The 57,671-nt window shown below is 37.7% G+C and carries 53 protein-coding genes (2 of these 53 running past the window's edge); 30 read left to right on the plus strand and 23 right to left on the minus strand.

Annotated elements, in window-relative coordinates:
- Both IV512_RS16020 and IV512_RS16025 read right to left on the minus strand, forming a co-directional pair.
- Positions 1–2,622: the 5' portion of a TAT-variant-translocated molybdopterin oxidoreductase gene (locus tag IV512_RS16020; RefSeq protein ID WP_209405164.1), read on the minus strand. The gene continues 546 nt to the left of window position 1, outside the view; 2,622 of the gene's 3,168 nt are visible here — the first part of the coding sequence; it begins with the start codon at positions 2,620–2,622; the stop codon falls past the left edge of the window.
- A 36-nt stretch (positions 2,623–2,658) separates the two neighbouring features.
- A complete protein-coding gene (locus tag IV512_RS16025; protein WP_209405166.1) occupies positions 2,659–4,029 on the minus strand; it encodes a c-type cytochrome in 1,371 nt (456 codons plus the stop codon).
- A gap of 234 nt (positions 4,030–4,263) precedes the next feature.
- On the opposite strand from IV512_RS16025, the gene IV512_RS16030 reads away from it, so the two are divergent.
- A complete protein-coding gene (locus IV512_RS16030) occupies positions 4,264–4,635 on the plus strand; it encodes an SPOR domain-containing protein (RefSeq protein WP_209405168.1) in 372 nt (123 codons plus the stop codon).
- A gap of 50 nt (positions 4,636–4,685) precedes the next feature.
- Here the strand turns inward: IV512_RS16030 and infB are convergent, their stop codons facing one another.
- Genes infB through rimP form a run of 3 tightly spaced genes read right to left on the minus strand, consistent with a single transcriptional unit; the run spans position 4,686 to position 9,211 of the window.
- On the minus strand, positions 4,686–7,460 hold the full coding sequence (infB, locus tag IV512_RS16035) for a translation initiation factor IF-2 (RefSeq protein ID WP_209405170.1): 2,775 nt from the start codon (positions 7,458–7,460) through the stop codon (positions 4,686–4,688).
- A gap of 43 nt (positions 7,461–7,503) precedes the next feature.
- Positions 7,504–8,736 carry a transcription termination factor NusA gene (gene nusA, locus IV512_RS16040; RefSeq protein ID WP_100869673.1) on the minus strand — a complete coding sequence of 411 codons (1,233 nt, stop codon included), beginning with the start codon at positions 8,734–8,736 and terminating at the stop codon, positions 7,504–7,506.
- Positions 8,737–8,749: 13 nt separating this feature from the next.
- Entirely contained in the window at positions 8,750–9,211 is a 462-nt protein-coding gene (gene rimP, locus IV512_RS16045) for a ribosome assembly cofactor RimP (RefSeq protein WP_209405172.1), read from the minus strand.
- 185 nt (positions 9,212–9,396) lie between these two features.
- Here rimP and IV512_RS16050 point away from each other — a divergent pair, with 185 nt between their 5' ends.
- On the plus strand, positions 9,397–10,749 hold the full coding sequence (locus tag IV512_RS16050) for a cation:proton antiporter (RefSeq protein ID WP_209405174.1): 1,353 nt from the start codon (positions 9,397–9,399) through the stop codon (positions 10,747–10,749).
- An 8-nt stretch (positions 10,750–10,757) separates the two neighbouring features.
- On the opposite strand, the gene tssO is transcribed toward IV512_RS16050, so the two are convergent.
- Genes tssO through IV512_RS16075 form a run of 5 tightly spaced genes read right to left on the minus strand, consistent with a single transcriptional unit; the run spans position 10,758 to position 15,834 of the window.
- Positions 10,758–11,264, minus strand: a complete 507-nt coding sequence (tssO, locus tag IV512_RS16055) for a type VI secretion system TssO (protein WP_209405176.1) — start codon at positions 11,262–11,264, stop codon at positions 10,758–10,760.
- Positions 11,265–11,313: 49 nt separating this feature from the next.
- Positions 11,314–12,474, minus strand: a complete 1,161-nt coding sequence (tssK, locus tag IV512_RS16060; RefSeq protein WP_245224881.1) for a type VI secretion system baseplate subunit TssK — start codon at positions 12,472–12,474, stop codon at positions 11,314–11,316.
- Between the two features lie 22 nt (positions 12,475–12,496).
- Positions 12,497–13,486, minus strand: coding sequence for a PKD domain-containing protein (locus IV512_RS16065; RefSeq protein ID WP_209405178.1), 990 nt, complete (start codon positions 13,484–13,486; stop codon positions 12,497–12,499).
- A gap of 59 nt (positions 13,487–13,545) precedes the next feature.
- Positions 13,546–15,375: a type VI secretion system baseplate subunit TssF gene (locus tag IV512_RS16070; protein ID WP_209405180.1), complete on the minus strand. Its 1,830-nt coding sequence runs from the start codon at positions 15,373–15,375 to the stop codon at positions 13,546–13,548.
- A gap of 12 nt (positions 15,376–15,387) precedes the next feature.
- On the minus strand, positions 15,388–15,834 hold the full coding sequence (locus tag IV512_RS16075) for a GPW/gp25 family protein (protein WP_245224883.1): 447 nt from the start codon (positions 15,832–15,834) through the stop codon (positions 15,388–15,390).
- Positions 15,835–16,156: 322 nt separating this feature from the next.
- On the opposite strand from IV512_RS16075, the gene IV512_RS16080 reads away from it, so the two are divergent.
- The 10 genes from IV512_RS16080 to IV512_RS16125 all read left to right on the plus strand — a co-directional run bounded on the left by IV512_RS16080 (position 16,157) and on the right by IV512_RS16125 (position 25,205).
- Positions 16,157–17,203, plus strand: coding sequence for an NlpC/P60 family protein (locus IV512_RS16080; protein ID WP_209405182.1), 1,047 nt, complete (start codon positions 16,157–16,159; stop codon positions 17,201–17,203).
- A gap of 9 nt (positions 17,204–17,212) precedes the next feature.
- Entirely contained in the window at positions 17,213–18,139 is a 927-nt protein-coding gene (locus IV512_RS16085) for a hypothetical protein (RefSeq protein WP_209405184.1), read from the plus strand.
- A gap of 18 nt (positions 18,140–18,157) precedes the next feature.
- The gene (locus tag IV512_RS16090; protein WP_209405186.1) at positions 18,158–19,027 is read left to right on the plus strand and encodes a TssN family type VI secretion system protein; all 870 of its coding nucleotides are present in this window, start codon (positions 18,158–18,160) and stop codon (positions 19,025–19,027) included.
- A 221-nt stretch (positions 19,028–19,248) separates the two neighbouring features.
- Complete coding sequence (gene tssD, locus IV512_RS16095) at positions 19,249–19,638, plus strand: type VI secretion system tube protein TssD (protein ID WP_100869684.1); 390 nt, start codon at positions 19,249–19,251, stop codon at positions 19,636–19,638.
- A gap of 83 nt (positions 19,639–19,721) precedes the next feature.
- Positions 19,722–20,114, plus strand: coding sequence for a type VI secretion system tube protein TssD (gene tssD, locus IV512_RS16100; RefSeq protein WP_209405188.1), 393 nt, complete (start codon positions 19,722–19,724; stop codon positions 20,112–20,114).
- Between the two features lie 13 nt (positions 20,115–20,127).
- Complete coding sequence (locus IV512_RS16105; RefSeq protein WP_209405190.1) at positions 20,128–21,873, plus strand: type VI secretion system Vgr family protein; 1,746 nt, start codon at positions 20,128–20,130, stop codon at positions 21,871–21,873.
- 1 nt (position 21,874) lies between these two features.
- Positions 21,875–22,315 carry a hypothetical protein gene (locus IV512_RS16110; RefSeq protein WP_209405192.1) on the plus strand — a complete coding sequence of 147 codons (441 nt, stop codon included), beginning with the start codon at positions 21,875–21,877 and terminating at the stop codon, positions 22,313–22,315.
- Positions 22,316–22,321: 6 nt separating this feature from the next.
- Complete coding sequence (locus IV512_RS16115; protein WP_209405194.1) at positions 22,322–23,287, plus strand: DUF2169 domain-containing protein; 966 nt, start codon at positions 22,322–22,324, stop codon at positions 23,285–23,287.
- Positions 23,288–23,298: 11 nt separating this feature from the next.
- On the plus strand, positions 23,299–24,057 hold the full coding sequence (locus IV512_RS16120; RefSeq protein ID WP_209405196.1) for a hypothetical protein: 759 nt from the start codon (positions 23,299–23,301) through the stop codon (positions 24,055–24,057).
- A complete protein-coding gene (locus tag IV512_RS16125) occupies positions 24,054–25,205 on the plus strand; it encodes a DUF2169 domain-containing protein (protein WP_209405198.1) in 1,152 nt (383 codons plus the stop codon). The genes IV512_RS16120 and IV512_RS16125 overlap by 4 nt, the downstream gene beginning before the upstream one ends.
- 170 nt (positions 25,206–25,375) lie before the next feature.
- Here the strand turns inward: IV512_RS16125 and IV512_RS16130 are convergent, their stop codons facing one another.
- The 5 genes from IV512_RS16130 to IV512_RS16150 form a co-directional block, all read right to left on the minus strand.
- Positions 25,376–26,017: a hypothetical protein gene (locus tag IV512_RS16130; RefSeq protein WP_209405200.1), complete on the minus strand. Its 642-nt coding sequence runs from the start codon at positions 26,015–26,017 to the stop codon at positions 25,376–25,378.
- A gap of 86 nt (positions 26,018–26,103) precedes the next feature.
- The gene (locus IV512_RS16135; protein WP_209405202.1) at positions 26,104–27,450 is read right to left on the minus strand and encodes a DUF5458 family protein; all 1,347 of its coding nucleotides are present in this window, start codon (positions 27,448–27,450) and stop codon (positions 26,104–26,106) included.
- A 6-nt stretch (positions 27,451–27,456) separates the two neighbouring features.
- The gene (locus IV512_RS16140; protein WP_209405204.1) at positions 27,457–27,906 is read right to left on the minus strand and encodes a hypothetical protein; all 450 of its coding nucleotides are present in this window, start codon (positions 27,904–27,906) and stop codon (positions 27,457–27,459) included.
- A 10-nt stretch (positions 27,907–27,916) separates the two neighbouring features.
- Positions 27,917–30,439 carry an ATP-dependent Clp protease ATP-binding subunit gene (locus IV512_RS16145; RefSeq protein WP_209405206.1) on the minus strand — a complete coding sequence of 841 codons (2,523 nt, stop codon included), beginning with the start codon at positions 30,437–30,439 and terminating at the stop codon, positions 27,917–27,919.
- A gap of 267 nt (positions 30,440–30,706) precedes the next feature.
- A complete protein-coding gene (locus IV512_RS16150) occupies positions 30,707–31,261 on the minus strand; it encodes a collagen-like protein (protein WP_209405208.1) in 555 nt (184 codons plus the stop codon).
- Positions 31,262–31,608: 347 nt separating this feature from the next.
- On the opposite strand from IV512_RS16150, the gene IV512_RS16155 reads away from it, so the two are divergent.
- From IV512_RS16155 to IV512_RS16165, 3 genes are all read left to right on the plus strand, one after another.
- On the plus strand, positions 31,609–33,261 hold the full coding sequence (locus IV512_RS16155; RefSeq protein ID WP_209405210.1) for a S8 family serine peptidase: 1,653 nt from the start codon (positions 31,609–31,611) through the stop codon (positions 33,259–33,261).
- A 20-nt stretch (positions 33,262–33,281) separates the two neighbouring features.
- Positions 33,282–36,059, plus strand: coding sequence for a CHAT domain-containing tetratricopeptide repeat protein (locus tag IV512_RS16160; RefSeq protein ID WP_209405212.1), 2,778 nt, complete (start codon positions 33,282–33,284; stop codon positions 36,057–36,059).
- Between the two features lie 415 nt (positions 36,060–36,474).
- Entirely contained in the window at positions 36,475–37,698 is a 1,224-nt protein-coding gene (locus tag IV512_RS16165; RefSeq protein ID WP_209405214.1) for a site-specific integrase, read from the plus strand.
- 97 nt (positions 37,699–37,795) lie between these two features.
- Here IV512_RS16165 and IV512_RS16170 read toward each other — a convergent pair whose 3' ends face one another.
- The 5 genes from IV512_RS16170 to IV512_RS16190 all read right to left on the minus strand — a co-directional run bounded on the left by IV512_RS16170 (position 37,796) and on the right by IV512_RS16190 (position 44,137).
- A complete protein-coding gene (locus tag IV512_RS16170) occupies positions 37,796–38,650 on the minus strand; it encodes a hypothetical protein (protein ID WP_209405216.1) in 855 nt (284 codons plus the stop codon).
- Between the two features lie 9 nt (positions 38,651–38,659).
- Positions 38,660–40,108: a relaxase/mobilization nuclease domain-containing protein gene (locus tag IV512_RS16175; protein ID WP_209405218.1), complete on the minus strand. Its 1,449-nt coding sequence runs from the start codon at positions 40,106–40,108 to the stop codon at positions 38,660–38,662.
- Positions 40,105–40,491, minus strand: a complete 387-nt coding sequence (mobC, locus tag IV512_RS16180; RefSeq protein WP_209405220.1) for a plasmid mobilization relaxosome protein MobC — start codon at positions 40,489–40,491, stop codon at positions 40,105–40,107. Before mobC ends, IV512_RS16175 begins: the two co-directional genes overlap by 4 nt.
- A 190-nt stretch (positions 40,492–40,681) precedes the next feature.
- Positions 40,682–40,930, minus strand: a complete 249-nt coding sequence (locus IV512_RS16185; RefSeq protein ID WP_209405222.1) for a hypothetical protein — start codon at positions 40,928–40,930, stop codon at positions 40,682–40,684.
- Between the two features lie 669 nt (positions 40,931–41,599).
- Positions 41,600–44,137, minus strand: a complete 2,538-nt coding sequence (locus tag IV512_RS16190; RefSeq protein ID WP_209405224.1) for a hypothetical protein — start codon at positions 44,135–44,137, stop codon at positions 41,600–41,602.
- A gap of 297 nt (positions 44,138–44,434) precedes the next feature.
- Here IV512_RS16190 and IV512_RS16195 point away from each other — a divergent pair, with 297 nt between their 5' ends.
- The 10 genes from IV512_RS16195 to IV512_RS16230 all read left to right on the plus strand — a co-directional run bounded on the left by IV512_RS16195 (position 44,435) and on the right by IV512_RS16230 (position 51,462).
- The gene (locus IV512_RS16195) at positions 44,435–45,046 is read left to right on the plus strand and encodes a recombinase family protein (protein WP_209405226.1); all 612 of its coding nucleotides are present in this window, start codon (positions 44,435–44,437) and stop codon (positions 45,044–45,046) included.
- A 161-nt stretch (positions 45,047–45,207) separates the two neighbouring features.
- Entirely contained in the window at positions 45,208–46,125 is a 918-nt protein-coding gene (locus IV512_RS16200; RefSeq protein WP_209405228.1) for an ABC-three component system protein, read from the plus strand.
- A gap of 2 nt (positions 46,126–46,127) precedes the next feature.
- Complete coding sequence (locus tag IV512_RS20080; RefSeq protein WP_371743308.1) at positions 46,128–46,379, plus strand: ABC-three component system middle component 8; 252 nt, start codon at positions 46,128–46,130, stop codon at positions 46,377–46,379.
- Positions 46,369–48,120: a DUF2326 domain-containing protein gene (locus IV512_RS16205; protein ID WP_209405230.1), complete on the plus strand. Its 1,752-nt coding sequence runs from the start codon at positions 46,369–46,371 to the stop codon at positions 48,118–48,120. Before IV512_RS20080 ends, IV512_RS16205 begins: the two co-directional genes overlap by 11 nt.
- Before the next feature lie 143 nt (positions 48,121–48,263).
- A complete protein-coding gene (locus IV512_RS16210) occupies positions 48,264–48,515 on the plus strand; it encodes a type II toxin-antitoxin system ParD family antitoxin (protein WP_187459683.1) in 252 nt (83 codons plus the stop codon).
- Positions 48,502–48,804 (plus strand): type II toxin-antitoxin system RelE/ParE family toxin, encoded by a 303-nt coding sequence (locus IV512_RS16215; RefSeq protein ID WP_209405232.1) that lies wholly within the window; start codon positions 48,502–48,504, stop codon positions 48,802–48,804. Before IV512_RS16210 ends, IV512_RS16215 begins: the two co-directional genes overlap by 14 nt.
- A 615-nt stretch (positions 48,805–49,419) precedes the next feature.
- The gene (locus tag IV512_RS19915) at positions 49,420–49,641 is read left to right on the plus strand and encodes a hypothetical protein (protein WP_245224885.1); all 222 of its coding nucleotides are present in this window, start codon (positions 49,420–49,422) and stop codon (positions 49,639–49,641) included.
- Complete coding sequence (locus tag IV512_RS19920) at positions 49,617–49,970, plus strand: dihydrofolate reductase family protein (RefSeq protein ID WP_245224887.1); 354 nt, start codon at positions 49,617–49,619, stop codon at positions 49,968–49,970. The genes IV512_RS19915 and IV512_RS19920 overlap by 25 nt, the downstream gene beginning before the upstream one ends.
- A gap of 379 nt (positions 49,971–50,349) precedes the next feature.
- Positions 50,350–50,829, plus strand: a complete 480-nt coding sequence (locus tag IV512_RS16225) for a cupin domain-containing protein (RefSeq protein ID WP_209405235.1) — start codon at positions 50,350–50,352, stop codon at positions 50,827–50,829.
- A 129-nt stretch (positions 50,830–50,958) separates the two neighbouring features.
- Entirely contained in the window at positions 50,959–51,462 is a 504-nt protein-coding gene (locus IV512_RS16230) for a cupin domain-containing protein (protein WP_209405237.1), read from the plus strand.
- A gap of 340 nt (positions 51,463–51,802) precedes the next feature.
- Here IV512_RS16230 and IV512_RS16235 read toward each other — a convergent pair whose 3' ends face one another.
- Entirely contained in the window at positions 51,803–52,582 is a 780-nt protein-coding gene (locus IV512_RS16235) for a hypothetical protein (protein ID WP_209405239.1), read from the minus strand.
- 307 nt (positions 52,583–52,889) lie between these two features.
- Between IV512_RS16235 and IV512_RS16240 the strand changes: the two genes are divergently transcribed.
- Genes IV512_RS16240 through IV512_RS16255 form a run of 4 tightly spaced genes read left to right on the plus strand, consistent with a single transcriptional unit; the run spans position 52,890 to position 54,605 of the window.
- Positions 52,890–53,216, plus strand: coding sequence for a metalloregulator ArsR/SmtB family transcription factor (locus tag IV512_RS16240; protein ID WP_209405241.1), 327 nt, complete (start codon positions 52,890–52,892; stop codon positions 53,214–53,216).
- Positions 53,213–53,722 (plus strand): SRPBCC domain-containing protein, encoded by a 510-nt coding sequence (locus IV512_RS16245; RefSeq protein ID WP_209405243.1) that lies wholly within the window; start codon positions 53,213–53,215, stop codon positions 53,720–53,722. The genes IV512_RS16240 and IV512_RS16245 overlap by 4 nt, the downstream gene beginning before the upstream one ends.
- A complete protein-coding gene (locus IV512_RS16250; protein WP_209405245.1) occupies positions 53,719–54,381 on the plus strand; it encodes a DUF998 domain-containing protein in 663 nt (220 codons plus the stop codon). The genes IV512_RS16245 and IV512_RS16250 overlap by 4 nt, the downstream gene beginning before the upstream one ends.
- A gap of 5 nt (positions 54,382–54,386) precedes the next feature.
- A complete protein-coding gene (locus IV512_RS16255; RefSeq protein ID WP_209405247.1) occupies positions 54,387–54,605 on the plus strand; it encodes a DUF4287 domain-containing protein in 219 nt (72 codons plus the stop codon).
- Positions 54,606–54,740: 135 nt separating this feature from the next.
- Here the strand turns inward: IV512_RS16255 and IV512_RS16260 are convergent, their stop codons facing one another.
- Together IV512_RS16260 and IV512_RS16265 are read right to left on the minus strand one after the other, a co-directional pair.
- Positions 54,741–55,067 (minus strand): VOC family protein, encoded by a 327-nt coding sequence (locus IV512_RS16260; RefSeq protein WP_209405249.1) that lies wholly within the window; start codon positions 55,065–55,067, stop codon positions 54,741–54,743.
- A gap of 18 nt (positions 55,068–55,085) precedes the next feature.
- Positions 55,086–56,513 (minus strand): ThuA domain-containing protein, encoded by a 1,428-nt coding sequence (locus IV512_RS16265; protein ID WP_209405251.1) that lies wholly within the window; start codon positions 56,511–56,513, stop codon positions 55,086–55,088.
- Between the two features lie 204 nt (positions 56,514–56,717).
- Between IV512_RS16265 and IV512_RS16270 the strand changes: the two genes are divergently transcribed.
- On the plus strand, positions 56,718–57,671 hold the 5' portion of the coding sequence (locus tag IV512_RS16270) for a sensor histidine kinase (RefSeq protein ID WP_209405253.1). It continues 96 nt past the right edge of the window; 954 of the gene's 1,050 nt are visible here — the first part of the coding sequence; its start codon is at positions 56,718–56,720; its stop codon lies beyond the right edge, outside the window.

Consider the following 57,671-nt stretch of genomic DNA (forward strand, 5'->3'; position numbering starts at 1 on the left):
TTGTGGGTTCGCAGATGGATCTTCTAACTGACCAAAACCTCCTAAAGAACCATTATCCCCGCTAAGACCATCAAAACCATCTTTCTTTAGATTGTCACCTTCGAAAGTTTCTTCTGAAGAATAATACCTATCGATACGCAACCAATGCATATCCCTACTTTTTCTAACCTCTTCCTTACCTACTACAGGAACATTATTCTCTGCGTGACAAGCAATAACACAAGCACCACAACCCGTACAGGCATTAAGATCGATAGACATATTAAAATGATGCCCTATGGAACGGTCAAAACTATCCCACAAATCTACAGAAGTAGCAGGAACCTCTTGGTGATCCAAAGATACTTGAGGAACATGGTTCCACTCTGCATGATCTTTGGTATTGAATATCTCAAGAGTGGTCTCTTTTATAATATCACCCCTACCCATCAAAGTTTTGTGCAACTGAATACATGCAAATTCGTGTGTACCAGAGGCCTTTTCGATAGTAGCAGCTTGAGTATTTTTAAAATCTTGGTATAAAGGATAAGCATTTACCCCAGTCTGCATTTCTGATTTCATGCCCACTTTCCTTCCATAACCGAAAGAAAGTCCGGCCGAACCGATTGCCTGACCTGGCTGTATAATAACTGGAACATTGTTCAATGTGACGCCGTTAACAGTAATATTCACATAACTACCATCAAGACCACCGTTGGCTACGTGATAATTCTCCAACCCTAACCTTTCAGCATCCGCTTTGGAAACGGTCACATAGTTATCCCAAGAAACCCTAGTAATCGGATCAGGAAACTCTTGCAACCATGGGTTACTTGCCTGTTGACCTGCACCCATACCCGTTTTAGGGTATAGAGTCAACTCCATTCCACCTCCACTGGTTGAGTTTGTTAAACTGCTTATAGCGCTAGCCATGGAGATAGCACCAACATTGCTTACAGCTTCCGCTTGGGAAGAAGCATCTTGACCCTCCTTATCACTTTCCTCGGACACCACATTTTCGGGGTCTGCATCCGTCGTCACCGACATTACAGCAGAACCACCAGCGAATACACCATCGTGAAGGGCTTTGTTCCAATCTCCACCATTAAGTATATCAGTGCTCCAAGTTTCTTTTATATAATCGTAATAGCTTTTATCCGAACCTAACCACTTCAATAAAGCATTTTGAAACTGTCGTGTATCAAAAAGCTCTCTAATAGTAGGCTGCATCAAGCTAAATTGGCCCTTTTTAATTTGAAGATCGCCCCAAGATTCCAAATAATGGTTCGAAGCGGCGGTATATTGAGACACCTCAGTGGTTTCATTCCAATTAGTTGAAAATGTAACTGAAAGTCCAACTTTTTCGATTCCAGACTTGAACTCAGCTGCATTGGGAAGCGTATACATAGGGTTCACACCATCCATGATCAAAGCCCCTACTTTTCCAGAATTCATATCGGCTATCAAAGCCTTCACAGCCTCGGCATTGCCCTGTCTCACATAACGAGGAGACTCTGAATCAAAAGCAGCACTGCCCAACATTTCATTAATGGCCAACACCACTGTCTGCGCATTAATGTCATCAAGACCGGTAACCACCACCGCATTACTACGATTACTTTTTATTTGAGCGGCAACATTATCAATTGCCATTTGAACATTCTCCGAAAGCTCACCACCAACACTGGTTCCGTTAAGCTTAGCATACAATTGAGCTAAGGCAATCTTCTGTTGCATTGGGGTCAAAGGAATACGCTTATCCGCATTTGCACCAGAAAGAGACATATTAGCCTCAAACTGTACATGACGAGACATTTTACCTTCTTTAGGAATACGACCTTTTGCATAACCTGAGTCATAACCTCCGCCTTGCCAATCTCCCAAGAAATCAGCGCCAAAAGAAACAATCAGACCCGCCTTTTCAAAATCATAATCGGCTAAGGCACGCTCACCATATTTAGCTTCAAAAGCATCAAGTGCGGCATTTTCAGAAACAGCATCATAAACCACATGGTTTACGTTGCCATAAGTAGACTTCAACTCACTGATTAATCGAGTAGTCGAAGGGCTAGCGTAAGACTGCGTCAACAAAGCGATTTGTTGTCCGGAGTTTTGTAAGCTTCCCATTTTTGCCTTAACAGCAGCATCCATGGCGCTCCATTCAATCGGTTCACCATTAGCCAAAGGACCTTGCAAACGAGTACTATCATACAAAGAAAGCACAGAAGCCTGCACCCTGGCATTGGCACTACCACCAACTTGAGCGTCTTTATTGTTTTCCACCTTGATTGGTCGACCTTCTCGGGTCTTAATCAAAATGCTAGCAAAATCAAAACCATCTGCAATCGAAGTAGCATAATAATTAGCCACCCCAGGTATAATGTTTTCTGGCTGAACTACATAAGGTATAGACTTATGAACCGGACCTTCACATGCTGCCAACGAAGCCGCTGCAGTACTAAAACCAACATACTTAAGAAAATCTCTTCTATTCGTAGTTGTTTCGGACAACTTCTCTTTATCACCCAAGAAATCATCAACGGGAATATCTTCTACAAACTCGTTTTGCCTTAGCGTCTCAACAATGGAATCGTTGGGATTTAACTCCGCTTCGTTCTTCCAATATTTTTTGTTTGATGCCATACGTTTCTATGTAATTAGCTACTCTTTCTTATTCGATTAATAGTGGCACTTTCCACATTCAAGCCCACCCATTTGAGCGGCAGTCAATTGCTCTACACCGTACTTTTTAGAAAGCTCGGCATGAATTTTTTCGTAGTACTCGTTACCCTCGGCCTTAACATTGGTTTCTCGGTGACAGTTAACACACCAGCCCATAGTCAAAGGAGAATATTGGTACATAATTTCCATTTCTTCAACTGGCCCATGACATTCCTGACACTGTATACCCGCCACACTTACGTGCTGAGAGTGATTGAAATACGCAAAGTCAGGCAAATTGTGTATTCTAACCCATTCTACCGGCTTAGTTTCACCTGTATATCTCTGATTCTGATCATCCCAACCAACAGCAGCATAGAGTTTCTTGATTTCCTTATTATAATCAACACCATACTCTTGTTTACCTTCCGCTAAAGTTTCATCAGAAACCTGATAGATAGATTTATGACAATTCATACAAACATTTAATGAAGGAATACCCGATGTTTTTGATACTCGAGCAGAAGAGTGGCAATATTTACACTCAATTTTATTGTCGCCAGCATGAATACGGTGAGAATAATGAATCGGCTGAATCGGCTGATAACCCTGATCGACACCCACTTGCATCATCCACCCATAGGCAAAATAAGCACTACCCAATAGCAGCACAATTACCGAAACCAACACTAAAAACTGATTATCTACAAAGGCCTTCCATATCGGCTTACGTTTTTCAGCCTGTTCTTTCTCAAGAACCACCCCATTCGCCTCTGCAATTCGCCTCAAGGTTCTGTTGACCAAAAGCAACATTACCACAAGAAGACCAAAAACGAGAACCAAGGCACCCAATATCAATTCATTGGAAATACCTGAACCAGAGCCAGAACCACCACCAACACCTTCACTACCCGCTGCTGCTGCCGCAGGCTTAGGAGTCGACGGAGGAGCCGCAGTATACGCAAGTATATTGTCTATATCGGCATTCGACAAGGTAGGAAAAGGCGTCATTGCCGCCTGATTATATTCGTTATAAATCTCATTGGCATAAGAATCGCCTGAAGAGATTACACCCGGACTATTCTTGACCCACCTATACAACCACTCACGATCCAAACCTTCATCTTCAGCAAGTCTAGATTCGACATTAGCAAGAGCAGGACCCGTCATCTTACGGTTCAACGCATGACAAGCAGCACAGTTTTGATTAAAGAGTGATTTTCCCGCAGCAGGATCGCCATCGGTTTCGGCAGCAGCTTCGGTCGATTCCGAATCCGCCTCGGCAGCAGCTTCATCTTGAGCAAAGATAGAAGTGGAAAGCAGTAGGAAAAATAATACAGTTATACCTAGAATCTTAGAAATTGGATGGCGGTACGGAACCTTTTTCATATGGATTTTATTTCTATCAAACCTTGGCACGATAATTTCTGATGTATAGAAATATGCTTTGTTTTATCGGTGCTAAAATTGATGGCAAAAATACGACATAGACTTTATTTTGAAAATGTTAAAGGATTGATAATTGATAATTTATAATAATTCTAAATAATGTCGAAGCACCTATGTTTGTTCTATAAAAATCTACTTTTGCATAAAACGGTAAGACCCAATAATTTCCCTTTGATGAAAACAACTTTTATCTCTTTAATCAGCATTTTCTCCGTAGCAATCAGTTCTGCACAACAAGGCAATATTAACGTTGAACAAGACGAAAAGATTACGGAACTATTGAAAATATATAAGACGGCGAACGAAAGTTCTGACTATTTTCGAATTCAAGTCGGTTTTGGCTCTTACGCTAAAGCCCAAAACATACAGGCGAAAGTTCAAGAAGACTTTCCTGAACTATCCTCAAAGATTGATTTTGATTCTCCAACTTATAGAGTTCGAGTTGGCAGGTTCAAAGATAAATTGACCGCAGAGCGAAAATTTTCGGAAGTTCGAAAAAAGTACCCCGATGCGATGTTGTTACAACCAAAAAAATCGACCCGATAGGTCGATTTTTTTTTGCTTATCAGCAGCTAATGCTACTCTTATTTATAAATTTATTTAGTCTTTAATTTCTTTTTAACCGCTACTTCTTGGAAAGCCTCTACGATATCACCTTCTTTGATATCATTATAATTCTTAACCTGTAGACCACAATCGTAACCTTTAGAAACTTCTTTGACATCGTCTTTAAATCGCTTCAAAGATGATAGCTCACCAGTGAACACGACAACTCCGTCACGAATCAATCGAATACCACTGTTACGCATAATCTTACCACTCGTTACCATACAACCGGCAATGGTACCGACCTTAGAAATCTTGAATGTTTCCCTAATTTCAGCAGTACCTGTAATCTCTTCTTTGATTTCTGGTGAAAGCATACCTTCCATCGCATCTTTCAAGTCATTGATAGCATCATAGATGATAGAGTACATTCTGATATCGATTTCTTCTTTCTCCGCAACATCCCTTGCATTACCCATTGGCCTAACATTAAAACCAATAATAATTGCATCAGAGGCAGAAGCCAATAACACGTCAGATTCGGTTATTGCACCCACTCCTTTATGAATAATATTTACCTGGATTTCTTCGGTAGATAATTTCTGGAATGAATCGGTCAATGCTTCCACTGAACCATCAACATCACCTTTCAAGATTATATTCAACTCTTTAAAGTCGCCTAAAGCAATTCGTCTTCCGATTTCATCAAGAGTAATGTGACGTTGCGTTCTTACGGATTGCTCGCGCTGTAATTGAGAACGCTTCGTAGCAATTTGTTTTGCTTCGCGCTCATCTTCCAATACATGAAATTTATCACCTGCCTGTGGCGCACCATCTAAACCTAGTATGGAAACCGGGGTAGCAGGGCCCGCTTTCTCGATAATTTTCCCTCGCTCATCGTGCATCGCCTTAACCTTACCGCTATGGGTACCGGCCAAAACATAATCACCGATCTGCAACGTACCCCCTTGAACCAAGATGGTAGAAACATAACCTCGACCTTTATCTAAAAATGCCTCGACTACGGTTCCGTTGGCCATCTTATCAGGATTCGCCTGAAGCTCTAACAATTCAGCCTCTAAAAGTACTTTTTCGAGTAATTCTTTTACCCCGTCACCTGTTTTGGCCGAGATGTCATGAGACTGTATCTTACCACCCCAATCTTCGACCAACAAATTCATCTGGGCAAGACCTTCTTTAATCTTATCAGGATTGGCCGTTGGCCTATCTATTTTATTAATCGCAAAGACTATGGGCACACCCGCAGCCTGCGCATGGCTGATAGCCTCTTTTGTCTGAGGCATAATATCATCATCTGCAGCAATTACGATAACCGCGATATCGGTAACCTGAGCACCTCTTGCACGCATCGCCGTAAAGGCTTCGTGACCCGGTGTATCTAAAAATGTAATTTTCTGACCATCACCGAGAGTAACTCCATATGCACCAATATGCTGGGTAATACCACCACTTTCGCCTGCAATTACGTTCGCTTCACGAACATAATCTAAAAGCGATGTTTTACCGTGGTCAACGTGACCCATCACGGTTACAATCGGAGCTCTAGCCTTTAAATCTTCAGGAGCATCTTGCTCTACTTCAATAGACTCTTCAAGTTCAGCGGTAACAAATTCTACTTCGTAACCGAACTCATCTGCAACTATCGATAAGGTTTCGGCATCAAGACGCTGGTTCATGGTAACCATGATACCTAAAGACATACAGGCAGAAATGATTTCTGTGGTCGTAACGTTCATCATGGTAGCAACCTCACCTACGGTCACAAACTCTGTAACCTTAAGTACCTTGCTCTCCAATTCTTGTTGCTCGAGATCTTTCTCCGTTTGCTGACGGTGCTGATCACGCTTGTCTCTTCTATATTTGGCTCCTTTGCCTTTTTTCGATTTACCCTGGAGTTTCTCAAGGGTTTCTCGAATCTGTTTTTGTACATCTTCTTCGCTTGGCTCAACTTTGGGAGCACCAAAACGATTTCCTCCACCACCTTTTCGGGCTCCACCACCTTGGTTTCTTCCTCTCGGAGGTCCACCAGTGTTGCCACCAGGCTTACTAACAATTCTCTTTCTACGCTTTTTGCGGTCATTTCCGCTATCTGAAGAAGGTTTTGCCTCCTCTTTCTTTTTCTTCGGTTTGTTGAACTGCGAAAGGTCGATTTTAGCCGTAATTTTCGGACCGGAAAGCTTCTTATATTTTGTAGTTAAAACATCGTCACCTTCTTGAGGCTCTTTCTTTTCAGCCTCCTCTTCTTTCGCAACAGTCTCCTTAGGCTTTTCAACCTTAACCTCTTCCTTTTCTTTGACCTCAGGCTCAGGCTGGGAAGCTTCCACCGTTTCAGGCTTCTTTTCCTCAACGACTTCTTCCTTGACAGGTTCAGGGGTTTTCTCCTCCTTCACTTCTGGTTTCGGCGGTTCTTCTTTTTTGGGTTCTTCCTTTTTCTTCGGTTCTAAATCTATCTTACCAACCGTCTTCGGGCCTGTAAGTTCAACTTTTCCCAACAAAGGTTTTTCCGCAGCGGCAGCACGTTTCTCACGAGCCAATCGCCTTTCTTCTTGTTCTTGCTCCAATTGCAAACGCAAAGCTTCCTTCTCCTCACGCTTTTCCTCACCGACTTTTTTAGAAGCAACTTTTTTGCTTTTATCGGTTTGGAACTCCTCTTGAAGCACCTCATAAACCTCATCGGAAATCTTCGTCGTAGGTCGCGCCTCGATTTCATGACCCTTAGAGGCCAAGAAATCTACCGCCCTATCCAAAGAAATATTAAACTCCTTGAGGACCTTATTGAGTCTTATTTTTGCAATGTCTGCCATAAATATCTTCTGCTAATTCTATTTAATCGCTGCTAATATATAGCTAATCTTCCAATTCTTCTTTGAGTATACGTACAACTTCTGAAATCGTCTCCTCTTCCAAATCGGTACGTTTTACAAGATCATCAACATCTTGTTCAAGAATACTTCTGGCCGTATCAAGGCCTATCTTCTTAAACTCTTCGATGATCCATGCATCAATCTCATCCGCAAACTCGGTCAATTCTACATCTTCTTCTACCCCTTCGCGGAACACGTCTATTTCGTAACCCGTAAGTTGACCGGCCAAACGAATATTATGACCTCCACGACCTATTGCCTTAGAAACCTCTTCTGGTCTCAGGTAAACCTGCGCAGTCATTTTTTCATCGTTCAACTTTACCGAAGAAACACGGGCCGGGCTCAAAGCTCTGGTCACCATTAACTGCGGATTGGCCGTCCAGTTGATTACATCAATATTTTCGTTACCCAATTCACGAACTATGCCATGAATACGAGAACCTTTCATACCCACACAAGCACCTACAGGATCGATACGGTCGTCGTATGAATCAACGGCAACTTTTGCCTTCTCACCAGGTATACGAACTGCTTTCTTAATCGTGATAAGCCCGTCGTAAACCTCTGGTATTTCTTGAAAAAACAACTGCTCCAAGAATTTAGGCGAGCTTCTAGACATTATAATCGTTGGCTTACTACCTTTAAGCTCTACGCTCTCGATAATTCCTCTAACGTTATCCCCTTTACGAAAGAAATCAGATGGTATCTGACGGTCTTTCGGAAGAATAATCTCATTGCCCTCATCGTCTAGCAAAATAATGGCCTTATGTCTGATATGGTGAACCTCTGCGGTATATATTTCACCCTCAAGGTCTTTAAATTGCTTATAAATGGTAGTATTATCGTGCTCATGAATTTTAGAGATCAGGTTTTGACGCAACGCTAAAATTGCCCTACGGCCCAAATCGATCAACTTCACTTCTTCAGAAACATCTTCACCAACCTCAAAATCTGGCTCGATTTTACGGGCGTCAGTCAATGAAATTTCTTCGTTCGGCTCTTCTACCTCCCCATCTTCAACCACCACTCGGTTTCTCCATATCTCTAAATCGCCCTTGTCAGGGTTGATGATGATATCAAAATTATCATCAGATCCAAATTTCTTTTTGAGGGCGTTTCTAAAAACATCCTCTAAAATAGCCATAAGCGTTACCCTGTCTATGAACTTGTCGTCTTTGAACTCTGAAAAAGACTCAATTAACGCAATATTTTCCATTACTCTGTTACCATTAAAATGTTACTATGACTTTAGCTTCTTTAATATCAGAAAAACTGATTTCTTCTTTTTTCTGAACCGTTACTTTCCCTTTTCCTATGGGTTTGGGTTCCCGTGTTTTCCACTCTAGAACAATACTTTCTTCTGTGGCTTCGATCAAATTTCCTTCAAAAATATCCGTTTCGGTACGAACCTTAAGCTTTCTTCCTATATTTTTGACGTACTGCCTAGGCGATGTCATCGGTGAGGCAGCGCCCGCCGACGTAACCTCTAGCGAAAAATCTTGTTCTTCACGATCTAGGTTATGTTCGATCGCCCTACTTATTTTCATACAGTCTTGCAAAGTAACGCCATGATCCCCGTCTATGACCACCTTAATAGAATTATCTGAACCGATAGAGAAATCAATCAAAAATAACGATTCGTCTTCTGCTAACGCATCTTCTAAAAGTGCCGTGACCTGTTCCTTCAACATACCATTTAGAAATAAAAAAGAGGACTATATTGTCCCCTCATGAATACTTTTATATCCTTTCAGTGCTGCAAATATACAATTTTTTTGGTTCTTGCAATAGGTCTTAGACTTATCACGTTTTAAATGATAGGCTTACACCTGTTATAAGCCCTAAACCGTACTTTAAATACAATCAAACCACCACCATGGAAATACTTTCTTCCTACAATATGATCATTGGTGCCGCTGCCATTATAATCATTTCATTTTGGTTCAACGGAATTTCAAAAAAAACCAATATTCCTTCAGTTTTAATGCTAATTGTTTTAGGCATAGCGTTACAATTCGGATTAAAATATGTTTTAGGTGAAGAAATAGACTTCGAGAAAAATCTACGGGGAACCCTTGAAATTATCGGTACCGTAGGGCTTATCATGATTGTACTTGAAGCAGCCTTAGAATTGGAACTTAAAAAGGAAAAGTTAATTCCTATTCTCAAATCTATGGCCATAGCCCTGATTGGCCTTGTCGGTTCAGCTTGGGTTGCCGCCCTGATTCTGCACCAATTTATTGACGGCATGACGATGCAAAGCGCTTGGCTCTATGCTACTCCATTATCGATTCTATCTAGCGCCATCATCATACCCAGTGTAAGCGGTTTAAATGAAACCAAGAAAGAATTTCACATTTATGAAAGTACATTTTCAGACATCATGGGTATTATGATGTTCTACTTTTTAACTGGTGGCCTAGATCCGGAAACTGATACCGGTGCAGTTGGTTTTGCCAGTAATTTAGTCTTGACCATCGTTATCGCCATAGTGGCCAGTTATGCGTTGGTACTTATATTTCAAAAAATTAAGAGTCAAGCCAAACAGTTCTTACTTATAGCCGTACTGTTACTGTTATATGCCATAGGGAAGAAAATGCACCTTTCATCATTGATCATCATTCTAATATTCGGACTCGTTATCGCAAATGTCAAACTATTTTTTCCTGGAAAGACCTCCGTATTTCTAGAGGAAGAAAAAATGCATCAAATCTTTCACGAACTGCATATTATAACCCTAGAAACAGCCTTCGTTGTGCGAACATTCTTCTTTGTGATTTTTGGGGTGACCATAGTACTCTCTTCATTATTGAGTTTAAACGTGGCCATGGTCAGCATACTGATTATCGCCTCCATTTTTATTATACGTTTTCTGGTATTACGGGTTTTTATCGGGAAGGATATTTTACCTCAAATCTTTATAGCCCCAAGAGGATTGATCACCATTCTATTATTCTATGCGATACCCACGGAAGCCGAAGTACCAGGTTTCGAATCAGGCATTCTTTTGTTCGTCATCATCGCCACAAGTTTGGTTATGACCTGGGCCATGATCAAGGATAAAAAACAAATGGGAACCATGCTCGATGAAATCGATGAAGAACTTTTGGCCCGCAACGAGGCAGAAGATGAACTTCGCGACTATGAAGATTCTAATGATATAGCCTTAGCCGACCGACCCGAAGAGCCCAATGAGGGTTCTAACGACCAAAATCGGCAAACGGATTAGCAATGTCATTAACGAGAGCTTCTTGCAATAAATAAATCCCTCCCTTTTTGCTCTAAATCTTGACTACATTGGTCAAGAGCAGTTTTATATTCTTCAATAGTCGATTCAGCTCCTTTAAGTTTAAGTAATTTACCTTTGACCAATTGAAGTTCAGCATATAGTTCGGTCACATCGATATGCATGTCGTACATGTAGGTTGAATCTTTTACGGGTATTCTCTTTTGTAAATTGACTATTTTGTCATTTATCAAAGAATTTTGAAAAGAAATGTTTTGTCCCTCGATATCCATAGAATCAATCAAACCTTTTAGGTCTTTCATTTCACCATAAAAGTTACGTTGAAAATTTTTCTCACCTTCAAAGAGACTTATTTCTTTTCGTAATAGTTCATTTTCTACCATAGGCACTTTGAAATTGAAATATACAGCGGCTAAAATTGCGGATACCGTGACTATGAACATAGCGAAGAACTTCAAAAAACTCAATCTTCTTTCTTTACTGTTATTAGGTTTCATTTTACATTTATTTAGGTGGTTCGTCAATATTTTAAATTACATTCGAGTATTAATCCAACAAGAAGCTCCTTCTGCCCTTGACCTCAGTATTATCAACGGTTTCTTCCTTAACAAAAATGCCTGAATCCGCTTTTTTACCTATGTAGTCAAGTTCACTTAATTTCTTGAACAGGGCCAACATGAGTTTAGTGAATGCAGACACCTTCACCAAGGTTGAATTAATATTGTTATGCGTATATTCAAGATTAATGGTTTCCATCAGTATACTCTCGAAAGCCCCTTGATTTAAATCGCACCAATTGGTTAAGTAGTTAAGAAAATTCTCTTTACCACCACCAACATACACATCGAGACTACTTTTAATGACCCTCGCCAAGTTCACCAACTTAGAAATCATGCCTATTGGTGGCCCATGCCTGTCTACAAATCTAAATTCTGTAATATTTTGATTGAGATAACGCATGACCTGTTCCGATAGGTAAAGCGCCATATTCGCTAAATCGTTCGTCTGTTTTTTTTGATAAATTTTTTGGGTGATATGCAATGAATACGACTCCATTTGATTTAAAAATGAGCCTAACTCATTGTACGTGAATTTAAGGTCAGGATGACTTTGTATCGATCTACACGGGGGTATAAAACTAGCGTCGACCGTTATTTTGCCGTTTTCTCTGAAAACCCTTGCGATGGGCAAATAGTTGTGTCCATGTCCCTGGCCATTAATTTCGTCGATGGGCATTGCTTGCAGACTGTAGTGAGGTAAGACATGTGGTTGTCGTGGAGGTTCTTCTTGCGAATCGCTAGTGCCAATAGGTATTCTCTTGAACGTATTTACAAATAGAACCAACAACCACTCTTTCTCTTCTTCGTTCAACTCAAATCGTTGACTAAGACTGTTCCCCGACTTTTCAAGTTCTGATCGGATGCGCGAATCGATATCTATTTGACAACCGCCAAGAGTAATTGCTTGGCATGCATTCAGCACCACGTCTATGGTAGATTGACCATCGACCGAAACCATAACGTCAAGTGAACCTTCATGATTTTCTGGTGGAGCCAGAAGACCATAGTCGATAGGCGAGACATTTTTTTGTTCAGAATACCTTAAAATTTCAGACACCCAATTTTCCATGGCAATAAAGTGATTCTTGTTAATTTTCATTCCATCGACCCAATTGACTTTGTGATGCTTATTTTGCATTGCCTCCATAACTTCTCAATTTTAAACTATTCTAATTTTGATATTCTACCATTAACGTGCTTATACAATTTGAGCCCGTTTTACGTTGAAGCTTTAAACTCTTTATATTTACTTTCTCATCTTTTATCTTTTCGCAAAAAGCGAAAAAAGTCACATTTCGACCGTTCGCTTCGATTAATGGGTTCGGATCGTCACAGAAAAAATCGGAAAGGGCACTGGCAGACAACTTATTACTTGCAATCAGCTTCATCTTATTTTGAAAATTACTCTTGGTAATAAAGGGTACTACCTGCGGTTTATTTGAATTCGGTTTGGCATCAATCACCCTAGAAAACTCGTCAGGAGCCGACCTTAGATCAAGTCTTTTATCTCTTCTTTTAGCCTTTATTTGTTGAATTTTTTCTTCAGTTTCAGCTGAAGGAAGTACATTGATTTTTTTATTGGTGATATAGGCCAAACTATCGTTCACAACCAGCGATACGGTTTTCAAACCGGGCGCGTTATAAACATATTCGGCTATCTTGGTTTTCGCGTTCGCTTCTGCGGTCTCGCCAAACCGCCACTCCCATGCAGTAGCACCAACAGTTTGATCTTCTACTATCAATGGCTGCCCTACCACTACACTTTCAGGTAATTCGAATTTTGGAAACTTAGTTGAGTCAACCATTATCAGTTTAGGTAAGACATCAATGGCTTCGTTTTTTGCACAATTGCCATTTACCAAAAGGCGAACTTCGTACTTACCCTCTTGTGAATATATGTGCAAGGGGTTTTTCTTTCTAGATATTTCGGAACCGTCACCAAAATCCCATTCCCATTCTATGGCACCTTCGGTTTTATCGTAAAATTTTATAAGCTCACCAGCATTATAATCGTTGGCCGTGTGTTCGAACAGTGCCTCATTACACGGGGCAAGACTAGCATACCTAAAGGCCCAAGCTGTGCTCGCAATTAGAAAAACAATACTGAAGAGGTAAAAAACCAGTTTGTCAATATGCGCGGTGCTATTAGATTTATTCATGATAATTTGGTTAATAGTTATACTTTAACTTGACAATTCAATATCTAGGGGAGTTTTATTCACCCCACTAGTCTTAGTTTGTAAGGCAGAATGTCTCTTGTATTTTTTTCCAAGAAATAAAGTAGGTTACTACCTATTGAATCCCATTCCGCATCTTCAACTTTAGATTCCTGATTAGGGGTCAGTAGAATTTCCATACAGGGTATAAGACCTTTTTTCAAATCGATAGCCTTCATGTAACTCCTTCTTATTTCAACCTTCTTGATTTTATCACCATATAACTCGCGACAAACGGTCTTAACATCCTCTTTAGTGACCAAACGATCATTACTCAATAAAGACCTTTTACTTGAGTTAAGACGATCTTGGGTAGTCAATTCATCTTTACCTCCACGTGTTGTTGTTATTAAGAAGCTAGATCTGGGCCTAATACCCACACCCTTATAATTGTTCAATTCGCTACCTGGTTTAATATCGTTGGCCAGTTCGCCATTAGTGGTCCAATATTCAACCAATAAATGTTCTTTAGCACCAAAGGGCTTAAGAGACAAATAATTTGTATGATCAACAGTGTTTGAAGCCTCTGACACCTTTTTTTCTAAAAGTGAGATAACCTGATTTAAGGTGTTTAAATTAACGCGCAAAAAATCGTTGTTCATAAATGAAAACGAAGCACTCTCATCTTTTAAAAGTTCAATGAGATGAATAATATATTCTTTGGCCTTTCGGCTATCTAATTTGGCTACGCTATTCTTTCTTAACAAAAAAGTACCCTTTTCACTTTTGGAATCATTCTTACTTCTTTCAGAATAAATTTGCCCCTCAACGTTTTCCATCGATTTTATATCGAACAGTAAGTCTTCTGTTCTAATTGGCAGAATATTGATGAATTCTTTTAATGCATGCGAAAAGCTTGTAAGTGATCTATTCAAAACTGGAAAGGCATTTAAAGAACAATTGACGTTTTTCAATACCGTATTACTGATAACACTCGAAAACTCAATCTTTAACCAGCGAACGGCACCATCATACTTGATGTCGTTCATCTCTAAAGTTTTCTCTAATTCGTCAAAACCAGATTTCTCTATAACGCTATGCAAATCTGATTGCAAGGTGAGGTAATGTTTCTGATATCGTCTTATAATTTGTTCGGAAACCCTATTGGTCTTATCAGAAACCTTATCGAAAATTTGATTCAAAGTGTCAGAGTTATCATCCTTTGAATTCATCAATCCAGCCACCATATTAAAAGTGGCCTTCTCAGACGAACAACTCACGTTTCTTAGATGATGATAGAACAAGTCTTCATGACCAACCCCCTTAAGTTCAAAATAGAATGAAATATTATTGAGATCAAGCATTTTTAAATTACTAGAAATACCCAAATAAAGTGTCGAATCGTTCAATCGAGTTCCTTTTAGGTCAACTGTCAATTTTTGATTTTTCTTATTTTCTAAGTTTTCTACGAGCCTATTTCCCGTAGCAATAAATCGAACATTGGCATTAACTAGGTTAAATTTCTTGGCAGGGGAAAAGTGAAGGTCTTTATATTTAACAGAGGTTAAATTATCGGTTAGTTTTTTTCTATATGCAAAAAGATACTCCGGTAAAACCGTAGTAAATTCCTCAATCGGATCGGCATATAAAATGGCATGAGCAGGGCTGGGCCCGTTCATCGCCTCTGGTGTCATAAGTTCTACAAGTTTCTCGGTTATTCTGCTTTGAGAACCATTAACTTCACCCGCTACTTTTTCGATTTCTGAGGCGCACGCCGCTATCAGTAGACCAATAATCGGATCGAAAGAGGTCTCTATCTCATTTGCCGGAACCCCCCACATCAAAGCCGCATTCTTGATCATTCTGTTCTTGATGTCTTCTTTGGTATTCATTTCTCTGGTTTTCTAATACGACAACGGACCGATATAGAAGTATTCGACATATGAAAAATCTTCACTCGTTTTTTTCACTTTGCCCTTGATTCTAATATCTATGCGTTTTTTTATTCTGTTCTGTCGCTCTGTACCGAACAGTTCTTCTTGTTTTATTTTAACGTTTACCCTTAATTCCGTCAGTCGTCTTTCATGTTTGAGCAACGATTCATAGAGTGATTCTTGAATAAAATCTTTAAGCCTATTGGTGCTTTTTAAATTGTCGAAATCAACAAGCCAAACAGAACAACCGAAGCTTTCATCAAAAGTGCATTCTCCAAAATACGAGGTGTTGACAAGATGTATATAGTGTGAAATCGACTGCGTTAAGTTGCATAACGAAATAGGCTTTCTATTTATCAGTTTTTTTGTAATAAGTGGCAATGTGTAATATTTAATGCCCATAATTCTCGAAATCAATTATATGTTTTGCCGATTACACCTTAAAGACACTATGACGGCACTCATTTTTTATTTAATGGTAATTAACGTCTAGAGGTTAACACAGAATGAGGTTTTTTCGAATGTGGAATGCTGCTCCATATTTCTTTAGACCGACACCTCTCTTTGATATATAGATAATCTGCCAACCGGGCATGAAGATTTTACGGGTCGGGCTGGCTCTCTAAGTCCTAATTACCGATTCATAAATTTTAGCGAGCCTGTTAACCTAACCACAAGTCTTTCTATTAAAGAGTATAAATAGAAAAACATTTTGTTCAATTATTTAAATACTCGCATCATGTATTCAATTTCTGCCCACACAAAACAAAACTTGAAGTTTCAAAAAACGGATTGCCAATTTTCAAAATCATCTATAGAAAACTCACTGTTCGTTCTCTTATTTTTCACATTTTCTTTTCTAACATTTGGTCAAGAATCGAGCTTATCAGGAATGGTCGTCGAAGAAGAAAGTTCAAAAACCGTAGCCAATGCGATTGTGACCATTAAGCAAACCCCTTTCACTGAAAACACCAGTGACGAAGGCAAGTTCAACTTTAATGGCGACTTACCCAAAGGCGAGCACATGGTTGAAGTTTCGAAAGATGGTTATGAGGATAAATATTTTCTCGTTCATATCATGCCCGGGAAAAAACTAATCGTAGAAGAGGTCAAATTGACAATGACCAAAAAGGAAAAAAAGAAGAGAAAAAAAGAAGAGAAAGAGCTGAAAAAAAAGAAAAAAGAACTGAAGAAAGATGACCGAAAGCTATTTGGGCTAGTCAAAAAAAAGAATCAAGAGCCAGAAGTCGCGGTAACTTATGAAGAGATTTCAAATAATGAAACTAATGAAGAACATGTGGCAGTTGAACCACAGATTACTCCTTTACAACAGAATTATGCAAAAGTTCTAGGAGTTGCTCCTGAAGAAATCACCAACACTGCACTCTTTTCATTTATTGATGAGTGGATGGGCACACCCTATTTACTAGGGGGCGAGACCAAAGCAGGCATCGATTGTTCCTCTTTTTCGCAATTGCTATTTTTTAAGGTTTATGGTTGGCCCATCGAAAGAACGGCACAAAAACAAATGGACTCTAAAGCGACCATTACATTTTCAGACGCTAAATATTTAGAAGAGGGGGACCTTGTATTTTTTCGAGCTGCAGGAGACTATGGTGATACTATCACTCATGTAGGCCTATATCTGGCAAACAACAAGTTTATAAATGCTACCTCTAGAGTTGGTAAAAGTGGTAGTTCCGGAGTGAAAATAAGTGACCTCTCCGATCCGTTTTGGAATAAGCGTTTCTATGCCGGTGGAAGAAGGGTGAATACAAACGGATAATTGCAAAAGATGAACCCTACCACACTTGACAACCTTTATGATGAACTCAGCTCTGTATATGAGAATTTAAATGCCGAGGTACTGATCGCTGAAATTCAAGAAAATTCACATTTAGGCATTGACGATTTTGTCATATCCAATAAGGGAACATTTTCTAGATCATACCGTAGAGACGTCATCAATATCGACAATGTTCTTCATGATGACAAGTTAACTCTAAACCTATCAAGAAACGGACTGTACGATAGTTTGCCCGAAGGCTTATTTCATGCCCCATATGTTGGCAAGATAGATGAAACGTATACAGATAGAAGAAAAGTAATGAAAGAAGAGGAGCAAGCAACAAGGCAGTTCTTCGCACCCATAGAAAGTGAATTCTTTTTTCAAAGACTTAAAATTGAAGAAAATGAAAGAGACTCGCTTAATAACTTTTATAGCTTGAAAGATGATTTTTTAATCTCGTTCTGGAACTTAGATCTAAGTATCCCTCGACCTTATATGCTCAAACTGATCAAACTATTGCCCCATTGTCATAAAATCGTTGGTAACCTTGAAACCATTCGCATGTGTTTAGAAAGAATTTTAGACGAGAAAGTAGAATTTAAGCTTAAGCATATCAATCGTATGTCAGAAACATTGGAGCAGGAAGATGGGTTTTCTAACGGTGATTTCCAATTAGGCGTAAATAGTATTCTTGATGGCCCTGAATATGAGATACTCGAGCCTTTGTTAGAAGTGAATATTGGACCTGTTATACGAAATCGGGCCGAGCAATATTTATACTCAAAAGGATTCTCATCATTCATTGACACGTTCTATGGGTATTTATTACCAATGGAAATTGAATCGAAAACAAACATTATCATGAACGAAGACCCTGGTTTTATCTTAAATGAATCACTTGAACCGATAATGGGCATTTCAACTTATTTATAAATAATAGAATTGAAAACGATGGGCACTGTACTAAATAGCGAAATTATAAAGGTTAATATCGGATTGTTCTTGGTGAGCACTTTAATCTTTACCCTGATTGCCAAGTTGAGAAAAGTTTTCACTAAAAATAAGAAAAGTGCAATCGTCTATGCGCTATTTGTTTTGGCCACCTTTGCTTTGACCGCATTTTTAAGTTCGAGCAAAGTATTAAACGATGTACCTCTTAATAGTTATTATGGTATTGAAATACTCTTTTTTGCCTTGGGCCTGTTGCATCTTTATGTCATAAGAAAGTTCTTTCCTGATCTATCTTCCGATGCATCAAAGGTCTTTCCTGAATTCTTGTTTACTCTTGCCTATGTTTGTATTGGCCTGATTGCATTTCTACAAGTGGTCAGTCGATTTAGACCGGCATTCAGTTACCTGTTCGTATCAGCAGCCCTACTCTTTATTTTACCCATGCTATTCTATAAAATGTATGAGTTTGCCACGCAAATAACCCTCCCAGTTTACGAAAGCTGGCCATATCCTTTAGGTAAAGAAATAAAAGACCCAAGCCCTAATGAATTGGCCAACCCGAGAGTAATCAGTTTTGAATTCAAGAAAAAGGAAAGTGTAGATGATATTACCAATTTTAGGGTTAAGGCACCAAAGGGTATGGAGTTTGCCAAACTGTTTTATTTTTTTATTAACGATTACAACGAGAGGCACCCTGAGAGTGAAATCGAAATTTTAGACGATAAAACCAAACAGCCGAGTTCATGGGTGTTTCATTTTAAACCAAATTGGTACAGCTCAATCAAGCACATCAACTTTAACCGGACCATCTCAGAAAATAATATTCATGAAGACAGTGTCATCATTTGTAGTAGGGTAACCGATACTTAATCGCTCAACCTTAAATCATATTTTAAAAAAATATATATCTCTCAGTGTTAACCTTTCACTTCAAAAAAGATAAAGTAGAACAAGAGGTGTTATGCTATCTGAAAACCAGCAAATTTCAAAGCTGAGCTTCACCCTATTACTATGGCCCCCACTTTTATTTACCGCATTAGCACATATAGATGTTATATCTAAATATTAATTATTAATTAAACCTTAAGATTATGGCTTTCAAAGCAAAACTAAAAGTGAACGGCGAAGAGTACAATGTACTCAATTGCAGTTATGAGCTACATCAAGAAACCGATGTAACCGGTCGACCATCTTCAATTACCCGGGGCGGCAGGATCAATTGTGAAATAGAATCAACATCAGATACCGCTATTTCAGATTGGATGTTTAACAATTTTGAGCGTAGAGACGGCTCTATTGTTTTCTTAAAAAGAGATACCGATGCCACTTCTAAAGAACTCAAGTTTACCGAGGGCTACTTGGTGAAGTATCGTGAGCATTTTGATTCGACAGGTGAAAACCCGATGTCAGAATCGTTTACGATATCTGCGAAATCTATTGCCATAGGTAATGGCGAGCATGTGAACGAGTGGGTACAATAACATCTTAAACAAGCAGAGTATTCGATTGAAAGGGTATGTTCTGCACCTACCCTTTTGATTGAATACTATTAAAATAATCGACTATGTCATTTCTAGCAAAATTAACTATTGAGGGTGAAGAAACGAATATCTTGGAATGTTCCTATGATTTTAATCAGAGCATAGGGCATGATGGTCGACCTACAGAACTACCCCGGGCAGGTCTAATTCATCTTCTCCTAGAGTCAACAGGCAATACAGATATACTTGCTTGGATGCTATTACCGCACACCTTTAAAGATGGGGAAATAGTTTTTTACAATAGGGATAGCATGTCAAGCAACAAGACGCTAACCTTTCACGATGCCCTTTGCGTGAGTTATCAAGAAGCATTTAACGCCGAAGATACACTACCTATGAAGACGAGAATTTCAATAACGGCCCGGGCAATCGATATTAACGATATAAGTTATGAAAATTCTTGGGACGTCTACTAACACCTAAAATGCCATGGCTTTACTATCAAAAACATCGATTTATATTGGAGGAAAGTTAGTCCCAACTTTCAAACACCTTTATCTTAATCAGCAAATAGATGCTCACCATACTTTAGAAGTAGTTTTTCGCATGGATGTATTCGAAAAAGAATCTAAAGAATTAGGAGAAAAAAGTAAAGAGTTTTTAGGCAAATCAATAGCCATTCAAATAGGTTCTATTAGAAACGGATCAACCCTTGGCACCTTAGAGTTTAAAGGTATAATTACAGATATCAAGATTGTAAAAGGGCAACACTCTGCTACGGGCGATGAAATTATTATACGGGCAAAAAGCCCAACCATTCTTGCAGACGACGGAGTGCATCACGACTCTTTTAATGCAACCCTTGAAGATATCGTCTCCACTTCATTACGACCCTATGCAATTGACGCTGGTATTGCACCAAAATATACCGGCGTAATTGATTATTGCGTGCAGCAGACTGAAAGCTGCTTTGCATTTCTTCGTCGTTTATCAAAACAATATGGAGAATGGTTTTACTATAATGGTGATAAACTAATTTTTGGAAAACCGGAAACTAAAGAAACCGAATTAAAATATTCAGCTGACCTTCAATCGTTTACACTTAGTCTCGTACCCCGCCCACAAAAAAAGGAGTACTACACCAACGACTATTTAAATGACGAAATACATTCAATTAGTGAACAATCTAAACCCCAGGGACTTTCCGCCTTAAATGGCTTTGTTTTTGACAGGTCAAATGAAATTTATCAAAGTCAAACCATTTCTTGGAATAGCAGCAATAACAGTCCCTCGGCAAAAAAACAATTGGAGGCCAAAGTAAAAGCCCAGCACGAGTGCACCGTAATAAATGAGGTAGTATTAGAAGCAGTCAGTAGTAACCCAGGGGTCAAATTGGGCAACATAGTCAAAATTGAGGGTGAAAAGTACCGGGTAATCGAAATCGCTCACAGTACTGATCATTGTGGTCATTACAAAAATAATTTCAAGGCAATTTCCGGTAGTTTTGATGCCTACCCTCTTACAAACATCAATGCTTTTCCCAAAAGTGCTAGCCAAGTAGCTATTGTTAAAGAAAACCATGACCCCGAGTCGATGGGTAGAATCAAAGTACAGTTCCCATGGCAAAAAAGAGAAAACAAGATGACTTCTTGGATTCGTGTGTTGGCAGTACATGCTGGAAGAGGTAAGGGTTTCTACAGTATTCCAGAGATCGGCGAAGAAGTATTAATCGATTTTGAAAGTGGCAATGCCGAAGTACCTTATGCCGCGGGTTGTCTTTTCAATGCAAACGCAAAACCACCAGGCAATAGCTCTAGCCCGGGTAATGACAATACCATTTTGCGAACCAGGAGTGGTTGCACCCTAACCCTGAATGATGGCGACGGCAGTATTAAACTCGAAGACAAAGCTGGTAGTATTATTCTTTTGGATGGAACGGGAAACGTTGTCATTAGCGCCGTAGAACAATTCAATATAGACTGTAAGGTGGGCTTTTTTGATGCAAGAGAAACATTAAACGTTGGGTCTCCAGACACTACCATAGCCGGAGATTCAAGTTTGTGGTTAACCTCGGATACAGAATTAAAAGCGGACGGTGGCACAGCAACTTTAGAAGCAAAAACTGGTAAGGCGGAAGTAAAAGGATTAACTGCAGAAGTTAATGCTTCCACTACCGCAACAATTAACGGCACTACATTGACAGAGATAAAAGGCGGACAAGTAAAATTAAATTAAGATGGAAACAAAAAAGGACATAATTAGTAATCCTGTATATCAGAAACCGCTAAGAAAAGGGCATAGTTTGGCCATACATAGTGAGAATGATAGTGATATTGTTAGAGTCAGAAATGCTAAAGGTCTCGTGTTATTTACCATAGAAGTCTCAAGCAAAGGTGCGACATTGAATATTGAGGCTGAAAACATAAGCATCGCTGCCAAGAACAGATTACTTCTATCAGCTGAGGAAGTGAACATCTCTAGCCAAAAACAGCTTTTCGTAAAAAGTGAAGGGAGCTTTAATCAGTACGTAAGAGGAAACAAAACTATAGAGACCCATGGAGAAAATTACGAAACTGCTAAAACGCAATGTATAAAAGCTTCTTTAGGGGATATAAAACTTACAGCCAATGACGATATAAAGTTAAATGGTGAACGCGTAAAACTGAACTGTGATTAAATCGCTATGGAATTCGTAAATAACACCAAGTTTCACACATTGATTCACCGTGCCTCCTTAAACGATGATGTTATTGCAATGGCCGTTATGTGTAGGGTCACATACGATATTTTGGAGGATGGCACTACCAAAATAAGCAACGAACAGGATTGGGAGTTACATAAAACCCATTGGACTAGTGAATATGGGCCAATGGACACTGATGATGTTTACAGTAAAGGAGGTGTTGATATTATGATATTTGGCACTGCAAAAGCACCCCATGGAAAAGCCCTAAAGGAAAGTAATGTGATTATATCTTTAAACAAAAAAGAGATATATAAATTAAAAGTATTTGGTAATCGCAAATGGAAATCGTTTCTAGGCATCTTAAGTATAAGTACTCCAGAACCCTTTACAGAGATACCGCTAACATTATATAATGCCTTTGGCGGAACAGCAAAATGGGACGGCCTCGAAGTACCATACCCTTCCAATCCACATGGCAAGGGCTATTATTATACAAAAGAAGAAGCTATTGGCAAACCATTACCCAATATTGAACATGCAGATAGTTTAATCGACAAATGGAATTCATGGCAAGAACCAGCGGGCGTTTGCTCCTTTCCTATTATGCCCCTAAAAGCAAAATATCATTTAGTTTTAAATGAGGAAAAAACTAAAATAGAAAAGCTGGATAACAAGTTTTTCAACTCGGCCTTCCCTAACCTCATTATTGATGAACTAAAAACTGGAGATTGCATTTCTATAAAAGGAGTAACAGGAGGAAAAGACTTTAATCTTATCGTACCAAATACTGAATTAGAAATCAATGTAAACTTAGGTGATAAAGTCAATAACAGAAAAATGACTATTGATCAAGTTGGTATCCTACCAAATGAAAATAAAGGTTTCATAAGTTATCGTTTTCCCTTTAGATACGTTGTTAAGCCAATGGAAAAAAGACAGACAACATTAAATCACAAAATATAAAACCAGAGAATATGCACTGCTCAATTCATACAAATGTTCACCCTATGGTCGGCATGGATCTCCACAACGGTATAGTTCCAGGTGTACCTCCTGTCCCTACTCCTTTTATGCCACATTTCGTTGCCCAAGTATTAGGGGGATTAAACCTAAAAGCTTCTCTGGCAAAAACTGTAATGTCCCATAATTTCATCACTTTACAAAGGGGTTCAGATATTGGTCTAGGTATTGGTCACGTTGCCACAAACATTTTATTTCCCTTATTGGTTCTTACTAGTAGCTCGGTTTCACAATTCGGATCATTTACGGTTCAGCTAGAAGGAAAACCGGCAGCTATAGCTCCATTGGTTTATGTCGGCTTCAATTTCAACTGCTATGATCCAGTTCCTTGGAACACCAATTTGGTTGTGGCCCCGGGCTGTAATATGGCAGGGTTTAATTATGCGGACTATGTAGCAAGTATGGTAAGTATTGCACTCAGTATGGCAGTAGGGTTTGTTTGCAGCAAGGCATTTGGGGGGTTAACAAGTGCTTCTGGAGCAATAGTTGGCCGAGTGTTTGGAAAAGCTTTTTTAAAAGAAGGTTTAGAAGATATTGCACAAAGTCAATTTGGTCAATTTGTTCAATCAGGTACTGAAGAAATCATGAAATATCACTTTGGAAATGCAATAGATGCTGGATCTAGTCTTGTAGGTCATGAACTAGGCTTACAAGATAACAGTTTTACGGCCGAGGCTGCCAATTTTTATACCGGAGAAATTCTTGATTCATGAAAAAAACCGCACAATTATTATCAGGGAAAAATTCAAAGGGCAAACCGTTTCTTTCCCTAATAGTAAAACGCACCTATGAAATTAATGATAATGGTAGTTGTTCGATATCGGACAAACAACTCCCTTTAGTTGTCGATTTAAAAACCAATAAAGAAAATGATGAGATTGTTGATCAAGACATAGATTTATATCCTTTTAAGCCGTTTACGGATATAATTGTCAAAGGGAAAGCAAGAAGTGTCAAAAACACTTTTTCATTTTTAGCATCTGTAGAAATAGCTAAGCTTAAATTAGATTTACAAATACAGGGAAACAGAAAAGTTTATAAAAAAGAAAATGGTTCTTATGCTTTTAGTGAAGCTGAATCAATAAACGAGATACCATTAGAGTATAAATATTCTTACGGCGGTAAAGATTTACTAGCAGAAAAACCTTTTAAGGAAAAAATTATGGGCAAAGAGTCTTTCAAGCATATATTAGATGTAGTAGACCCTTTCGAAGGAAGCCCATACCGATATCCAAGAAACCCAATTGGCAAAGGTTTTATAGTCGAACCCAATAATGAAACTATTGAAACCCTAAACTTGCCAAATATTGAGGATCCCAACAATCTACTAACATCCGAAAATTTTATTTGTAAAGAACCTTTCAAGTGGTATAGAATGCCTGTTCCGGTTTGTACAGATTGGGTATGCCCTGGCTGGTTTCCCCGAATTGCCTACTTCGGAATATACCCATTACCCAACGGTTTAGATGAAAATATTTATGAAATAAAAAATAAATGGTCCTCAAAAGAGCTCTTAAAGAGCACAAACGAAATAAAAAAATCTCAGTTCTCTTTTAGAGCCTGTAATGGTGCCTCTCTCGGCTTACAATCTAGATATTTATTTGGTGGCGAAAGTTGTCGATTAACAAATATTCATCCGGACAGATCAGAATTTGTTTTTCGATTACCACAAGAAACACCAAAAATAAAAGTTGATGGTAGAAACGGCAAACTACTTAGAACGTCCCCGGTAATGCATAGTGTTATTATTGAACCGGACAAGAAAAAATTAAGCATTGTTTGGTGCGGAAGTGCAAAAGCAATTAGGCCTTATTTTGAGGAAGAATTGAAAACTATGCCCTATGAGGTTATCTGGCCATAAAAATTGACTTAAAAAAATTCTCCATTTACACCCATGACCACATTGCAGCCATGAAAATCAGTACTTCAGCTAGTGCAAGCCTTGCTCGTGCAGATGTAAATGGTCAACAAGAAACAGCTGAAAATGGTAGACGTATCGCCAATTGAAAACTAGCCTCGTAATCTGAATTTTTAATTTGCTAGTTGATTATCTCGAAGAAACTCGTTTAATGGAGTTCTATTGTTATTTTGAATAATAAAAACATCACTAGTAACTCGACCGTTGGCCGTTTGAAATAGATGCTCAATTCGATAACCTCTATCGCTACGGTATGTGAAAACATATCCGTTGCTTCTTCTTTCCCTTTCTCCCGTGTATCTCACCGATTGATCGTGCAATAGCTGCCTTAAATGATTTCTCTCAGCGACTATAGCCAATTGGTGCGGTCTATCGAAGATAGTTCTACGATGGGCATAATCAGGTGTTCGAAATCTTTCTTCCAGTATATGCAAGAGATTAAGTTGAAAACTATGATTGCTTCCTCCTAACAAATCATCGATATCGACGGTTCCCAAGAAATGGCTGTCGACAAATTCACTGGTTCTACTTACAAATCTCAAAGGCACCATGGCATCGTCGTCGATAAAACGCATCATATTTCTATCGAAGTTTGTAATATTAGCGATGTCAACTATTCTATACTGCAAGGTGCGGTTATTGTTCGTATAAAGAATAGCTCTTGAATTTATTTGGTTTAAACGATTAATAAATTCAGGAATTCTCAAAACTGGATCTTCACCATGCCTTCTGTTAACCGTGCTTATTTGTATCATTTGTCCATTTAGCAAAAAACACAGTAGGTTAACATAATCCTATATGTTTCGTACTGTGTTTAAAATTAGTTTGTTCTGTTAATATTTTACTGCTGCTCATACTCAGAATCCCACTCATTGCCATCGTCGCCTTTTTGACCTTCCATTTTGATCATAAAGTTTTTGGCCGGGAAATAGGGTTTCATGTGTATATCTAAATGCACTTTGTCTTTTTGAACGGAATCTTGCTCAAAACGCTTGATAGAGAAATCTTCGATGAGCTTGTCAGGTCCGGTGATGCCGTCCAAGAATTTTACGATTTGGCCCATCAATTCTTTACGGGTTCTGGCGTTGAAATTTTCAAAGGCCCTTCGGTTAAGGAAGTCCATCAACACTTTGGTGACATAATCGAATACCCTCACGACTGAGTAAGTCTGCAGCCCCAGGTTATCACCATTGAACAAGGTCTTGGCCGAAAACGCCATTACCTTACCATATTCGTTGACCATCGGGATCAAGCCCAGTTTTTCCAATTGAGCAATATCACTTTTCTTCAAGTCAAAACGTACGCCGTCTACTTCGTTCATACCACCGAACTTTTTACCTGCAGTTACTTGCGACATTAAGGTTTTATATACTTTACCGGCCAAAGCTCCTGAAGGAGGCACAAAAAGATCATCTTGCTCCCCTACTTCATCGTGTTTGCCACGACCTACCAGCCAATTGCAAGACATCATCACATTTGACCTGAATTTATCTCCGCCGGTAAGATTGGCCGCCTCGAACATTTCCATCACATCGTCAGGCTCATCTAAATGCTCAAAATCGGTCACCAACATCACCTTATTTTCATGGGCAATTTTGGCCCATTTTTCCACCACTTTATTAGACCCCAAGTAACCAGGAATAACCAATAGGCTGTAATTCTCCCGAAGATCAAGTCGATCAAAGTTATCGGTTAGCTCTGCGTTGATCGCATCGATGAAACGGGTATTGTCTAAATCTTTCATCTGCTCTAACTCGGCATTGACGATAGATATATTTTTGACCTTTTCAGATTCTGAGTTTTTGTAGAACAGGGCAACAGATCGGTACGAACGCTCTAAATTTCTTGTCGAATCGATCGCCCTGCCCAAGTTTTTGTTCAATGAATCGTGAGCGGCCTTGGCGCTACTCTCACATTCTTCGACCATTTGGGCAATATCATCAGAACCCGATAAAACTTTTGACCAGATTTCCATAGTCTTTTTTAAAGTTTCACGCTCTTCTTTTTTGCTCATTTCAGTTAAGAAAATTCGCTTTCTTGCCTTGCGTTCCGGATTCATATTCTGAACGCCTTCAACGCAGGCTTCGAGTAAATCAAAACCTCCGAACTTGACCAGTTTATCACTACTTTCTTGTAAAAATGCTGCTGGGTTCTCTACCGGAGAAAATTCTTGTGCTGTAGTTGCCATAATGTATTATTTATTTTCTTCTATTTCGGTTAATAATGCACGAATAGCATCTAATAAAGCTTGTTTCGCTTCTGGGTCTGCAATAGCCGTCTTTAGAATCTTATTCGTTTTCAATTGTTTCACGACCTTTACATATTGGTCTTTTTCAGTTGCCAGATCTTTGAGAAAACTACTTTGTCTAGTGATTCCCTTTGCTCCAAAATCACCCAGATTGGCAAACTTGAGCATCTCTTTCTTACCTACGCCATCGGCATTCTCAAATTCTACTTCGACCTTAGGCCCAAAATGCTCGAAGACTTCTTCAATGGTCTTCAATCCGTCTTGTACTACTGGTTTGATGGCCGGGTCATTGGTCAATTTTTCTACCAGTAAGGTTCTATTTCTCGGTATGTCGGCAAATGCTTCATTGGCATCTAATTTGACTTCCGTTCCTCCAATTCCGTATGTATCACTCATAATTTGGCATTTAGATTATTATTTCACTTTTTATATTTTCTTCTTTGGCCTTGACCCCATTCATTTGCCATTGCAAATTGTTATGTTCGCTCAAGCCCAATTTGATATGTGTTCCCTTTTCTATTTTTCCTGAGATGATCATCTTTGACAATGGCGATCTTAAATCACTTCGAATAATACCGCGTAAAGGGCGGGCGCCATATTTGGGTGTAAACCCCTTTTTGGCGAGCATAGCGATTGCTTCATCAGTAATATCTAGAGTGATGCCCTGTTTTTTCAAGGCTTCATAAAGATCTTTCAACTGTATTCTAAAAATCTTACCGATATTCTCTTCGGTTATGGGAGAAAAGGGTATGATTTCAGTAAGGCGCCCTAAGAATTCTGGTCTAAAATGGCCTCCCATCATTTCAAGCAAGTCGCTTGATTCAGGAATTTTACCCCTTCCAAAAGAGTCGACAATAAATTGACTGCCAATATTTGAGGTAAACAAAATTACGGCATTAGAAAAATCACCTTCTTTACCCAATCGGTCGTGTAATTTACCCTCGTCTAAAATCTGTAAAAAGATATCGAACACCGAAGGGTGTGCCTTCTCTATTTCATCAAAGAGAACTATCGAATAAGGTTTCTGCCGGATTTTGTTCACCAATAGCCCTCCTTCCTCATAACCAATGTATCCCGGTGGTGCCCCGTATAATAACGCTGCTGAATGTTCTTCTTTAAATTCAGACATATCGAAACGGATAATGGAACGTTCATCTTGAAACAAAAATTCCGCCAGGGCCTTTGCCAATTCTGTCTTTCCCGTTCCGGTAGGTCCCGAGAAGAAAAATGATCCGATCGGCAAGCCTGGTTTACTTAAACCTGAACGAGACTCTAAAACGGCCTCGGTAATCGTAGCGACCGCATGATCTTGCCCAATAACCCTCTTAATTAGTTGCTCCTCCATATGAAGCAACCGTTCTTTTTCATCGGCTTTGAGTTTTCCGGTCGGGATACCCGTTTTATTTGCGATAGTTGCTGCAAAATCATGTTTGGTAACGCTTATTTTTTCTCTCTTGGCTATTATCTCTAAATCACTCAAAATCTGGTACAGAACCTCAAAACCATCTTCGGGGTTATCGATACTTGATATCTTGTGCTCATCACCCATTTCAGTAAATAAAAGATAGCTTAGCTTGTTCTGCATTTGAGTGTACATCCAATTTTGCTCTGCCATCATTTTATGGGCCGCCCACTCTTCTTCTTGTAGTTTTTCAATTCTCAATTTTAGTGCGGCTATTTCTAGCAACGATGTTTCTAACATAAATTTCGCGGCAGACATGGTTCTATCAATAAGATCGATAGCAGAATCGGGCAGACTTCGTTCTTTATTGTAGCGTTTTGCCAAACGTATCGCCTCAGAAATAGTTTCATCTTCGATGGCCAAGCGGTGATGATCGCTATAATAACCGACCGAATCTTTAATCATACGTTGGGCCGATGATTCACTGGGTTCCATTAAGCTTACCACCTCAAATTGGCGGGCTAGGCCCTCATCTGATTCGATGTGTTTACGAAAGGCATCATTGGTAGCTGTTGCAATTACCGTTAGTTCACCTTTTACGAGCTCCGATTTTAGAATATTGACCAAACCCTGATTGCCAGATTTTTTATCAGATAGATTTTTTAGTTCATCAATAAATAAAATAGGCTTATCGAACTGTTTGATTTCGTTAAAGACCTTTTGAAAACGGTCTTCAATCTCGCCCTTATACCCAGCCCCGGATACTAAGTGTATAAAGTCTAGCTCGAAAATTCGAGCATCTTTGAAGTTATCGGGAATATTTTCACCTATCGTGGCATACGAAAAACCGTTTATCAACACGGTTTTACCTACACCAGGGTCACCGAGTATTAAAACATTGGGCTTTGAGCGTCGGCCAAGGATTTCCATAATCATTTTAATTTCAGAATCTCTGCCTGAAATGTTTTCGATCGCACCGCTACGGGCTTGCATCGTTTTGTCGATGCAATATTTTAGCAAGGTAGAACCGACCTGGCCATTCTTATGTTTAGAACTAGCCTGCCCAACAGTATCATTTGATTGGGTCGATTCTGCTGTTGTCGGCAAAACGTATGCTACAATCTCGTTAGGCGTAAGCGGAAATGTTTTTAGCTGGTCGTATGAAAAACCTACACCCGGGGTCGATAGTGCTATTAATAGGCAATGCTCGTTCAAGTCATCTAAACCTAATTTCAACTTGATATTTTCCGCTTCGTAGAACACGGCCTCGACCAAAGAATCTCCCGTCGGGTGTTCTGATATTTTAGCCGTTTTTGGTAACGACTCTAATCGTACTTCGGCCCATTCTTCAACATAATATGCATCTTGACCCATACTTTCGATAAAAGAAAACAACCCTATATCTTTATGTAAGAGTGCCTTAAGCAAATGTGCCGATGAATAATGCTTATGGGCATATTCTTTAGCGAGTGCCTGTGAAATATGAGTTACTTGCTTTAGGTTATCAGAAAGTATATAATCTACCATGGGTAAAGATTTAATAAGTGTGTTTTATAGCTTTAGAATCTCTTCGGTTTAAAAGCTATCTATCGAGTACATTAATGCACTTTCTCTTTAATGTTCAGCCCTTTATAAAGGTTAACATGATAAAAGAGGAGATGATTCTTAAAGAGTATGAACAAAAAGAACTTTAGAATTGACTTTCGTATTTGACAGAGTGCCTCCATCAAGCGGTAAGGCCTTTATCCAAAAAAAACCGAGGTAAAACCCCGGTTTTTTTGACTTATGTTCTTTTTAATAGTCTAGACCAAAATGATTCATTACTTCTTCGTAAGACATTTTTTCGAAGTTAGGTTGTGCTACCTTGGATGTTGCATTTGAAGGAATCAGCACAAATCTAAACGCTGTAAAATCACCAAAAATCTGGTTTGTAGTGCCAGTTCGCCTTCCTGCAAAAATAATACTACCTATTCTAGCAATGGAATAGTAATTTCTTTCTCCAGTTAGATATGGCAGATTAATTGCCAATCGGTTTGGGTTTCCATCGCTTCCACCCCTGCCGTAAGCTAGAAGTATTGCTCCGTCAATCACCTCAGCTGTAATATTAGAATCAAAAACTTCCTGTGATTGACTAAATGTAGCTACGTCCGAAAATGTTGATGCCATCCAACCCGAAGCAATAACATTGGCATTGCCATCTTCACCTTGCGGGCCCTGTTCGCCCGTTTCACCTTGTGGGCCTGGGTCACCTGTAAGTCCTATCTCACCTTGTGGCCCCTCGGGCCCTTCCTTATCACATGAGACGAACATAACTCCCATTGCTAAGAACAACATTGTAAATAATTTCATAGTTTTCATAATTTTAAATTTTAATTGATAAAGGTTTTTATTATTTACCCTTTAATAGGTATGGGGCCAAAAAGGTTAACAAGAGGTGATAAAAAATTGATTTAGTTCAAAAAAAATACAGTTCTCCAAAAAGATTTTTCTCAAACACTCACGAATTCAATCACCGATAAGCCTCATAATACTAGCTCATTAATGGCTTTTCTACGAAAAACTCAAAGACCTTTAAAAAAATGCGTAAGTTTATTACCGCAAGTGGCTCTTGAAAGATTTACATTTCGTTTTTAGTTGTCAACGCCTCTTTTCTTCCCCCATCAGATTTTAAAAAGTACGTTCTAAAATTTATAGCTATGAGAAAGAATCAAGTTTTAAAATACCTTTTGATGGGGTTGGCCATATTAAGCATTACGTATGCCTGCGAAGAAATTATCAATGCAGATACCGACGGTGACGGTGTCGTTGATATAAATGATGAATGCCCCGACACACCTGAAGGTACTGCTGTAGACCAAAATGGGTGCGATCTCGACAATACTGATGATATGGATGGGGACGGTATAGTCGACTCAGGTGATGAATGTCCCGACACCCCCAGTGGAATTAAAGTCGACGAAAAGGGATGCCCTGTAGAAGATATTCTTGATTTAGATGGGGATGGTATTCCGAATGAAATTGATAACTGCCCCAACACCCCTGCTCTAGAAGAGGGTTTTACCGTTGACAGTAATGGATGTTTAAAGGGAGGAATCGATGTGCTAGACGAATCTATACCTATAACAGAAAGCACCAACGAAATGGTTTTAAGCGGATTTTCTAACTATTCTGATGAGGAAGCTGCCGCAATCAAAGAAGAATTAATAGAGTTATTCGGAGATAACATTCAAACCTGTTCATGCGATGAAGACATTATACTATGGACCATACCTGACAGTCTCGATTTGAACGGAGTAATCGCCATTGCTAAAAGTAAAGGTAATCAAGGGCTTGATGGGGATAAAAATTATATCATCGATTCTTACCGCGAAATATTTAACAGAGGTATCGTACCGTCTAAAGTGGAAGAACCCACCTTTATACAAGATGATACCGATATACCGGTTATAGCCATTTTAGATTCAGGCTTAGATTTAAATCAAATTGGTATAGACAATCTTCAACTTATGGAGACCACAACTATTAACAATAATATCAAGTGCGTAGTTCAAAGCGATTCAGACCAACAATCTAATTTCGGCTGGAATTTTGCTGAAGGCAATGCCGACATGAGTGTCGATGCAACCGCACACGGCACAAATGTTTTAAAAACTTTTGTCGATAACCTTCAGGGCACCCCGTTAGATCGGTTTCAAGTACTGCCTTTAAAGATTTTTGACGACCAGGGGAAATCTTCGTATTGGAAAGTGGTCTGCGCCTTTAGTTACCTGAACCAACTTGCAGAAATGGGGTATGATATTGCTTTGATAAACACCAGTTTCGGTGGGCAATTACCCAATTTCACTATAGATGAAGATTTATTGACTCTTAAATCATATATAGAGTCTTTAGAAAAATCGCTTATAGTCTCTTCGGCAGGTAATGACATGTCTAATATTGACAACACTCCACATTTTCCGGCAAGTTATAATTCAGATATATGGTTTACCGACCCACCCTTAAATATGATGGTCGTTGCCGGTCATAATGCCGAAAAGACCGTACAACTATTTAATGGTACTGGTGTTGGATCCAATTATGGCAACCAATCTGTTGACCTAGCTGGGCGTTGGCATCTAACTATTTTAGAAACCGGAGAAATGTTCGGTAGCCCGGCCAGTGGTCTAGAACTGAGCGGAACTTCATTCAGCACACCCTTTATCGGGGCTCATTTGTTCAAGCATTATTTAGATAAAAATAGAACCGAAAAAGGAGCGGACTTAAAAAATAGTTTTATTCTAGACTATGATTTGCTGCATTCAGAAACAACCCTCGACCCTGATGTCAAGGGAGGTAATTTTATTAGATAGCACTTTTAAAGGTAACCCCCATGCCCTCACTTACTTATAGGTACACTACATTCTTTTCAAAGGCATATGTCTTGTGCTTATTATTGGCTTTTTTGTTCAATCAATTGGGCCACGGTCAGCATACCCCATTACGAAATCTGATCAATTCTGATTTAGATCACACTGAAAAAGAAAAGAAGATAGCACTTTTAGTAGAGAATCTGGTTAGTACCCGTAGCGATAGCCTGGCAGATTGCTATCATGACCTGGGCCTAAGATGGCACTACAGAAATTGGTTGAACAACAATTTAGAGCCTGACATCGAAAATGCCATTAAATATACACAATTGGCTATCGAACTAAAAAGTGAACATCGAACTGTTGACACCTTATCATTACGGCAATCAATGTACAACCTTGCATTTTTTTTAAAAGCAAGTGGATCAATGTATGAATCTATAAGGGCCTATCACGATATTATTGCATTGGCCATAAACGATGAAAAAGAGCATTACGCCAAGAATAATCTTGGCCTTGTGCTAACTGATATTGGCGAGTTCAGTGAAGCGTTGAGCCAATTTAAGGATGCCGTTCAATTTTCAAAAGAAAAAGAAAACCAATGGCAACTTCTTCTACTATCATACATCAACACTTCTAATTGCTATGCTACAATGGGCTATATAAAAAATAAAGATAGTCTAGACCGTTGTGTAAGATTAGGGCAAAAACTTATAGCGGAGAAAAATTTACAGAGTACCTATGAACATATGCAATTGAAAATTCTAGAAGGCAATCTTAACCTAGAACTAGAAAAGTATAATGAGGGAATCAGTACCTACAATCAAATCATTCAATCGAATTATGATGGAGAGCAAATTCCTGAAATTGTATACAACAACCTAGGTTTTTGTTATCTAAAAAATGGCGACACCATAAATGCAAAGGCAAATCTCTTAAAGGCCATTAAACAAAACCCAGATTTCTCTTACCCCTATGAGAACCTAGGCGACCTTAGCTTCGAAAGAAAAAAGTTCGAGAGGGGAATCAATAATTATCAAAAAGCGATTCAACTTGTAACAAATATCGATGGGCTTACTGAAAGCCCACTTAACTTACCAGAGCATGAAGAGTTAGAGCTGACCCTTGACAAACTCTCATTGCTTCAGCATTTAACCGCCAAAGCTAAAGGTTGGTTAAAATATTATGAACATAAAGGCGACCAAAACCACTTAAAATTAGCATTGGCCACCTTTAAAAAAGCCGATGAACTGATTGATATCATCAAACGTGAGAATACCGAATTCACGTCTAAGTTATATTGGCGAGAGCAAAGCTCTGAACTGTACGCCAAGGCGGTAGAAACTTGTTATTATCTGAATGACACCGATGAAGCTCTGTATTTTATGGAGCGAAACAAGGCGCTATTACTTTTAGAAGATATTACCCATGAAAAAGCTAAAGCGTTTTCTCAGCTACCTGACAGCCTTGCACAACTAGATTTTAAGATAAAAAGAGAAATTGCACTTTCTGAGAACAAGTTCAAGAATGAAATACTATCCAAAGAAAGACTCGATTCGCTAAAACAAGTGATTCTAGCCAAAAAAAGGGAATATCGCAATTTTATAAAACAAATCTCAAAAAAATACCCGACTTACGCGGCTTATAAAGAAAGGCTGCCCATTGTCGATCTACCTACCCTGCAAGATAGATTTACTACCAATACTCGAACCGTAATTCATTTTCTGGCAGCAGATTCTTTAATTTATGGGCTGCATACCACTGCGACCGACGCCACTCTTTTTAAAGTGGATAAGGATAATTTTGATCAGCAATTATCTGAAACAATACAGGCCGTAGGATCACACCCGTACAACTCAAAAAATGATTTTGATCCTATCTCGTCGAATAAGGTTTTCAAAGCTCTTTTTCCTACATCGATTTACAGCCAAATTAAAGGAAAATCATTATTAATAATACCCGATGGCGCCTTGCAGCAACTCCCCTTTGAATCTTTAGTGACAGATAAGGAGCTTAACACCTATTTAGTTCAAGAAATAGATATACAATACGCCTATTCAACCTCCCTATTAAACCAACAAAGAACATTTAAATACGAGCCAAAAAGTAATTTAGCCGCATTCGCACCGATCAATTTTGACAATATCGATTTGGCCGAACTCGTCTTCAGCGGTATGGAAGCCTCCGAAATTACAGCACTTTTAAAGGGAACAACCTTTAGTGGGCCAGTTGCTACCACCGACGAGTTTGCGACCCAACTTCAAAAGAGTAGTATTGTTCATTTGGCCACCCACGCAGATGTAAGTACAGAAAATACGGGCTGGATAGCTTTTGCCGACAGAAAATTATATCTAGATGAAATATATGCTCTAAAAAGCCAAGCGGATATGGTCGCCCTAAGTGCGTGTAAAACATCTGCTGGAGGTGTTAATAAGGGCGAGGGGGTTATGAGCATCGCAAGAAGTCTTTTTAATATAGGTACTAAAAGCGTACTCTCAACGCTGTGGGCGGTCGATGAAGTGGCCAGCAAGACCATAGTAGTCAACTTTTATAAACAACTTGAAATGGGCCACAATAAGTCAAAAGCACTGCAAATGGCCAAATTGGATTATTTAAAAAACACCGAAATAAAAGAATTGAAACATCCGTATTATTGGGCAGGTTATGTGGTCTTGGGGGACAACACACCCCTATCTGACCAACCTACCCCAATATGGTTATTGCTGACCGCTGGGCTTATAACAGCCTGCTTGTTGCTTTTCGGTTATAAAAAAATAAGAACTAATCGCGCAACCGCCTAATGCCATTATCGACTAAATTTTTCAATTATCAACAAATCCCGACCAAACGGGTATGAATTCGGTTTAGACTTGGACAAAATTTAAAAACCATCCATTTCTTACGAACACATTCTAATTTGGTCTAATTGAACCTACGTGTCCTTTTTTATATACAATTACCTTTAGTGGCACAACAATTTCAATGACCCCTAAAATGCAAAAAGCTCCTGATTAGAAAATCAGAAGCTTTTTTGTTGGCCTACTAGGACTCGAACTTATATGCTTTTAAACTCATATATATCTATTTAACTGAAAACGTGTATTTTAAATAAATCCAAAAATTAAATAAGACCATAATAAACCAAGAAAAACCACCATTTGTTGTACCTATGTTGTACCCATTTTTCGTATCTTTATCCCGTTATACAAGGAACACATGGCATCCATTAACGTAATATTAAGAAAAAAAGGCAACAAAAAAGGTCTTTTTCCTATTTCAGTTCGGGTAACAAAAGATAGAAAATCTACTTATCTCTATACAGGTCAGTATCTTGACCCCAAATTTTGGGACGAGACCAAACAGCGTGTGAAAAAATCTCACCCTAATTCTTCACGGTTAAACAACCTGATTGCAATAAAGCAAGCGGAAGCGAATGCCATTTTATTGGATACCGCGGCAAAAGATGGTGACCATTTTTCTGTTCGGGAAGTGAAATCGCAATTGACAACGACATTTACCGGACACTCCTTTTTTGAGTATGCCGAAAAACACTTCAAGCAGTTAGAAGAAAGCAAGAAACTTTCTCGTATCGATAGTGAACGTCCGTTGCTTAATCGTATTAAGGACTATGTGGGAGAGAAAGCATTGAGCTTTGACCAGATTACCGTTTCTTTTATTCGAGGCCTCAAAAGTTATTTAAAGTCTAGGGGCACGCTAGGGGACAGAAGTATTGCCAATATTCTTATGTTCATCCGCACGCTGTACAATAGAGCTATACAAGAAAAACTGGTAAAACAGGAATCTTATCCATTTGGGTCAGAAAAGGGCAAGATTAGAATTAAAATCCCTCAATCAGTCAAAATAGGTCTAACCGGCAAAGAAATTGCCCGTATCGAAAATTTAGACCTTTCAGAACATGCTCCTCAAAACCATACACGGAATGTTTGGTTGTTCAGCTTTTACTTAGCAGGAATGCGTATTGCGGATGTTTTAAAAATAAGATGGAAGGATATTCAGGAAGGGCGGCTCTATTATAAGATGAACAAAAACAGTAAGGTAATTTCATTAAAAATATCGGACAAGCTCCAGAGCATTATAAATCAGTATGCTGACCCCAATCTTAGCATTGATGAGTTTATTTTTCCGGAATTAAGAGGTATTGACCGTGACAATACCGACCGTATGCTGCGTAGTACAAAAAATGGTACCTTAAAATTTAATAAACATTTAAAGAAAATTGCTGAAAAGGCCGAGATCAGCAAAAAAATAACCATGCATATTGCCCGTCATTCCTTTGGTAATATTGCAGGAGATAAGATTCATCCGCTGATGCTGCAAAAGCTTTATCGGCACAGCGATTTAAAAACGACCATAAACTACCAGGCTAATTTTATACATAAAGAAGCTGATGAGGCTTTGGATGCCGTGATAAATTTTTAGATTTTTTAGTTGGAAATCCGCTTTTCTTTCTTCTCCCTATCCACAAAAAAGCGCCCATAGGGCGCAAAATCCCTTGTCATTAACACCTCTTTGATTTTTACCATGGAAGTCCTATACCATTGCTTTTTCTCTTCTTTTTAGTAAAATCCGTAAACTCGTCCTTGAAACCATTGTACATCTCCTCGGTTTTCTTGCCACCACCGCCCAATATTGAACTGATGGCATAAACGCCTTTTCTAAGCGAACGGTTCTGTTGGATACTGGATTGTCTTTGGGATTCTTGAACAAGGCACTGCCGAAGTCCGTTATCCATATGGTGGTGCACTATATCCAGATGCAAGTTCGGCTGCATATTTTCTGCCCTTATCATATAGGTGGCCTTACCGTACATCCCCCTTTCCATCAAATATCCTGCCCATAGGTTTTCGAGGTTGTTTCTGCCCTCTTCAGCAAGTTTGTTGATGACCGGGTATTGTTCCTTTAATGCTGTCGTCAAATCGGGAATTGAATTCAAATACTGGCTTGTCCGTTTTGGTAAAGGGCAACTTGTACCGTTGTCAGTATAAATCGATTTGACCTCGAACCCTTTTTCTCCCTTTACGAAATAGAACCCCCTAGCATTGAAAAAGGCAATGTAGTCCTTGGCTGATTTTTCAAAAGGTGCGTGCGTCCGTTCGGCATTTTTAATATGGGAACCCAAGGCGACACTTTCGTATTGCTTTTTGTAAATGGCATCCATTCGTTCATAGAGCTTCGGAAAGACCATTGGAAGGAACATAGCAGCTGCCGTCAGCTTGGGACTGTTATCGGAAGACTGGTCCGATAACATTTCCAGCAACAGATGGTTCTGGCGGACGAATCCCGAGGACACATATTTTTCCATTTTTTCGGGAAAGGGCAAATGCCCCAGAGGAACGGGAACCACATGCTTGTTCGATTTGGTAAAGGACAACTCGTTGTTTTAATACTTTACGCCTAGAGATTGGAACAAAAGCCGAACGCTACCCTGTTCCGTGCCGACATCGAAAATGCCATTTTTCAATACGTTACCGATTAGCTTGAATTTGCTTTCCAAGGTTTCTTTTTCCTTTTTTGTTTCCAGTTCATGAAGTCTTTCCTTGACCATGGGAAAGGCAGCTTCTACCGCTTTCCTGAATTTCGCCCTTTGATTTCTTGGGGTGTAACGTTCCAAGAAATTATGGGCTTTTGAGGCCGTTAAGATTGGAACGATATCTCCGAAGTTTGTGGTCATAACATATTCCGATAACAACCCTTTCTGTTTTGGGGATTTCAAATAGGATGCGGTCAATGCCTCTTTTATCAATTTGTTCACTTCCAATTTGAACTGTTTGCTTTCGGTATCGATTTGCGTAGGTTCGTTACCGTTCCCGAAAATATCCTTGCGGTTTTGCATCCGTATGTTCTTGCTCAGCTCACTTTCCCTGAAAACATATCGAGATTTGTCATAGATGGTAAATCCTCCGATAACGTCTTGTTCTTTGTCCAATTTTATGTCGATGCTTTGGTAGTCCTTCAGGACATCCGCCAGTTCGTAGGGCTGGATGGTTTGAAAGAGACCATAGGTCGTCTCTATCTGTTTCAAAAGTCGTTTGCGGTGTATGGGCAACAACCTCGATTTGGAATGTACATCGAATACTTTTTGCAGTTTCGGGCCACTCAACCCTCGGTGTACGCTGGAACCGTTGATGAACCTTGTCCGGTAGCCTTTTTGATTATTGAGACCATAGGCCACCCCTATCCTTCCCGATTCGTTCTTAGTGGTTCTCAGTTCGATATGACAAGGTTTGACCAGTCTTGCAAGTTCCTCGAAACTCCGCACCTTGTATTTTTGGTTGATACCGTTCAGTACATCCTGCAAATAATATTTCGTTCCTTTTTCCGCATCCATACCGAATTGTAGCCCTGGCAATCGGTATATCGGAAGTTCCCTTTTCTGTTTTGTGGTCGGTGTCGGGGAAAGGCGATATTTTTTTTCTAGGTACTGCCGTATCGCAATGCTCCTTCTATGGCTATTGAAGATTTCGAGTACTTTTCCATCTTCTTTTACGATAGTGGATACGATATGGACGTGTTCGTGCTTGGTATCCATGTGCCGTACCACTACATATGGTTGTTCCCCATATCCCATATTTTCCATGTACTCCTCGGAGATTTTAAGGAAGGTATCGTCTTCAAGGTGTTCCCCGTGCGGAAGGTTCAGGCTGATATGTGCATAGCGATTCTTGGTGGCGTTGCGCTGTCCCTGAAAATGGAGCACGCCCCCGAAGAACTTTGGCGATATGCTTTGGGTAAACGTGTTGCCGTAACCGAGTATTCGCATACCTTCTTTCCCGAAGACATAGTTCAATGTTCCCGTACAGGTTTCGCCATAAATAATCTTTGCTATCATCCTGTTTTTTCTTCCATTGTTATTTCAATGAGCGAGTACAGCAGTTCGTTTGTTTTTTGTATCTCGTTTTGCAAACTACTGTTCGGGCTTCTCAGGTTCTTATGGTGCGCGACCTTGACCAACTGGTTGATGTTGTTACCTATCTTGTTGATATGGTAGGCAAGATTTGAAGTGTCGGGGAGCCTATCTTTTTCTTCTGCCACTTGTTGCAAAACCAACCTTCTTAAAAGCGGACTTATCGTTCCTCTTTGCGAAACATCCAGATTATAGGATTCACAGATTTTCCTCAATTTATCATATTCGGTATCGTTAAACCGTAGCATGACGTTATGGTACCGCTTCTTATTTCCCAATCGTTTTCGTCCTCTTTTTCGTTGTTCCATTTTCGTTGCTTTTCAGGGCAAAACACTTCGTCAGAAGTAGACAATTCTAAGTTACTTAGAATGCACCTTGCTATCCGTTTCACGGATAAATATAAGCTATAGAATTTAAATTTAACTATCTTATATTCAATTATTTAACTCATAAAATCATATGAAACCATATGAGATTATTTAAGGCCAATCGGGGAATTTATCCGGTCCAATATGGCGTTGAAAAAATCAAGGAAATGCGGAAATATTCATTTTTTTGTGGGTAGGGAGAAAAAAGGGCAAGCGGCTTTTCCGCCGCTTGTTCTTTTGCGCGGCTCTGAGGGGGTTGAAAAACCCGAGACGCAAAGACGACTGAAAGCAGGTGGGCGAAAGTCGCCCGTTCGGTCAGGATTGTAGGTGGAGGTTTTTCAACCTCCGCAGGAACATGGCCGAACAAATCGATATCCACGTTGAAAGATTTATGATGCTATTATTTTTAAGGATAATTCCTAAAAGGCGGTTTAATCTTTAATGAAATATAATGGGGGAACTTATGACCCAATTGCGAAAAACCTAAAAAAATATTTTGCTAGTAATATGTATGCTTCATTAAGATGACCACACCCAAAAATATGGTATTCAACCGCGGTAAATTTTGCCGACCGTTCTGTCCTATGCTGACCCTTCTACAATAATAGAGATAACTGAATCTTAGTTCAAGATTGATTTTTGCGATGACAAAGGACATGGTTCGGGTGCCTGTTGGGCCCTTTGAAAAACTAGGCTATGTAATCGTTTACCTAAATAATTACTTAGCTCATTAATTAATGATTTAAGTAGATTTTTGAATATTTCACCTATATATGGGAAGTTTGTCAAAAATGGTAATTGGCATTGAAATGTAAAGATTTTCTGTGGGAAGTGAAAAAAGGTCCAAGTGGCTAATTAGTCGCTTGCGCTTTTGAGCATGCCTGAGCGGGTCGTGATGTCGTAGGAAGAAAGACCGCTTCGGCGGTTTTGGAGACGAGTATAACCAGCCTTTCTCCGAGGCTTGGAAACTTTAGCATTCCATGAAATCGTAGATTTGTACTCTCTTAAACGAAGTTGGTTTCAAAGTTCAAATAAACGTAGGATTTAATTACTCTTTACAGTTACCATCCTGAATGTCTTGAACGGTTGGATTGTACATATTATTAGTTATATATACCTCATTGTAGGTCCCACTATTAAAAAGATTGGCTAAAGCACAAAAATCGGAAAGTTCGCGGTTAGCTGCATTTAAGCGCCCAATATAAATTCTTCCTTCAACAGACGAAAGACTTTCTAATCCTCTCAAGGATATAAGATTTCTATTAAGACTAATATTTAAATCATCTCCTACGGAAATTAAATTCTCTAACCCTCTTAATGAAGTAATGCCCGTATCATGAATAATTACTTTACCCCCAACCGAAGTTATTTTTTCTAGACCTATTAAGGACGTAAGGTCCGGGTTATTGCCTATCGACATATCTTGGCCTACGGAAGTTATATTCTTTAATTCTAACAAAGAGGTAAGTTTAGGGTTATCCGTAATACGGACTGTACTACTTATCGAAGTTATTTTTTCAAATGCCGACAAATTGACCAGACTAATATTACCATCTATCTTTAGATAATTACCTATGAATGCTAAGTTTTCTAAACCTGTCATAGAGGTTAGAGCGGCATGATAGGAAATATCAACTGAACCAACTACGGAGGTTAGATTTTCCAAACCTGTTAAGGTGGGTAAATTATCATTGTAAACAACAGTTAAATCACCTCCAATAGATGTTAATTTTTCTAAATCTCCCAAAGAATCAAGGTTATTATTATCATGAATAAGTACGTCGCCTCCTACCGAAGTTAAATTTTCTAAGCCCTTTAAACTCACAACTTCACTACCTGCGATTTTTAGATCACCTCCAATTTCTGTTAGATCAACTAGGCTTACAAGAAATGTAATATCTGTTGGTTCGAATACCAAACTATTTCTCTTGGATTCTATTAGAATATTTAAATTTCCAGTTATTTTAGAGTACCCCAGTAATCCAAATTCTTCTACATCCTCTTGGGTTCCTAAAGTTATCGACCCTTCATATATTTCTCCAGTTTCCTTTTCGCAGGCCACAAGATCTCCTAAATCGGTGATTCCATTTTCGACAATGTTTAAATTACCCTCTGAGGACACAGCATTGGATGTAACATCATAGGTTATAATGCGGTATTCATTCGCCGAACAATACGTAAACCTTGAGTTGATTTCGCCATTAATTATTGGTATTATCTCAAAGTCTTTTGCATCGGCTATTGTATAAACATATGCATAACCATTTGTTACAGGGGAATTATCACAGTTGGTCACCGTACCTCTTAATCTTGTGTTGGTAAAATAGGATGATAACTCGCTGATATTTATCTCAATATTTGAGATGTTCATAGGGTATGGTCCTATTCTTTGAGTTGCAAGGAGGTTTTGATCGTCGCAAGATCCATAAATGGAAACCAAGAGCATTTCGTCTTTCGGGAATAAACCACAAAATAAACCATTATCATTGGTTGCACCAGAAACCACGAGTTGATCATTTCGTTCTCTAGTTATCGTAAAATATGAATTTGCTAAATCTACGCCTGTATTTAATTCAAAACACACATCAACTGAATCAAGAGGCAGACAATTGTTCCACCAGGTAAAATGATAGACTTCTGCTAATAATTCATTACCGATTTTTGTTGCTTTCCCTTGCTCTTTCCAGTACCCCACTGATTCATCAAAATACCAAAGCGGAATAGTTTCTGGTGAATTTGGTGTTGTAGAAGAAACAGGAAAACGGATTTTAGCCGGTGCATCTTTTGAAATGTTTAAAACTGCACCCGAAGGGGAATATAGATTTACAGCTAACATACCATAGCTTTCCATAGCCTTGGCATCATTATTTTCACTTTTTCCAAGTAACATTCCTGGCATTTGGGCAAATGTAGAATTCTGATTGGGCTCTAAATAGTGCATTGAAACTTCTACTTTACCTGTATAGGGAGCTCCCAAGTTATCTATAAAATTCCCCGAAAAACTCACCTTTGCTCCGTTTGGTAGGCTTGTTTCTGAGCTTACACCTGCATCTACGATTCCAACAATATTCTTTTTTAATAAGGTAATATTAATAAAGTTGCTGCCATTGGTGGTCGGAACTACTGCTCTTGACCCCATGATATAATCTGTTTTCTCAGCTGTAACGAAAGCAAATTTTTCGTTTACCGAAACCTCGTTTAAAATAAATACGCCATTGCTATCGCTTAATGCAATTCGGTCACCAATTTTAATTTGTACGTCTGGCAAGGAATTACCATCAAAATCCGTAAGCTTTCCCACAAAATTTGCCACCATGGGATTTCCAAAATTTTCTGCAGCAAATTGCTCATGAGGTATTGGATCAATGACCGCAATTGTTGTGTCATTTATTATAGAGTCGTTTAATATTTGGTCAATTGGGTCTTCCTCCTCTATTACGGTATCATTTTTATTACAAGAATTGAAAACAATCACTAAGAAAAGAGCGCCATTTAAGAATTTCACCTTTCTGATTGAAAAGATATATTCTTTTAAAAAGTCAATTAGCAGATAGGAAGTATTCATATAAAAAATTAAAATGCTCAATTTTCAAAAATATGGCCTAATGACCCTTTAGAAATAATATACCCGACGAGTTACCTTTGAATTGCGATGAACTTAAAATCAGAAAGTAACTTACATACAAAACATTTAAATAAAATGCAAAGAACCAGTCTTCATATCAACAGCTTTCCTATTTATCTAAATAAATTTGATATAGAGTATAATTAAATGACCGTTTTATTGAACTTTTGAAGAAAAGCGGAAACATTATTTTCAAAAAGTTTAATTTACCGTATAAATTAATTAGTTTAATTATTTACCTTTAAATAAACTTTAAGAATGGTTTTTGGATACGCAAGGGTAAGTACCGCAGAACAGAATCTTAATCTCCAGATTGATGCTCTCCTCAAAGAGGGGATAAAAGAAAAGAACATTTTTACCGATAAGGTTTCCAGTTCAAGGGAAGAACGAAAAAGTTTGTCAAGGTTATTGAACTTTGTCAGGGAGGGTGATACAATAGTTGTATGGAAACTGGACAGACTGGCGAGAAGTTTGATCCACTTTACGAAACTGATGAACGAGCTCGATGAAAAGGGGGTCAAGTTCAAGAGTATTACCGAACCGTTTATTGATACTACCGAAAGGTCTTCCCATTCGGAGTTCATCATCAACCTATTTGCTTCCTTGGCGCAACTTGAGAGGGATATCATCATCGAACGGACCAAAGCAGGTTTACAGTCAGCAAGGAGAAGGGGTAAAGTTTTAGGAGCGCCCAAGGGAATCAGCGAAAAGAACAAACAAAAGGCCGTTCTTTGCGAGGAATATTTTAAAGAAGGAAGATTGACCGTTACGGAAATATGCGAGCGGTTAAAAATTTCAAGGGCGACCTACTACAAATATTTAAGGCATCGAGGTCTTGATGGAAAACTGAGGCCCTATAAGCACCACTAGATATATTTTTATCTATTGTAGAACCTTGTTATATTCATTGGCCCCAACAATGTAGAAATCCTTCTAATGATGTAATTTATTTTTTATTGTGCATACTTATAAAAAAGGTCAACTGATATGAAGTTACTGCAACTAGGTTTAAATACTTTTGTGCCATATATATGAAATATCCATTAGAAAATCTCACTGATAAAGAATTTGAAGACCTTGTAGCACTCATTTGCAAGGAAATTTTAGGAACAGGTACAGTTGTATTTTCTACTGGAACGGATGGTGGAAGGGATGGTAAATTTGATGGTGTTGCTAATTGTTTCCCAAGTAAATCATCGCCATGGAATGGTAAAATAGTAATACAAGCAAAACATACCCAAAAAATAAATTCAAGTTGCTCCGATAGTGGTTTTCAAACTATTCTAAAAAATAGTGTACTACCCTCAATTGAAAAGTTAAAAAAAGACAATAAAGTTGATTTTTACTTACTTTTCACAAACAGGAAATTAAGTGGAATTCAAGATGCCAAAATTGAAGATATTTTTGATAAGAATACTGGGGTTACCAATAGAGTTATTGGTATTGAAACTATAGACCTTTGGTTAAAAGAATATCCTAGAATTGCTAGAGTTCTAAATCTAAATAAACTATTACTCCCATTAAATTTTAATGAAAATGATTTAAAAGAAATAATAAATACTTTCAATAAAATTTCAAATGAGGAAGAAAAGGTAATTCCTAAAATACCTGAGAATCGAGATATAGAAACAAAAAATGAGCTTAATGAGTTAAGTGAAGAATATTTCAATTCTGTAATAAAGAAGAATATTATCTACTTTGATCAAATTAGAGATTTTCTAACTGATGAAATAAACTCTGAATATCTAAATAAGTATGAAAATACAATAGAAGACATCAACGAAGAAATAGTTTTGCACCGTGATGAATTCGAAAAATTTGAAGAAATCTTGAATTATTTATACAAATTTATTGTTGAAAATAATCCTGAACTTACACAGAATAGACGTTTAGTTCGAGTGTTTTTACACTATATGTACTATAATTGTGACATTGGGGTCAACGAATAATTATGCTAACACCAACTAAACATACTAATATTCGCTACTCAGTTTTATTTATAGCTGGAAAACTTTTAAAGTATCTTCACTTCGAAAGATTACTTACATATGATGATCTTAAAGACTCCCTAATTAATGACCTCGGCTCAAAATCCAAATACAATTTTGATTTCGCTCTTACTTTCCTTTACTCTATTGGAAGAGTTCAGTACATTAAAGATATCGATGCTATAGAACTTGTTACCACTGAAAATGAAGATTAGTAGAATATATGCGAATAAAAATTTTAAAAACATCAAATTTAATGATGGTTTCAATGCTATTGTAGCTTATATAGAAAGTGAACATAAAGATGATACTCATAACCTTGGAAAAACATCCTTAATAAGAGTAATAGACTTCCTCTTACTTTCCGGTTTCAATAGAAATAATGATAAATTACTTGGTAATGATATCTTTTTTGGGCAGGAATTCTATGGTGAATTTAAGCTAAATAATGGGAAATTTTTAGTCATTAAAAGATCGATAGATAATGCCACCAAAATTTCATTCAAATTAAATGATGTAGAATTGAATGATTTTCAACTTAGCCAAAACTGGGATGAGACTTTAACATTTAAGAAAGCTCAAGAAAAGTTAAATGAACTTCTGAATTTTAACGTATTACAAAACTGGACTTATCGAAAATCGATTACTTATTTCTTAAGAAGTCAGCAAGATTATCTCGATGTTTTTAAATTAAATAAATTTAAAGGGAAGCATAAAGATTGGAAACCATTCGTGTTCGACTTACTTGGCTTTAATGGAAATTTAATATTAAATAAATTAGAAATTGAAGAAGAAATTGAAACTCTTAAAAAGAAAGTTCAAACTCTCAAACAAGAAGCTCGAATTGATTCTTCGGAAAAAGATAAACTACAAGGTCTATTAGATATCAAATTAATAGAATTTGATGATGCACAAAGTCAAATTGACAATTTCGATTTTTATGAAGAAGATCTTAAAGTTAACAAAGAATTAGTTGAGAAAATTGATTTAGAACTCCAGGCTTTAAATACTGATCGATATAGAATAGCTTATGAGATAAAAAAAATAAAAAATTCTCTAGCAGAAATAATAGATAGCATTGATCAAAAATCTATCGATGATTTGTTTGAAGAAGTGAATTTATATTATCCGGAGAAGCTAAAAAAAGAATATGAAGATTTGGTTCGTTTCCAAAAATCAATAACAATTGAAAGGAAAGTATATCTCTCGGAAAACTTAGAAAACCTTGAAAATGAGTATCTAGAACTGAATAAAACTATCGAACAATTAGAGAATCAAAAAAGTAGATATTTATCGGTTCTTACAGAAAAAGATAGTTACTATAAATTTAAGGAATATCAAAAGAAAATTGTCGAAGCAGAAGTAGAGATTACAAGAATTAAGGATAAATTATTAGCCATCGATAATTCTATTTTGCTCGAAAATGAAATAACAGAAAAAAAAGAATTAATTCAAGAGAAAGTTATTGAGTTAAAGGCTTCCCTTTCTGAACGGAAGCACGCTGGAATAAATAAAATCTTCAATTCCGTTATTAAGGAAATAATAAATACTAACGCTTTAATATCGTTGAAATTAAATAACCAAGATAACGTCGATTTTAATGCTGATTATCAGAATAAAAGTGATCTTTTAAAAACTGCGGAAGGGCAAGGAACTACATACAAAAAGTTGCTTTGTGTTGCTTTTGATCTTTCATTACTTATTCACTACTCAAAAAACTCCTTTTACAAATTTGTATATCATGATGGTGTTCTAGAAGGCTTAGACAATAGAATTAAGGTACGTTATATAAATTTAGTAAAACAAATATGTGATATATATAATATTCAATACATTATTACCTTAATTGATTCTGACCTACCCAAAAATCACCCAAATTTTATTTCGTCAGAAGATGTCTGTTTGAAATTAGATGATAAAAACAATGAGGGCAAGTTATTCTTAAGTACGTTCTAAAAAGCGCAACAATTGTAGCCTTCCCCTTTTTCTACAAATGATAATTTAGAAATCGCAACTTAGGCTAAAATCCAAATATAGGATACTTGCCTAGTCCATAAAAAAGACCTAAATTGAACCATAGTTATTAATATTGGTTCAATATGGCGGTAATTAGAAAATCCATCACTTTTACGGAACAACAAGATACCTTTGTCAAAAGTTTGATAGAGCAGGGGTTCTACACTAACGATAGTGAATATATCAGGGACATAATCCGGAAGGATCAAGAGCGCAGAAAACGCATAGTGGACCTGAACGAAGCTCTTATTGAAGGTGTCGAGAGTGGTCCTACCGATGCTACTATAGACAGTATTTGGGAAGAAGCGATAAATGAGCACAATGCCGGAAAATAAATATGTCATCAGTGCAAAGGCAAGGGCTGATTTTAAAACCATTGCCAAATACACGGTTGAAAATTTCGGGGAAGCACAATCCTTAAAATATGCAGAGGGCCTCAAAAGTGTTTTGGACGAACTGGCCGACAATCCCGAACTTGGTAGGAGATATGTGGCCATAAAGGATAAAATGCTACTACGTTATCGTTACAAGGCACACGTAATCTTTTACTACATAATGGGGAACCAAATATTCATCGTAAGGGTTTTGGGCGGTCGAATGGATTTTCCAAAACACCTTAAGTAGAGTTCAAAAAAACGATACAAAATCTCTATCAATAACCTTAATTATCTTGCTAGCGTTTTCCCTTTAATCGCTTGGGGATTGGTTCCAGTCTTTTGGGAATACAATAGCATTTCCTCAGTAAATTTTCCAATAATCCTGTTGTGCTCTTGGAGCAACTTTTTGAGCTCTCAATGACTCCTTTCGTGGATAATAATGCTCTTCTTCTGCATGGAGGTTCCTTTTCCAAATGCTCTTTTTAAGGCCTCCTGAATCCAGTGCAACAAGGTCCGCGGTAAATGCCCAACTTTCTAATACACTGGATATCAAGATTATTTAAAAATAGAGGGAAATTATGAAGTGTAAAATACTTTTATAGATTATCATTTTGAAAATGGATTAGTTACACCGCTAGTAAAATAACTTGTTACGACTCCGAACTAAGGCCCTACATTTAAAATCGGGCAATAATACATTAAAAAATTAATGGATGGAATTGATTTTTTAAGGTAATTATTTAATTGAATTTTACTATATATTCGTAATATATCAATAAAATCTACAACTTTATAAGCAAATTAGCGGTAATTATGACGGATGATATCACTATACCAGAACAATAAAAATTCTAAATAAAAAATGAGAAAAGTAATTGCAGCATTTAATATGACACTTGATGGTGTTTGCGACCACACAACTGGAGTTCCAAGTGAAGATTTACATCAACATTATTCTGACATGTTAGACAATGCTGGGATTATTTTATATGGACGGACAACCTATGAACTTATGCAATTTTGGAAAACAATTTTGGAAAATCCTTCTGGTAAAAATCGATGGACGACTTTGCAATTTCAATAGACAAAGTTCCTAAACTTGTTTCCTCCAACACATTAAAAGACACAAACTGGAACACAGCAAAACTTTCAGACAAACCACTAAACGAAAAAGTTTTGGAACTAAAAAAGCAATCAGGAAAGGATATTTCTGTGGGAAGTCGGAGTTTGATTGTTCAACTGTTAAACAGCAATCTTATTGACGAATTTCAAATTTGCGTTCACCCCATTATCGAAGGGCAAGGACTAAAATTATTTGACCAAATCAAGGAGAGGATCAAGTTGAAACTCCTTAAGACAACAACACTAACATCAGGTTCAATAATACTTTACTATGAACCTACACTAGATTAAAAAACGATCTGATAACAGTAAATCTTATAAATATTACCAGTCATATTTTCTTATGTTAGTCAATATTTCCATATTCACTTAAAAAATTTTTTTAATGACCAGTATCTTATAATCATAGTTATTTGAACTGTAAATCTGCTTAAAAACCCTTCTCGCTTTTGATTATACTTTTTAAATCAGTGGGTAGTTTTTGTCCAGATTCAAAGAAAGTTAAAGATAGGCGTATTTTCAATGAAACTTTATGGATTCATTGAGACAAGCCAAAGTCTCACTGTCATTTATATTTAGATTCTAATTAATTGTATTGAAACTTCTATATTTATAATTGATAATTTAGCGCTCGTAAACATGCGAGCCAAGACCATTAGCTGTAATTAAGATGAAAAAAAAGGTGGAGATTAATGACCGTAATGCTAAAATTATTTTAAGCTCCTCTAAGAAAGGGACAAAAACAAAAAATAGTGAATACATTTTCCATATATCATCTTATGAAACAGGAGGAAAATTAAGTATCTACGATGTTATTTTTAAAAAGCCAGGAACAAGGAAAAACCTACATTATCATAAAATACTAACAGAAACTTTCACAGTGTTGCAAGGAGAGTTTTATTTTAATATAGAAAATGAGGAGTTTACAATAGGTAAAAATGATTCTGTTGTAGTTCCCCCATTGGTTGTTCATGGATTTAGAGCTAAACTACCAAATAGTAAATTGCAAATTGGATTTGCGGATAGTCCAAATAGGGATGACTTTTTTATTGGACTCGCCAAAATTGTAAACGGAGAGTGGATGTTGAATGAGACCGAAAAAGAAGATTTTTATAATAAATATGACCAGTTTAATATCAAAGAAGATTAAAATTACCAACAATCATATTCAAAATTATCATTCACTTTGGCCTTGGGCTAGTTACAATAACAATCATTTTTCCCCTAATAAACTACTATACTCTAAATCAATAGTATACAATAAAAAACCTTTGTGAAAATGGATAAAAAGTATACATCTTGGAAACCTATAATACTGCAAGCCGACGAAGGTGAGAAAATACTTTTTCGAATAGGACTAATGACCTTTAAAGTGTCATCTAATCAAAGTGATAATAATTTTATGATATGCGAAACAGAATTGCCTCCCAAAGCATTTGTTGAACCCCATTCACATCCGGAGGCGGAAACATTTTATATTCTTGAAGGGGAATTTTCGTTTTGTGTTGATGATATGAACAAAGAAATAAAATGCTCAAAAGGATCATTTATTAGCGTACCTCCATTTATAAAACATTGTTTTAAAAATATAGGAAGTAATAAAGGGAAAATATTACGTACTATAACACCAGGTGGCTCAAATGGATTAGAAAGCCTATTCAAAACTTTAGGAGTGAGACTTAAGGATAATGCTGATATTCCCGACTTAAATAAACCAATTGAAAATTGGATTAGAGCGGTTGATACTTTGAGAGAAAACAAGGATAATAATAGTAATGGTTAAAATTAAATAGTAGCCTTTTCGAGTTACTAAATATCGAATATAATTTATTGTTTCTAGAACTAGACTGCTACCCTGCTAAGAAAATTAATGTGGAAAGCTATAAATTTGGTAACAATGGATAGAAACTGCAACTTTTAATTTTTTAGAATTGGCAGACTTTGATTTATTCAATGGCTTTATTTGTTTGAATTTGTTGCCAACTTCTGAAATGTCCGTGATAATTTTCATTTTGGTGTATTCTTAAAGGTAAGTGCTAAGGAGCAGACAATGGCCATGTAATATTATCAAAAATAAAAAGACTGCAAGAAGCAGCCCCTTTTCAATACGAACATTTGTAACGCTAATCTATCCCTAGACGAATAGCCTGTTCGATGGGAGAACAGTCAATATCGGAATCTGAAATGGACAATTCGTCCCTAAGCAACAAAGGCGGTTGTGCCATGAATTTAGGTCTACTTCCATTATGTGGTTGAGCTGAATGAACCAAAAACGGATGACATAGGTAAACTGTACCCCTTTTTCCAGTAGCATACACACTTTTTCTAGTAGGCAACCTTTCCAACTTGCCGGCAAGGTCCATAAATGATAATCCTAAATCTCCCTCAAAGGACAATATTCTTGCAACATCAATGTGAGAACCTTCATAAATGATGGTTGGTGCATCGTTCTCGGTTACATCAGAATACAAAATTAACATTAATAATGCTCTTCCTTTTGATTTGATATTGATGCGCCATTCAAGAAAATCATTTGGGTCATTTCCTGGAAAACTTGCATCTACGTGCTTACCAGTATCATTAGGTTGTTGTTTAGACGGAAACCTAATAGGAAATGTTCCCACACTGCGACAAGGAATCCATTTATCCTTACCAATTAATTGATTAAAAGCGTTATGTAACTTCTGAGTATTTACTGAATTCACAAAAGGTTCATTAGTGTACATTCCCAAACGAATTACTGGCTCAATCCAAGTTGCAGGATTCGATCTATCATAGGGGAGGTCATTCCAAAGAATTTCTAAAGCCGCATCTGCTATTTCCTCGGAAAATGAATTGTCAAGACGAACAAAACCGTTATTAATAAAATGCTTTATTTCTTTTTCACTCAACGTGTCGACCATAATAATTATGTTTAAAAACCAACCACGTACTGCAAAAATTACTTTAGATAAGTAGCCGTGATTAGTGGATTATTAATAGAATGAAGGAATAATTAAAAATATGCTTCTTATACAGAGCACGTAGCTTAAGAACTAAGCTTGGAAAAGAAATACTATAATGTTACGGTCATGCACATAATGTAAAAATAAAAAAATTTGTTCCAAAACAAACAAAACGTTTAGATTATTCGCCCTTAAGCATTGTAATTTAAATCACACTTGTGTAGTTAAATAACTTCATGTATGTTTGTAGTCAAATAACTTCATATTGAAATTAAGAAGAGACATCTTTCAAGCTATTTCCGACCCTACTAGGAGAGCCATATTGGTATTGCTGACATCGCAAACAATGACAGCCGGAGCTATAGCCGAAAAATTCGAATCAGCAAGACCGACAATTTCAAAACACCTTCAAATTTTAAACGAATGCGATTTAATTAGAGCCAATCAACAAGGGCGGGAAATTCACTATGAGCTAAAAGTTGAAAAAATGAAAGAAATCGACAAGTGGTTAGAGCAGTTCAGAAAGATATGGGAAAATCGCTTTAATCAACTTGATGAAATATTATCTAAACTTAATAATAACAAAGGATGAAAAGTAATTTACTCTTTGACTTTACTGTGGATAAACCAACATGCACTATTTACATTAATCGACAGTTCCAAGCAGAACAAAAACGAGTTTGGGATGCATTTACCAAAAAAGAAATTCTTGACCAATGGTGGGCACCACAACCCTGGAAATCAAAAACGAAGTATATGAATTTTGAAGTTGGCGGTCGTAGATTTTATGCAATGATAAGTCCCGAGGGTGAAGAGTATTGGGGTGTACAGGACTTTACAGCTATTTCACCAATACATAATTTTCAATTTGTAGACGGCTTTTCAGACAAGGATGAAAATATTAATAATCAAATGCCCTCGGCAAAATGGAATTTAGATTTTAGTGAAGATATTGAAGTCACGACCGTAAACATAACAATAAAGCACAAAAAACTTGAGGACCTTGAGATGCAAATTCAAATGGGCTTTAAGGAAGGGTTTACAATGACTTTGAACTATCTAGAAGAATTAATTAATAAGCAAAAGAACAATAAATGAAAACACTCACCATTTTTGCGAATGCTACTATAACATTTGGCTTAATTTCTATCTTGTGCTTGATAATTGTGCATATTTCAAATCCTAATATTAGACCAAGCTACCGTATGGTCAGTGAATATGCTTTAGGAAAAAACAAATGGCTGCTGACCTTATTTTTTTTGTGTTGGGGTTTATGTTCAATTTCGTCTGGTCTGCTACTTTGGGATATCGTAACTTCCATTTGGGCTAAGTTAGGTGTTGTTCTACTTTTCATATCTGGCTTAGGAGCTGTAATGGGAGGAATTTTTAATATCCAACACAAACTTCATGGACTTTCATTTGCTATTGGAGTTCCATTTCTTCCTATCGCAGCACTTTTAATCTCATATCATCTCATTGGAAAGCCAGAATGGCAAAACTATGGTAGCTCCCTACTTTTTTCCACACATGCCGTTTGGATTAGCCTCATCCTTATGGCAATTACCATGTTTCTATTTTTTTCAACATTAAAGTCCGCAGGGATACAATATGGTCCAGACTCACCTCCCTTAAAAGTTTTACCTGAGGGGGTAATAGGACTTAATGGATGGGCGAACAGACTTTTAGTACTAGCCTATATAGCCTACCCGATAGTAACAACAAAAATTTTCTTAACAATAATCAATTTTAAAAACTAAAAATTATGTCATTTCAAGCTTACATTGACAATATCAAAACCAAAACAGGAAAATCTCCAGAAGATTTCAAAAAAATTGCAGCGCAAAAGGGTTTTATAATCGAAGGAAATCTTAATCCAAATGTTAAGGCCACAGAAATCACCAATTGGCTCAAAGAAGAATTTGAACTAGGTCATGGTCACGCAATGGCTATTTATGCAACATTCAAAGGAAAGACAAAATAATTACTGGTTCTGACCGGTTTGGTTAAAATTAATTTGCGTTTCTGTTGTTACAGCGGTAGTTTTTCAAGGCGTTATTGAAAAACTACCGAATTTACAATTACGACCTCCTTATTGACAGTACAAAATTCAGTGCGTTTATTTTTGATGGAGACACAAACTATTCCCGTCCAAATCCTTGAACCAGGCAAATTTTCCCCAAGGAGTCTGTTCAACATTGCCGACTTCGATATTTTGCTTTTCAAATTCCTCGATTTTATTTTCAATATTGTCCGTTTCACAAATTAGGCCATGAAAATTCGAGAGTGAAATGGTAGTACTGCTCCCTGGAAGTCCCATTTGAATCCAAGTTTCACCATGAGCTGCAGGAGCCTCAACAAGCACCTTAAAACCGAGCTTCAAATAAAACTCTTTGGCTTTTTGCCTATCATTGACAGGTATCATAATAATTTCTAATGATTTCATATTTTAGAGTTTTCTCCCTTATTGTTTATACACCTCTATTTCAAAAATAGAATATCCATAATTCGGACGAAATCTTTTTTTTCCAATGACTCTAACGAATCTTGCTATCTCTGGTTTGAATTTGAATTCATCTGTTTTACCGTCTCCCTCTAGGACATCTGCAATCGTGTTCCAATTTTCTCCATTTTCAGAAATTTCCAGTGTATATTCCGTGGCATAAGAGTCTTCCCAAGTAAGCTTTATTCTACCGATTTCATAAGTTTTTTGCAAATCCAACATAATCCATGATGGATCAACAAAGTCACTGGCCCATCTTGTGGTTGGATTACCGTCAATCACATTCTTAGAATCAAAAAGGATATTTTTAGCTTCGGTAGAAGAACTGTACACCTTATTCCCATAGTAAGAGGCTATGTTACCATCGCCATCCTCAACAATTTGAGCTTCAATCTCATTCTCGGTGCTAAATCCATTTGAGTTGCGGGCACTTACCAAAAATTCAAAATTTCCGGCTTTCTTTCCTATTTCTAAGTCGACAAATCCTCTTTCAGTGGTGGGCAACAAATTATCATCATTATGACTTATCTCAAAGACTAAATTCGAATCATTAGAATATGTAATCTCCGCTAGATTCAAGACATTTTGGTATTTTTTTTCCCTTGTGGAAAAAGGCTTAAGCTTTGGGGCCTTGATTAATGGAAAATTCAATAACCACCGAGCCCCATTTTCAAGTAATTGTCTATACCCCTGTTCTTTCTTAACCTGCGCTCCATGGCCCAACGTAAGGCTCATCACTTTTCCTTTCCCTACGGGATGCCACCACATGACGGGATGGTTTTCAGCTCGGGCTATTACCTCAAATTCTGGAGTGCTCGGTTGGAAATAATATAGTTCATCTTCAACTTCAAAATCATCCACAACTTTAGAAACCGGATGCTCCTCATTTTCCCTAAAAGAATAGTCATATCCCCAAAATTCCATGTTCGTTGTACTTATGTTAAACCTCGTCGGTTCGGAAGAGGGACCACCGATAAAGATACCTCCCATCACTTCTTCATATCTATCCCAATTCAAAAAACTTAGAATTCCGCAATGCAATGTCAGCAATGATTTTCCTTGGGAGATAAAGTCATACAATGCATCGAGCTGCTCTTTATTAGGGGATAAAAAGAGGGAGTAGCTAATAATCAAGTCATAGTCTTTAAGAGTCTCATCATTTAAGAAACCTAAATCCGAGGTAGTTTCGGTTACAACTATATTGCTCAAGATTTCAGATACCATTTCTGTGTGGAACTCATGTATCCAAGGTGGATAGCCTTCAATAACTTTAGGTTCGTTTCCATTTCCTGTTAACAGTAAAGCCTTCGGCAAATTTTGGCCGTAAGCCAAACTGACACTAACAAAGGTGAAAATTCCAAAGAATGTCGCTTTAATTTTAATATTCATATTATTTATAAATATATTTTTAACCAAAGCTATCAATTGATTTTATGTGCTTTTTAATTTTTTGACGAACAACATCCTATAGTAATAAATGACACAATACCCATGACATGTGGTGTTTACGGCTTTATATAGTCGTTCGTAGAAATTCATACTGGGTCTTAATCATGATTTAGTATCTTCATTATTAAAACATTATCTCATTGAATGAACAAAGATGAAAGACGTTTCAATATTTTCTTTTGGACCGCATATTTTCTTTATGAGTGGTTAGGAAATGCCTCGGTAGGTGATGAGTACTACCGCTACTTTACAAGTGCCCTGGTGATAGTCCCATTAACGTTTTTTGCCGCCATATTCACAGTGCACTATTTATTGAAGAGGTATTATCTAAGAAACCAAAAAAAAATTTTTTGGTTTTGTCTTTTTGTTAGTATCATAGCATTTAGTATTGCCAGAAGAACATTTAATTATTTTCACACCTACCCAAATTATTATCCCGAGGGACTAATAGATATGCCATATATCTATTGGCCAAAAATTTTAATAGAAGCAGTCAACACTTATCTCATTGTAGCCTTGTATGCCATGTTCTACTTTGTACGGGAGCTATATAGACAACAGGAAATAAGTCAAGAGCTTCGTCAAGATAAAGTTGAAACGGAATTGAAACTGTTGAAGTCCCAAGTACAACCCCATTTTATCTTCAATACGCTAAATAATATTTATTCGATGGCCAAGATTGGTCATCCAGACACGGCGGATTTAATTTATAGACTTTCAGGATTCCTGAGTTATAATCTCTATGATAGTGGGAAGGATTTAATTACTGTTGAACAAGAGTTGGACTATGTCCGACACTATGTGGAACTTGAAAAAATTAGGCATGGTAAATCCTTGGATATAGCTATAAATGTATTTGACAAGCTAAGTGGATATAAGGTCAGTCCGATGGTATTTTTACCGTTTGTAGAAAATGCATTTAAACATGGTTTGGATGACAAAGAGGAAAACAGTTGGATACGAATAGACCTTTCGATAAAGCATGATTGGTTAATTTTTAAGATTGAAAACAGCCTGTCAGAAAATCAAACTACTGATGAAATCAAGCGTGGAGGTATTGGCCTGGAAAACACAAGGAAAAGACTTGAGATTCTGTAT

Origin of the sequence: Pseudozobellia sp. WGM2, from assembly GCF_017810075.1 — a bacterium.
Classification (GTDB): Bacteria; Bacteroidota; Bacteroidia; order Flavobacteriales; family Flavobacteriaceae; genus JADNYK01.

Coding starts and splice junctions, on each gene's coding strand:
- IV512_RS16025 (WP_209405166.1), bottom strand. CDS start 4,029: ATGAAAAAGGTTCCGTACCGCCATCCAATTTCTAAGATTCTAGGTATA.
- IV512_RS16030 (WP_209405168.1), top strand. CDS start 4,264: ATGAAAACAACTTTTATCTCTTTAATCAGCATTTTCTCCGTAGCAATC.
- infB (WP_209405170.1), bottom strand. CDS start 7,460: ATGGCAGACATTGCAAAAATAAGACTCAATAAGGTCCTCAAGGAGTTT.
- nusA (WP_100869673.1), bottom strand. CDS start 8,736: ATGGAAAATATTGCGTTAATTGAGTCTTTTTCAGAGTTCAAAGACGAC.
- rimP (WP_209405172.1), bottom strand. CDS start 9,211: ATGTTGAAGGAACAGGTCACGGCACTTTTAGAAGATGCGTTAGCAGAA.
- IV512_RS16050 (WP_209405174.1), top strand. CDS start 9,397: ATGGAAATACTTTCTTCCTACAATATGATCATTGGTGCCGCTGCCATT.
- tssO (WP_209405176.1), bottom strand. CDS start 11,264: ATGAAACCTAATAACAGTAAAGAAAGAAGATTGAGTTTTTTGAAGTTC.
- tssK (WP_245224881.1), bottom strand. CDS start 12,474: ATGGAGGCAATGCAAAATAAGCATCACAAAGTCAATTGGGTCGATGGA.
- IV512_RS16065 (WP_209405178.1), bottom strand. CDS start 13,486: ATGAATAAATCTAATAGCACCGCGCATATTGACAAACTGGTTTTTTAC.
- IV512_RS16070 (WP_209405180.1), bottom strand. CDS start 15,375: ATGAATACCAAAGAAGACATCAAGAACAGAATGATCAAGAATGCGGCT.
- IV512_RS16080 (WP_209405182.1), top strand. CDS start 16,157: ATGTATTCAATTTCTGCCCACACAAAACAAAACTTGAAGTTTCAAAAA.
- IV512_RS16085 (WP_209405184.1), top strand. CDS start 17,213: ATGAACCCTACCACACTTGACAACCTTTATGATGAACTCAGCTCTGTA.
- IV512_RS16090 (WP_209405186.1), top strand. CDS start 18,158: ATGGGCACTGTACTAAATAGCGAAATTATAAAGGTTAATATCGGATTG.
- tssD (WP_100869684.1), top strand. CDS start 19,249: ATGGCTTTCAAAGCAAAACTAAAAGTGAACGGCGAAGAGTACAATGTA.
- tssD (WP_209405188.1), top strand. CDS start 19,722: ATGTCATTTCTAGCAAAATTAACTATTGAGGGTGAAGAAACGAATATC.
- IV512_RS16105 (WP_209405190.1), top strand. CDS start 20,128: ATGGCTTTACTATCAAAAACATCGATTTATATTGGAGGAAAGTTAGTC.
- IV512_RS16110 (WP_209405192.1), top strand. CDS start 21,875: ATGGAAACAAAAAAGGACATAATTAGTAATCCTGTATATCAGAAACCG.
- IV512_RS16115 (WP_209405194.1), top strand. CDS start 22,322: ATGGAATTCGTAAATAACACCAAGTTTCACACATTGATTCACCGTGCC.
- IV512_RS16120 (WP_209405196.1), top strand. CDS start 23,299: ATGCACTGCTCAATTCATACAAATGTTCACCCTATGGTCGGCATGGAT.
- IV512_RS16125 (WP_209405198.1), top strand. CDS start 24,054: ATGAAAAAAACCGCACAATTATTATCAGGGAAAAATTCAAAGGGCAAA.
- IV512_RS16130 (WP_209405200.1), bottom strand. CDS start 26,017: ATGATACAAATAAGCACGGTTAACAGAAGGCATGGTGAAGATCCAGTT.
- IV512_RS16135 (WP_209405202.1), bottom strand. CDS start 27,450: ATGGCAACTACAGCACAAGAATTTTCTCCGGTAGAGAACCCAGCAGCA.
- IV512_RS16140 (WP_209405204.1), bottom strand. CDS start 27,906: ATGAGTGATACATACGGAATTGGAGGAACGGAAGTCAAATTAGATGCC.
- IV512_RS16145 (WP_209405206.1), bottom strand. CDS start 30,439: ATGGTAGATTATATACTTTCTGATAACCTAAAGCAAGTAACTCATATT.
- IV512_RS16150 (WP_209405208.1), bottom strand. CDS start 31,261: ATGAAATTATTTACAATGTTGTTCTTAGCAATGGGAGTTATGTTCGTC.
- IV512_RS16155 (WP_209405210.1), top strand. CDS start 31,609: ATGAGAAAGAATCAAGTTTTAAAATACCTTTTGATGGGGTTGGCCATA.
- IV512_RS16160 (WP_209405212.1), top strand. CDS start 33,282: ATGCCCTCACTTACTTATAGGTACACTACATTCTTTTCAAAGGCATAT.
- IV512_RS16165 (WP_209405214.1), top strand. CDS start 36,475: ATGGCATCCATTAACGTAATATTAAGAAAAAAAGGCAACAAAAAAGGT.
- IV512_RS16175 (WP_209405218.1), bottom strand. CDS start 40,108: ATGATAGCAAAGATTATTTATGGCGAAACCTGTACGGGAACATTGAAC.
- mobC (WP_209405220.1), bottom strand. CDS start 40,491: ATGGAACAACGAAAAAGAGGACGAAAACGATTGGGAAATAAGAAGCGG.
- IV512_RS16195 (WP_209405226.1), top strand. CDS start 44,435: ATGGTTTTTGGATACGCAAGGGTAAGTACCGCAGAACAGAATCTTAAT.
- IV512_RS16200 (WP_209405228.1), top strand. CDS start 45,208: ATGAAATATCCATTAGAAAATCTCACTGATAAAGAATTTGAAGACCTT.
- IV512_RS20080 (WP_371743308.1), top strand. CDS start 46,128: ATGCTAACACCAACTAAACATACTAATATTCGCTACTCAGTTTTATTT.
- IV512_RS16205 (WP_209405230.1), top strand. CDS start 46,369: ATGAAGATTAGTAGAATATATGCGAATAAAAATTTTAAAAACATCAAA.
- IV512_RS16210 (WP_187459683.1), top strand. CDS start 48,264: ATGGCGGTAATTAGAAAATCCATCACTTTTACGGAACAACAAGATACC.
- IV512_RS16215 (WP_209405232.1), top strand. CDS start 48,502: ATGCCGGAAAATAAATATGTCATCAGTGCAAAGGCAAGGGCTGATTTT.
- IV512_RS19915 (WP_245224885.1), top strand. CDS start 49,420: ATGAGAAAAGTAATTGCAGCATTTAATATGACACTTGATGGTGTTTGC.
- IV512_RS19920 (WP_245224887.1), top strand. CDS start 49,617: ATGGACGACTTTGCAATTTCAATAGACAAAGTTCCTAAACTTGTTTCC.
- IV512_RS16225 (WP_209405235.1), top strand. CDS start 50,350: ATGAAAAAAAAGGTGGAGATTAATGACCGTAATGCTAAAATTATTTTA.
- IV512_RS16230 (WP_209405237.1), top strand. CDS start 50,959: ATGGATAAAAAGTATACATCTTGGAAACCTATAATACTGCAAGCCGAC.
- IV512_RS16235 (WP_209405239.1), bottom strand. CDS start 52,582: ATGGTCGACACGTTGAGTGAAAAAGAAATAAAGCATTTTATTAATAAC.
- IV512_RS16245 (WP_209405243.1), top strand. CDS start 53,213: ATGAAAAGTAATTTACTCTTTGACTTTACTGTGGATAAACCAACATGC.
- IV512_RS16250 (WP_209405245.1), top strand. CDS start 53,719: ATGAAAACACTCACCATTTTTGCGAATGCTACTATAACATTTGGCTTA.
- IV512_RS16255 (WP_209405247.1), top strand. CDS start 54,387: ATGTCATTTCAAGCTTACATTGACAATATCAAAACCAAAACAGGAAAA.
- IV512_RS16260 (WP_209405249.1), bottom strand. CDS start 55,067: ATGAAATCATTAGAAATTATTATGATACCTGTCAATGATAGGCAAAAA.
- IV512_RS16265 (WP_209405251.1), bottom strand. CDS start 56,513: ATGAATATTAAAATTAAAGCGACATTCTTTGGAATTTTCACCTTTGTT.